The following is a 44,028-nucleotide window of genomic DNA, read 5'->3' on the forward strand; positions in this document are numbered from 1 at the left end:
CGTGGGGGGGTTGGCCCCGGGGGCGGGGGGGGGGGGTCGGGGTGGGGGTTTCCCCAACCCATTTTTCTATCTTTTTTTGTTGCCCTGTGGGGCTCCCCCAACACGCCAACCGGGGGCCAGCCACCGACCAGGGCCGAAGCATGTCCCGAAAGCCACATTCGCAACGTCTGATGTCCCGAAAGTGGCTTTCGCGACATGAGCGCCAGCCCTAACCGATCCCGAAAACCTCGACCGGATGCGGAATCCGCACCCGCCCCGCGGAGACCGTGCCCAGCCCGGCGACCGCGTCGAGCAGCTCCGCCCGCCCGGTCCCGCCGCGCCAAGGCTGATGCCGCGCGAAGGTCAAGAACTCCAGAAGTCGGTGCGCCGGCTCGGAAACCGGCACTGTGATCTCCGCGTCCACCGTGACGGACCGGAACTCGACGCCGAACCGCGTCAGCTCCTCCGCCAGCGTCCGCGCGAACAACGGGCGCACGACGCCTTGGCGGGCGAGGGATTCCGCGAAGGGACCGTTCAGCCGGTTCAGCGGGGGCACCGCGACGATCAGCCGCCGGTGCCGGTTGCGCGCCTCCTTCAGCACCGTCATCCCCTCGTCCGCGCCGAGGTAGCACAACGATTGGACGAACAGGCCGTACTCGGTCGGCGTGATCCGGCGGTCGGCGACGTCGGCCATGCTCGCGGTGAAGACACGATGGCCGCGGACCTTCGGCAGCCCGGCCAGCTTCGCGCGCAGCCGTTCGACCGCTTCGCCGTTGGTGTCGACGCCCTGGAACCACACCGTTCTCCGCGGCACCCGCGCGATGAGCTCCAGTTCGAACATGCCGAACCCGCAGCCGTACGACGTCAGTTCGAGATCGGCGTCCGCCCCGATCAGCCTCGACGTCTCCTCGACCATCAGCCGTTGCTGATCGGTCAGGCTGCGGAAGGTGGCGTTGCAGGTGTTGTAGTCCAGCTCGTCCATCGGCGCTCCCCGGGTCGGGCCCTGAGTGTCTGTAGGTGAACCCGCGATCGACGTCGGCAGAGCGGGTTCACTCCCCATCAGCTCCGCCAACAGGCTCTGGAACACCGAAGCCGTGGCGCGCGCACGCGTCACGGCTCCGGTGCTCGAACGGCTATTGCTCAGATCCGCTTCTTCAGGGCACGGACCGAAAGCGCCCCGAACACGATCGCGATCACGGCCGCCCAGACCAGGGACCAGATCACCGCCGAGGTGACGTTGTCGCCGCCGTTCATCAGTCCGCGGCACGCCTCGAGCAGGATCGCCACCGGGCTGACTTCCGCGAACGCCTGCAGCCAGGACGGCATCGTCTCGACCGGCGCGAACACCCCGCTGACGAAGTTCAGCGGCAGGATCACCGCGAACGCGAACACCTGGACCTTCTCCGCCTGGTCGGCGGCGACGCCCACCAGCGTGGGCACCCAGGAGAACGCGATCGCGAACACCAGCAGCAGCAACCCGGCCGCGAGCACGCCGAGGAAGCCCTTCTCCGGCCGGAAGCCGAGCAGCAGCCCGACGCCGACCACCAGCAGCACGGACCAGACCTGCTTGAACTGGTCGCCGATGATCCGGCCTGCCAGCGGTGCCCAGCGCGCGATCGGCAACGAGCGGAACCGGTCGAACACGCCCTGGGACAGGTCGGTGTTGAGGCCGATGCCGACGTTGATGGTCGCGAACAGCATGCTCATCACCAGCATGCCCGGGATCATGAACTGCAGGTACGCGCTCCGGTCGCCGGAGATCGCGCCACCGAACACGAACGTGAACAGCAGCGTGAAGATGATCGGCTGGAAACTGATGTCGGCCAGCTGTTTCGGCTCGTGCTTGACCGAAACGGTGCTGCGCCAGGCCAGCGTGAACATCTGCGAGATGCCCTGGAAGAACCCGACCCGGGCCGACAACCGCCGCGGCGGCAGCGTCGTGGTCGCGGCGGTCATCGGATCTCCTCCTCGGTCTCGTCGGCGGTCTCCTCGGCCGGACGCCCGGTCAGGCTGAGGAACACCTCGTCCAGGCTGGAGCTGCGCAGGGACAGCTCGCCGATGACGATGCCCGCCTCCTCCAGCCGCCGGACCGCGGCGGGCAACGCCGCCGGGTCGGTGACCGGGACGCTGACGACCTGGCCCGAGACGTCCGGCGTCGCGCCGGCGATCTCGCCGACCAGCCGCACGACCTTCTCGAGGTCGGTCGCCTGTGCGCCGCGCACCGTCAGGCGCTGGGCGCCGGTGCTGGCCTTGAGCTCGTCCGGGGTGCCCTTGGCGATCACCTTGCCGTGGTCGACGACCACGATCTCGTCGGCGAGCGCGTCGGCCTCCTCCAGGTACTGCGTGGTCAGCAGCACCGTGACGCCGTCCGCGACCAAACCGCGTACGACGTCCCAGAGTTCGAGCCTGCTGCGTGGATCGAGACCGGTGGTGGGCTCGTCCAGGAACAGCAGTCGCGCGTCCCCGACCAGGCTGGCGGCCAGGTCGAGCCGACGGCGCATACCGCCCGAGTAGCCCTTCGCCGCCCGGCCGCCCGCCTCGGTGAGGGAGAACCGCTCCAGGAGCTCGTGCGCGCGGGCCTTGGCCGCCCGCCGCGAGAGGCCGAGCAGCCGCCCGATCAGCAGCAGGTTCTCGACACCGGTCAGGCTTTCGTCGACCGACGCGTACTGACCGGTCAAGCCGATCAGCTGCCGCACCTGGTGGGCGTCCTTCACGATGTCGTATCCGGCGACGGTGGCGTGGCCCTCGTCGGGCGTCACCAGGGTGGACAGGACCCGGACCGTGGTGGTCTTCCCGGCGCCGTTCGGGCCGAGTACCCCGAGCACGGTGCCCGAGCGGACGGTCAAGTCGACCCCGTCGAGCGCGGTCGTCTCGCCGAACCGTTTCACCAGCCCCTCGGCGTGGATCGCGAATTCGGTCTCGGTCCCCCGCGGCCCCGGGCCGGCCCTCGACGCGGTCGCGGGTTCGACGTTCTGCAACATGACGCACTACCTTCCTGTTCCTCACAACGGAGACACTCTCGTGCGGTTACATCATGCGAGGAAGTGCGGCGTGGGAGCAGTGAATGGTTAACCTTCCGGGTATGAATTCTTCATTTTTGGGATGATTGTCCCAGCCTGAAAAACCGCACCTTCGCCGAGAATACAGACGGAGCGCTTCGCCGTCCTTCTCCATAAATGCGGTAAATAATCGTGGCCCGTTCTCGAATCCCGCTGCTAACCTGCGAATGTCCGCCGCTTGGCGAAATTCCGCTGATCAGCACGGAAAGGACCGGCACGTCTCATGGTCGCCGTCATCACCGCAGCCCCGCGGACCGGCACGGTCTTCGCGGGATTCGCCGCGTACGGCGCATTGTGGGGGCCGTACCTTTCGATGTTGCCGGACGTCCGCCACGCCACCGGCGCCGGCGAGGCACAATTGGGTGCCGCGTTGCTGATCGGCGCGCTCGCGGCGATGCCCGCGATGTTCGCGATCGGCCGGTTGCTCGACCGCTTCGGCCGCCCGGTGGCGATCTCGACCTTCGCCGGATTCGCGCTCATCGCGCCGACGCCCGCCTTGGCCGGATCCGTTCCGGCCTTGTTCCTCACGCTGGGATTGTTCGGATTCGGTTCCGGCGCCTGCAATGTCGTCGTGGTCGCGCTGGCGGCGTCCGCCGAAGCGGGCGACGGGCCACGCGTGATGAACCGCGCGCACGCGTTGTTCAGCATCGGCCTGTTGACATGCAGTCTCGGCACCGGGGCGGCCCGCACCGCGGGAGTACCGGCCGAAGTGATCGCGCTGACCCTTTCGGCGGCGGTGGTGCTCGGCGCGATCGCGGCGAGGAATTCCGTGCCGGGACGGCTGGTGCGGCAGGGCCGCGAACCGGGGCGCCGTTCGCGGCTCGGCCCGGCGGTCCTGCTGCTGTGCCTGCTGGCGGCGCTGGCGATGGTCGTGGAAAGCGGCGTCCAACAGTGGAGCGCGGTGTTCCTGGCCGACGTCACCCGGGCGCCGGTCGGGATCTCGGCCGCCGCGCCCGGCATCTTCGCCGCCGGCATGGCGCTGGGCAGGTTCGGCGGGCACTGGCTGTCCGGCCGCGCGTCGGATCGCCTGGTGCTGCTCACCTCCGGCGCGCTTTCCGGGGTGGGCGTGCTGATGCTTTCCATGGCCGACGCGCCGGTGCACGGCCTGCTCGGCACCGCCGTGGTGGGCGGCGCGATCTCGGTGTCGACGCCCACCGTCTACGGGCTGATCGGGCGCGGCGCCACGGCGGAGGACCGCGGCGCGGTGATCGGCTCGGCGGCGTCATTGGCCAGTGTCGGCCTCTTGCTCGGCCCGGCCGTGGTCGGCCAGATCGCCGGGCATACCGACCTGCGGCTCGCCATCGCGGCGCTGTCCGTGGCCTCGGTCGCGGTCTGCCTGCTCGCGCTGCGCGTGCCCGCACGGAATCGATGATCGGAGGATGGACCCGATGGGCGACGTAACAGGAGGTCGTGGAGGCTCGGACTTCGCCGAAGGGCGGCAACGGCGGCAGCTCGTCGGGGACGACATCCCCGACGGCTGCCCGTTCGGTTCACGCCGGCGCGACGGGCGCCGCGAATGGCTGGTGAGCAGCTATGCCGAAACGCGTGATTTCCTGCGTGACAAGCGGTTCAGCCGGGCCGTGCTGGCCGAGACGACCCATCCGCGCGGACCGGCCACCCGGATGTCGGTGACCGATCTGGACCCGCCGAGGCACACCAGGATCCGGAAGCTGATCGGCGGCGCGTTCTCCGCCCGCCGCGCGGAACAGTTGCGCGAGTATGTCGAAACCACCGCCGTCGGCCTGCTCGACAGGCTGATCGACACGGGCCCCACCGCGGACCTGATCGCCGATTTCTGTGCCCCGCTGACCTTCACCGCCCAGGCCGAACTGCTGGGTGTGCCGCCGTCGCGGCGCGAGGCCGTCCGCAAACGCGCGAACGCGCGGCTCGGCAAGCCGGGCTCCCCGCGATCCGCCGTCTACCAAGGCGAACTGCTGTTGCACGACGAGGTCGCGATGATGCTCGCCGACACCGAAGACCCGCCGTCCGGGCTGATGGCCGAACTCATCGAGGCACATCGCTCGGGCGCGCTCGACGAAACGGAACTGACCGGGCTGGCGGCGTCGCTGTTCTTCGACGGGCACGCCCTGGCTGCCTCGCAGATCGCCAACGCGGTGTTCTGCCTGATCTCGCGGCCGGGCCTGCTGGCCTCGCTGGACGCGGACCCGGCGCTGCTGGACGCGGCCGTCGAGGAAACGCTCCGGTACAGCCCCGCGGTGAACTTCAGCATGACGCGGGTCGCGACGGAGGAAGTCACCATCGCGGGCACGCGCATCGAGCCGGGCGACCTGGTGACCGCGCTGCTGCCGGTGGTCAACCGCGACGAGGACGTCTTCGCCGATCCGGACCGGTTCTCGATGGACAGGAACGGCAGGCATCTGTCGTTCGGGCACGGGACGCACCATTGCATCGGCGCCCACCTCGCCCGGGTCGAGATCCGGTCGGCGCTGCGCGCGCTTTCCCGTCGTGCGCCGGAACTCTCCCTCGCCGTCCCCGAGGACACCCTGGACTGGACGGTCTCTCCGACGATGCGCGCATTGTCCGCGCTGCCGGTCCGCTGGACTTCTTCCGGTGTGCTCGATCCCTTGGAGCGTCGCGCGCGGCGGTGGGAAGATCGGCCCGCGGCCTGACCACGGGCCACCGGACAACGAAGGAGTTCGTCATGCGCGAAATCGCCGCTGGATTGTTCATGTCCCTGGACGGGGTGGCCGAACGGCCGGACCGCTGGATGGGCCAATACTGGTCCGACGAGATGAGCGAAGGAATCGCGGAGAGCCTCGCCGCTTCGGACGCCATTCTGATGGGCAAGGACACGTATCTCGCCTTCGAACAGATGTGGAAGCCGCAGGGTGACAGCAACCCGATGGCCGCGTTCCTCAACGGCACGCACAAATACGTCGTTTCTTCGACACTGGACGAAGCCTCGCTGACCTGGCCGGACACGAGCCTGATCACCGGTGACATCGCGGGCGAGATCACCCGGCTGAAGGAAGGGCCCGGCAAGACGATCCGCGTCCCGGGAAGCCCGAAGCTCGTCCAATGGCTGCTCGCCGAAGGGCTATTGGACGAGCTCGCGCTCAACATCATGCCGCTGGTGGCGGGCGAGGGAGCGAAATTGTTCGACGGCACGGCCAAGGAGATCCCGCTGAAGCTGACCCGCGCGAACGCGCTGAAAACCGGTGTCATCGGCGCCGTCTACACGCGCTCCTGAATTCACCGGGACCATGAAAATTTCACGATTGTTTCGTGACGAGAACATGGCCCGATCACACACGAATCGACTACCGGTCATTCGGCGGCGCTGCGATACTGGCGAGCAGGCGCGATCATGCACGCGCACCGGCGAGGAAAGGAACTTCTGTGACTGCCGCAGCCCGCAAGACCAAACAACCGGCGGGTGATGGAATCCGCGTCACCGGCGCTCACGAGAACAACCTGAAGGACGTCTCGCTCGAGCTCCCGAAGAACCAGATCACGGTTTTCGTCGGGGTTTCGGGTTCCGGTAAGTCCTCCGTCGTGTTCGACACGATCGCCGTCGAGGCGCAGCGTCAGCTGAACGCCACCTTCCCCTGGTTCATCCGCAACCAGCTGCCCAAACACGAACGTCCGCACGTGGACGCCATCGAGAACCTGACCACCCCGGTCGTCGTCGACCAGCGCCCGCTCGGCGGGAACGCGCGCTCGACGGTCGGCACGGTCGCCGACATCCATCCGCTGCTGCGGGTGTTGTTCTCGCGACAGGGAAAGCCCAGCGCGGGCAATCCCTCGCTGTACTCGTTCAACGACCCCAACGGGATGTGCCCCGACTGCGAGGGCATCGGCCGCGCGCTGCGCCCGGATCCCGAGCTGATGCTCGACATGACGAAATCGCTCGACGAGGGCGCGATCCTGGTGCCGGGTTACCCGGTCGGCAGCCCCGGCTGGCAGTTCTACGCCAACCACGAGGCCATCAACCCGGCCAAGAAGCTCAACAAGTACACCGCGAAGGAGATGGACACCCTTCTGCACGGCAAGGAGGGCAAGGTCCAGCTCACCTTCAAGAACGGCAAGACGCAGACGCTGACGTTCGAGGGCCTGGTCGCGAACTTCACCCGCCGCCACCTGAAACGCGACACCGGGTCGATGAGCGAGAAGACCCGCGCCCAGGCGGAGAAGTTCATCACCGAGGGGCCTTGCCCGGCCTGCCGCGGCGGTCGGCTGAGCGAGGCGGCGCTCGCGACCAAGCTGGCGGGCAAGAACATCGCGCAATGGTGCGAGCTGCAGATCACCGATCTGATCGAGCTGATCAAGTCCATCAAGGACAAGCAGACCGCCGCGATGGCGCAGGGCGTGCTGGCCGCGCTCGAACGTATCGAGGCGATCGGCCTCGGTTACCTTTCGCTGGACCGGGCGACGACTTCGCTGTCCGGCGGTGAGGGGCAGCGGCTCAAGCTGGTCAAGCATCTGGGCAGCGACCTGACCGGGCTGACCTACATCTTCGACGAGCCCAGTGTCGGCCTGCATCCCCGCGACGTCGGGCGGCTCAACGATCTGCTGCGGGCGTTGCGGGACAAGGGGAACACGATCCTCGTGGTCGAACACGACCCGGACGTCATCGAGATCGCCGACCATATCGTCGAGATCGGGCCGCGGGCGGGGGTGCACGGCGGCGAGGTCGTCTTCCAGGGGACGTACCGGCAGCTGCGTGCCGGCAAGACGTTGACCGGGGCCGGGCTGGCCCGTTCGGGTGTCGTCAAGGAGGATCCGCGGCGCGCCAAGGGGAAGCTGTCGATCAAACGGGCTTCACTGCACAACCTGAAGAACGTGTCGGTCGACATCCCGACCGGTGTGCTCACCGCCGTCACCGGTGTCGCGGGCTCGGGCAAGAGCTCGCTGATCTCCGGTGTCTTCCGCGAGGCGCATCCGGACGCGATCTTCGTGGACCAGACGCCGATCGCGGCCTCGTCCCGCTCGACACCGGCGACGTACCTCGGCCTGATGGACCCGGTGCGCAAGCTCTTCGCGAAGGCGAGCGGCGCGAACGCGGCGTTGTTCAGCTTCAACTCCCAGGGCGCTTGCGAGGAATGCCAGGGCCGCGGCGTGCTGATCACCGAAGTGTCCTATATGGACCCGATCACCACGCACTGCGAAAGCTGCGACGGGCGCCGGTTCAAGGACGAGGTGCTCGCGCACAAGCTGCGGGGCAAGTCGATCGCCGATGTGCTGGAACTGTCCGCGGAGCAGGCGGCCGAGTACTTCACCGAGGCCCCGGTGCTGGCGAAGGTGAACGCGCTGATCGAGACCGGGCTCGGCTATCTCGGGCTGGGCCAGGCGCTGAGCACGCTGTCCGGCGGTGAACGTCAGCGGATCAAGCTGGCGGACCGGCTTTCCGGCGGCGGGAACGTCTACATCCTCGACGAGCCGACCACCGGTCTGCACATGACCGACATCGACATGCTGCTGGGCCTGCTCAACGGCATGGTCGACGCGGGCAACACGGTGGTGGTGATCGAGCACAACCTGGCGGTGATCGAACAGGCGGACTGGATCATCGACCTCGGGCCCGGTGGCGGCAAGAACGGCGGCGAGATCGTCTTCACCGGCCCGCCCGAGAAACTCCTGACCGCGGAAAGCTCACTGACCGGCGAGTACCTCAAGCGCTACCAGCAGGCGGGCTGAGACCCGGCTCTTCGACGAAGGGGACGTCCCGCGTGGGACGTCCCCTTCGTCGCGTCCGGCGCAGGATACGAGACGCCCCATGCCATCGGTGGCGGCCATGCTGGAAGCCGGCGCGGCGAGGGAGGCTCGGATGGCGGTACGGCTGGTGCTGACCGGCGGGCTGGAATGGCTGGATTCGATTCCGGAAAGCGAACGCGCGACGGTTTTCACCGCGTTGTTCGCCGTCTGCGACGGATCCGCGTTCCTGACCTACGGTGTTTTCAAGGTCGGCGGCGGTCCCGGCCGGTTCCTGTTGACCGTGGCGCCCGCGCTGGCGATCCGGGTGCGGATCGATTGGGCGCGTTCGGAGTTCGAGTTGCTCGGGCTCAGCAGGGAACCCGTCGAGTGGCCGCGGGAGCTCGACGTTCTCTGACGCGCTTTCCCTTGCTACATACGGCCTATGCCGATCGCATGATCGGGAAAGCGTATTCTTCGATATCACCCCACAGGGTGAGAATCCCGTAGGATGACGACGGAGCCACTGAACTGGGGTGCGAGGTGCTTCGTGGTGATCAAAGTGCTGCTTGCCGAAGATATGCACATGGTTCGCGGGGCGCTCGTCGCCCTGCTGAACATGGAATCCGACATCGAAGTGGTCGCCCAAGTCGCCGCGGGTGACCAGATCCTTCCGACGGCGAAGGCCGTCCAGCCCGACGTCGCGGTCATCGACATAGACCTGCCGGGCAAGGACGGTTTGACCGCGGCCGTGGAGATCCACGAAAGCCTGCCCGGCTGCCACACGCTGATCCTCACCAGCCTCGGCCGTCCCGGCACGGTCCGGCGTGCGCTGGACGCGAAGGTCAACGGCTTCCTGCTCAAGGACGCGCCGTCGGACAAGCTGGCCAACGCGGTGCGGTCGGTCGCGATCGGCCGACGGGTGATCGACAGCGAACTGGCGCTCGCCGCCTGGGAAACCGACGACTGCCCGCTCACCACCCGCGAGATCGAGATCCTCCGGGTGACCGCGCGGGGGCGCACCGTCGCCGACATCGCGGCCGAACTGTTCCTGTCCCCCGGCACGGTCCGGAACTATCTGGCCGCCATCGTCACGAAGCTCAACGCCCGCAACCGGGTGCACGCGATCCGCATCGCCACCGACGCGGAATGGCTGTAGCACTCGGGCGATCACACGTGATCAGACACGGAACTCGCGTGATTGAAGGCGGAACTCGGTGTTCGGCGTCTGATCACGCGAGTTACGTCTTAGCGCCCAGTGGCCGCGCGGGATGTCACCGCGGGTGCGGGTGGGTTCAGGTCATCCGACCTCCCGAAATCGACACAGCCGGCGGGTCCCGAGGGAGCCTCAGCCCACCTGCCTGTTCGGTTAGACCTTCTCGCTCTTGACGCTCACCGCGCTTGCGCTATAGCTTCTAACTATCGCAACAAGCACTAACGAGCCAAGGAGAAGGACCATGTCCGGCATCTCACGCCACTGGATCGGCACCCGCGCGGCCATGCTCACCGTCCCGCTGGCCATCGCCGGCGTCCTCGGCGTCACGGCACCGGCCCAGGCCGCCCCCGCCCACCACACCAAACCGGCTTCCCTTACCTGCCAAGGAAAAGGCATCGACCGATCGGCCAAGGTGCATTACCGGACCGAGACCTTCGTCAAGGCGCCGCTGCGCACCATCTGGAACCTGCAGACCGACGTGGAGGCCTGGCCGACCTGGCAGAACCCCGTCATCCCGGTCACCATGAAACGCCTGGACGACGGCCCGCTGCGCAAGCATTCCCGCTTCCGGTGGACGATCCCCGTCCCGCCCGGAATGCCGTACCCGCCCGGCGACGTGACCATCGTTTCCACCGTCCGGCAGCTCCAGCCCGGCAAATGCATCCGCTGGACCGGCCCGCTCGACGGCCCCGGCGGGATGCATATCGACGGCGTCCACGTCTGGAGCTTCGTCAAGGTGCCCGGCGGCGTCATCGTCCGCACCGAAGAGAGCCACACCGGTCCTCAGGTCGACAAGGACGTGCCAGGCTCCACCGCGATGCTCGGGCAAGGCCTCGAAATCTGGCTGAGGGACCTCAAGAAGGCCGCCGAGCACCGGTAGAACCCCGGACCCGCCGCACGATGCCGAGCCGAGGGCGGGCACTCGGCTCCACCGTGAAACCCTCGCGCTCGAAGAAGGCCGCCGCGCGCTCGTCCGCCACGAGATGTTCGGCGTACACGCGCTCGACGCCCGCCGGTAACCGTCCGATGAGGACTTCGAGCAGCCGCGAGCCCAAACCGCGATACCGGGGAAGCGCGTACAGCTTGCGGATCACGTGCTCGCCGCCGTCGAGACCGCGTTGCCCGACACCGGCAAGGCGCCCGCCGTCCTCGGCGACCACGACCGCACCGCGGGCGACGGCCCCGGCGATGTTCGTCGTGTTCCACCACATCCGCACCTGCCGCGCGGCCTCTTCTTCGCCGAGCAACGGCGTGTAGCAGGCCAGGACGTGCTCTTCGCCGAAGCGGCAGATGGCCATGACGTCGTCGCGACCGGCGCTCCGCACGATCGGCCCGCTTTCCATCGCCTGCCCCGATCCTCCACCCCGGAGGCACTTTCGGGCAATCTCCGATCATCCGGCTTGTCCCGGTGCGCGTCCGGTGGTAACGATACGGTCGATCCACCTCGCGACCGATCGGTTCACTGCGGAATCGGGACGGTCTCGTCGACCTCTCGCATTCTCTCCGATCGTGCCCCATCCCAATCGAGCCAAGGCGACGCATGCAACCCAATTTCGACGCAGGTGAGGACTTCGCACTCCTTCTGGAGCGAGAGGCCAGGAAACTCGAGGAAAAAGCCCAAGCCCTGACCGCCGCGTTCACCGCCTCGGCGTCCACGGTGACCTCTCCCGACGGCTCGGTGACGGTGACGGTCGAGGCCAACGGCTCGCTGAGCGCCATCGAGTTCGGCAACCGGGCCACTTCGCTGGGGCCGGCCCGGCTCTCCTCGCTGGTCATGCAGACGGTGCGCGAAGCCCAGCGCAAGACCGTCGAGAAGGTCACCGAGTCCTACACCGAGATCAACGGCGAAGACGAGGCCGCCCAGCTGGTCCGCACCTTCCTGCCGAAGGTGGAGGACGAGGAAGGCGCACCGGACAACCCGGAACAGGACAAGTGGGCCCCCGAGGCGCACAACGAGCCGCCGCGTCCTCAGGCGGGATACCGGCCGCCACCACCGCAGGCGGGTCCCCCGATGCCGCCGCAGCCCGGCCGTCCCGTGCGGCCGCCGAACCCCCCGGCGCCGCGACCCCGGCGACCGGCCTCCCCCGACGACGACGAAATGAGCCCCTGGTGACCGGATTCGGTGTCAAGACGGAAGCCATGACCGAGTTCGCCGGTCACCTCGACAAACTCGAGGACGCGCTGCGGAAGAGCGCCGGCATGGTCGGCAGTTGCGTGGCGGACCCCGGCATCTTCGGCATCTTCGGCGGCCAGATCTACGGCGCCGGCGCGAGCATGCACTGCGGGAAGGCGCGGGACCAGCTGAACAAGTACTCGGAGAACGTGCAGGAGTTCTCGGACAGGGTGCGCGAGGCGGCGAAGCAGTACAACGCCAACGAGCAGGAGACCGAGAGGCTGATCACCGAAGCCGGCAAGGGGATCGACGAGGTGAAGGTCAAGTGAGCGACGAGTACCACCGGAACGATTTCGGGAACGGCAGCGGCACCAAGGCCGACGACTTCAAGGACGAGAACCGCAGTTTCCTCGCGGGCAGTGGCGACACCGCGGGCGCGGGGTTCTTCGATTCGGCGTTCTCGCTGAAGAAGGCCGTCGACGACGGGGACAGCCTCAGCATCGGGCTGGCCTCGGCGGGGATGGCGATCGAGATCCTCGGCATGGTCGTCGACCCGATCGGCTCGCTGCTGACCGCCGGGATCGGCTGGCTGATCGAGCACATCGTCATCTTCCGCTGGCCGCTGGACTTCCTGCTCGGTGACCCGAAGGGCATCGAGGCGGCCAAGACCGCGATCTACAAAGAGGGCGCGGAAGTCCGGGAGTGGGCGAAGGACCACGACGCCGCCACCAAGAAGTTCATGGAGAAGTGGGAAGGCGAGGCCGCCGACACCTTCCGCGCCGACATGGAGGGCGTCGCCGCGCAGATCGAGGCGCTCGCCGGGTACATCGAGTTCGCGGGCAAGCAGATGGGGATCGCCGGTGCCGTCATCGGCGCGGTCCGCGGCATCGTCCGCGACATCATCGCCATGACGCTCGCGGGCATCCTCAAGGCCGCCATCGTGGCGGTGGCGCTGGCGCCGGTCACCTTCGGCGGTTCGATCATCGCGGCGATCACCTCCATCATGACCACGGTCGGCGTGGCGATCGCCAAGATCGCCAAGCAGATCGCCGACACGGCCAAGAAGCTCGCCGAGATGATCAAGATCCTGGCGAAGACGCGCGGCGCGGCCGACGACGTCGTCAAGCTGACGCTCGGCGGCGGCAAGATCAAGCTGCCCAAGCCGAAGCCCGCCGGCGGCACCCCGATGCCGGGCGGCAAGAAGCCGATCGAGGGCCCGCCCCCGAAGCCGGGCGACACCACGCCGGAGGCCACGCCCAAGCCCCCTCGGGAAAAGCTCAGCGACATGCCCCTCCGGATCGTGCGCGAGAAGCTGGCGAAGGAACTGGAAGGGGTGGACGGGGCGGCCGACATCCTGAAGCGGTTCGACTACTGGAACAGCTTCCCGATCGGCGACCTCCACAAGAGGTTCCCGAAGGTGGCGGACGCGATCGAGAAGACCACCAAGATCCTCAGCGACCCGACCTACGGCGCGTCGGGTATGGCCGGGAAGACCATCGTCGAGCTGACGAAGGCCATCCCGCCCGCCGCGAACGAGAAGCCGCCGGAGGACAAGGAAGAGAAGTGACGACAGGCGGCCCCCGTACCGGTGTTCCGGCAGGGGGCCGCCTGTGCTTTCGTACGGATCATGACTGAACGGGTGAACATCTCCTCCGGCGGCGACTACGAGCCGGTGTTCGGCTACAGCCGGGCGGTACGCGTCGGCGAGCACATCCACGTTTCCGGGACGACGGCGCGTGAACCGGAACGCTCGGGTGACGCGTACGAGCAGGCCTCGGCCGTGCTGTCGCTCATCGAGACCGCGTTGCGGGAGGCCGGTTCGAGCCTGGCCGCGGTGGTCCGCACGGTCACCTACGTCACCGACATCAAGGACGCCGACCTGGTGGCGCGGGCGCACCGCGAAGCCTTCGCCGACGTGCTGCCCGCGGCCACCATGGTCGAGGTCTCGGCGCTGCTCGACCCGAAGATGAAGGTCGAGATCGAGGCCTACGCCATCGAGAAGTAGCTCAACCGCCGTGGTCGTGGCCCGGCATCGGAAGCAGCCGTGAAACGCGGTCTTCGGTGCCGGGGGCGACGATGACGAACTGACCCATCATCCCTTTGTCCTCGTGGCGGAGGATGTGGCAGTGGTACATGTAGGGCGCCGCCGGATCCGCGTGGCGGCCGAATTCGACGGCGAGTTTCACCGTGGCCTGTTTCGGCACGTAGACGGTGTCCTTGGCGCCGCTCAGGTAGGCGGGCGGCGGCGCGCCGTCGATCTCCAGTACCCGGAACGCGACCTCGTGGATGTGGAAGTTGTGCGTGTAGGTCGTGTTGTGGATCTCCCAGATCTCGCGCGCGCCCGCCGGGACGACCTCGTCGATCCGCGTCATGTCCATGTCCTTGCCGTTGATCTCCGATCCGGTCAGCGTCATGCGCCGGACGCGGGCTCCCGGCGGCGCCTCGGGCAAGGCGGCCGCGGAAAGCCGCTCGGGCAACGGTGACTCGTCGCGCCGCAGACCTGTCGCGACGATCTTGAGCAGGTCGAAATCGCCCTCCTCGATGTCCGTGGCCGCCTCGGTCCGCTCGCCGACGCTGCGGAGGACCACCTGCTCTCCAGGTGCGAAGGAGGCGACGAACTCCAGCCGTTCGCCGGGGCTGAGGGGCACCCGCCGGACGGCGACCGGTCCGGGCAGGAGCCCGCCGTCGCCGGCGATCACGTGGAACTCGCGGCCATCGGCGAATTCGAGGAAGTAGATCCGGGCGTTCGACGCGTTCAGCACCCGGAACCGGGTCCGGCCCGCGGGCACCTCGACGAACGGATCGAACGTGCCGTTGACCAGGATCGTGTCGCCGATCAACCCGAAGGTGCCGCCGAAGTCCTCCACGAGCCGCCCGTCGGAGTCGAGCCGCTTGTCCTGGAGGATCAGGGGGATGTCGTCCACCCCGTACTCCGACGGCAGCCCCGGCGCGGCCGCCTCGGGGTCCACGATCTGGATCATCCCCGCCAGGCCGCGGTAGACGTGCCGGGCGGTCTGTTCATGCGGATGCGGGTGGTACCAGCCGGTGGCGGCCTGCTGGTCGACCGTCCACTCCGGACTCCAGGTCCCGTCCGGCCGGATCGTCTGATGCGGACCGCCGTCCATCCGCGCCGGCAGGCGCATCCCGTGCCAGTGCAGCGTGGTCGGTTCGCCGATCCGGTTGGTGACGGCCATCGCCACCCGGTCGCCGCGGCGCATCCGCAGCGTCGGGCCGAGGTGGTCGCCGTTGATCCCCCACGTGTCCGCCCGTTTGCCCGGGATCAGTTCGGTGCTTCCCGGGCGGAGGGTGAGCTCGAACCGGCGGACACCGGAGGCGTCCAGGTCCGGCGACAGCAGCGGCGGCACCCACAGGCGGTTGGCGAACGCTCCCGGCCGATGGGCCGTTTCCGCCGAACAGCCCGCGACGACGGTACCGGCGGCCACGAGCGCGCCGAGTTTCAAGAAGGAACGTCGGTCCATGACGCGATGGTCGCGGCGCGAGGGTGCCCGGCACGTCGGCCCGGAACGGTAATCCGGGAAATCCGACCGGCGCGGTACGTCATCCCGCCGCGGTAGGCGGTTTCCCGTCAGAGGCGGACGCGCCGCGGGGGTGGGCTCGGCCAGAGTCGCCACCATGAGAAAACTCGTCACGACGGCGATCGCCGTCGCCGTCCTGCTGACCGGTTCGCCCGCGCTCGCCGAGCCGGGCGGACTCGACCTCACCGTGACCCCGTCGGGCTTCACCGCGCCGTCCACCGCCCGGGCGGGTGTCCTCACTCTGAAGGTGCGGTCGGAAGACCCGGCGGGCGCGTGGGTGGGCCTGGTGCGGCTGCGCCCGGGGGTCGCGCTCGAAACCTATACGCGGCACCTGAAACAGGCGATGTCCGACGACCCCGCGGACGCGATGGCGGGCGGCCGGGCCGTCACCGCCGACGCGGAGATGTTCGGCGGCGTCGCCGTGGCCGCCGTCCCGGCGTCGGCCGAGATCACCGTGTCCGCCGGCGACTACCACCTGGTGGATTTCCGCGACGTCGCCGAGCCGGACTTCCTCTCGCGGATCCGGCCGCTGCGGATCGGCGCGGGGAAGACATCCGAAGCGACCAAGGCGACGGCGGCGATCGTCGCGACCGACAGCGGATTCCTCGCGCCGCCTTCGCTCAGGTCCGGCGCGCCGGTGTTCGTGCTCAACGCTTCCGGCCAGTTCACCGAAGCCATGCTGTTGCCGGTGCGGCCGGGGACCGCGCTCACCGATCTCGACGCCTTCTTCGCCCGCACCGGGCCGAGCCCGTTCACCGGCCGCCCGACGGGGGTCGTTCCGCTGTCGCCGTGGCGTTCGGCGATACTCACCACGGCGCTCCCTCCCGGCGAGTACGCGCTGGTCACCTGGGTGCGCGACCTGCGCACCGGGGAACCGCTGGCGCTGCGCGGCGCGCGTGCCCTGGTGCGCATTGCCTGACATCACAGAGGTCCTGATGAGCGTGAGACGACCCACGACGGCCGAGACCGCGACCGGGATCGGCGTGGCGGCGCTCGTGGCCGTCTCGGCGGTGACGCGGATCGGGCCGAGCGGACCGGAAGGAACGCTCGGCCCGCTCGGTGCCGTCCTGCTCGTGCTGCTGGCCGCGCTGCTCACCGCGCGCCGGATGTTCCCGTTCGGGGTGCTCGTGGCCGTCAACGCGGTCGTCGCGGCGTGGTTCGTCCTCGACTTCCCCGGCAGGCTGATCACCGTGGCGGCGCTGATCGCCTGCTACACCGTCGCCGCCGAACGCGGCTGGCGGCTCGGCGCGGCGGCCTGGGCGGTCACCGCCGCGGTGTCCACCGTCGTGGTGCACGGAACCCTTGGCGTGGCGTGGTTCGACGACCGGGCGGTGAACGCGCTTTCGCTGGAACTGGCCGCGGTGGCCCTCGGTTCCGCCGTCCACTACCACCGCGCGTACGCCGCGGGCGCACGGGAACGGGCACTGCGAGACCGATTGCGGGAAACCGAACAGCGGCTGGAGATCGCCCGCGAACTGCACGACGTGGTCGGCCACACCATGGTGACGATCAGCGTGCAGGCGGGCGTCGCGACCCATGTGCTGGAACGGAATCCGGCACAGGGCGCGGCGGCGCTGCGCACCATCAAGACGATCAGCGACGAAGGGCTGGCCGAAGTCCAAGCGCTGCTCGGCATGCTTCGTGTCGACGGAACCGCGGCCGACCGCGGCGGCCTCTCGCGGCTGGAGACCCTGCTGGACGTGACGCGGGCGACCGGTGTCCCGGTGGAACTCGTGGTGACGGGTGAACGCCGTCCCTTGCCGCCGCGGGTGGACCTGGCCGCGTTCCGGACCGTCCAGGAAGCACTGACCAACGCGCGGCGGCACGCGCGGCCGACGTCGATCCGGGTCTGTCTGCTCTATGGTGACGACGTGCTGGAGATCGGGGTTCGCAACGACGGAGCGGGCGAGAGCGCCTCGTCTCCCACCGGGGGCAACGGGATCTCCGGGCTGCGCTCGCGGGCCACCGCCTTGGGCGGCACCCTGCGCGCGGCGCGGTCCGGTGAGACCTTCGAAGTCACCGCCACGCTGCCGGTGGACCGCTGATGCCGATCCGGGTGCTCATCGCCGACGACCAGTCCCTGGTCCGGGCGGGCTTCCGGGTGCTCGTGGAGTCCGAGGACGACATGGAAGTCGTCGGCGAGGCGGGCGACGGGGCCACCGCGGCCGCCCTCGCCGAGCGGCTCCGCCCCGACGTGGTCCTGATGGACGTGCAGATGCCCGGCACCGACGGGATCGAGGGCATCCGGCGGATCACCGCGAACCCGGAGCTTTCGGCGGTGCGCGTGCTCATCCTCACCACCTTCGACACCGAGGAGTACGCGGTCGCGGGTATCACCGCGGGCGCGAGCGGTTTCCTACTCAAGAACACCGCGCCCGCCCAGCTCCTGCACGGGATCCGGGTGGTGGCGGGCGGCGAGGAGCTGCTGGCCCCCGGGCTGACCCGGAGGCTGATCGCGCGGCTCGTCACCCCCGCGCCACCGACGGTGGACGACACGGTGTTCGCCGAACTCACCGTGCGGGAACGGGAAGTCGTCGCGCTCGTCGCCGAAGGACTGAGCAACGCGGAGATCACCGCCCGGTTGTTCATCAGCATGGCGACGACCAAGACCCACGTCAGCCGCGCGCTGAGCAAACTCGGCGCGCGGGACCGGGCTCAGCTGGTCGCCATGGCCTATCGACACGGCCTGGTCAGCCCACCCGAGCCCGGCCGGTGAACTAGCCGCGCCCCTCGACGCGGTAGGTCACATGCACCGCGTGCCTTCCGGCGGCCGCACTCACCTGAACGAGGGACGCGGGATCCGCGCCCTCGAACAAGCGGGTGCCGCCGCCGACCAGCTCCGGCACGATATGCAGCCGCAATTCGTCGACCTGGCCACCGGCGAGCGCCTGCTGGACGACCGAAGCCCCGCCCGCGATCACGACGTCACGCCCGGCCGCCGTCTCCTTCGCCCGCCGGAGCGCCTCCTCGACGCCGTCGACGAACGAGAACCGCGTCGGTCCCTTCACCAGATCGGGTCCGGGACGATGGGTGACGACGTACACCGGCATCCCCCAGGTCCCGTCCTCGCCCCACAGCCCGATCCCCACGTCGAACAGCGTCCGGCCGATGACGAACGCGCCGGTGTTCTCGAACATCACCCTGGCCGCCGCCTTGTCGGCGTCGTCCGGATCCTCCATGCTCCACGCGGTGAGCCGCTGTCCCGCGGTCCCGAACGGCGCGTCCACACCGACGCCTTCCCCCGCCACGTACCCGTCCAGCGACGGGCTGATGTCGACGATCGTCTTCCCCACCGGGGCCTCCCTTGTCCGTTTCCCCGATTGTGGGCACGGGGCCGGGCGGTCACATCCGTCCACAGTGGTACATCCGGCCGTACTCCGTGGGGATGACGGCTACCTCCCGAAAGCCCCGACGAGCGCTTCGGGAGCTTCGCGCGTCTCGTAAAGCTTCCAGAAGGCATCGGCGAAGACGTCCGGGTGGATCACCTCGGGCTCGAAGTCCATGGGGCTCGCGGTGAGTGCCCGATGGGGCACGCTGCCCTCGATCAGCGCGCCGACGTTGACGGCCCCGGCGTAGACCCCCTTCTCCGCGAGCACGGCGTTCAGGTTGTGGAAGTAGTTCCGCAGCGCGGCCTGCGCCATGCCGACGTTGCCGAGGAAGGGCGCCGGGTGCAGGCCGGATTGCCCGGCGGTGAACAGGATCGCGCCGTCGCCGCGCTCGGTCATGTCCGGCAGCACGGCGCGCACGAGTGCCACCGCGGACACCAGGAAACGGTCGAGGATGAGCCGCAGGTTTTCCGGATCCACGTCGAGCACGGGCACGATGCCCTCGCCCATGGTCCCGCCGCCGGGGTTGAACGCGACCGCGTCGATCCGGCCGATGGCGGCGACGGCGGCGTCGATCTGATCCGGTTCGTAGACATCGGCGGCGAACCCGCTCGCCTCGATGCCGTCGCGGGCGAGTTCGGCGACGAGCGCGTCGAGGTTCTCGGTGGTGCGCGCGACGAGGGCGATCCGGAAGCCCTCGCGGCCGAACCGGCGGGCGAGCGAAAGCCCCAGCACCGGTCCGGCGCCGAAGATCGCGAGTGTCTTGGTCATCTGTCCTCCAGATTAAGTTGAGGTCCTCCTCAACTTATACCGATAACTTGAGGGCACCTTCAACTTGACTACGATGCGGTCATGGCCAAACCCCTGCGGAAGGACGCCCGGCGCAACCGCGACCTGCTGATCGAGGCGGCCAGGGGCCTCTACGCGGCACGCGGCCTCGACGTCGCGCTGGAAGAGATCGCCAAGACCGCCGGCGTCAGCATCGGCACGCTGTACAACCACTTCCCGCAGCGCGCGGATCTGGTGAACGCCGTATTCGCCGACCGGACCGAAACCGTCGCGAAACTGGCCGAACACGCGCTCTCCCTCGACGACCCCTGGACCGGCTTGACCTCGTTCGTCGAACGGGTCTGCGAACTGCAGGCCGCCGATCGCGGCTACAACGAACTGGCCTCGACGCGCCCACCGCAGGCCGAAGACCTCGAACACGGTTACGAACTCATGACCCGGATCGTCGAACGCGCCAAGGAGAGCGGCGCCCTGCGCGACGACTTCACCCTCGAAGACATAGCCTTCGTGACCTGGGGGATCGCGCGCACCGTGGAAGCGACCGCGACCGTCCGGCCGGAGGTCTGGCGACGGCACCTCGCGCTGCTGTTCGACGGAATGCGGGCACCCGCCGCGAATCCGCTGCCGGAGCCCCCGCTTCAGCCGGCGGAACTGGCCCGGGTCATGGGCGGCTGCGGCTGAGGGCAACCCTCCGCCCCTCCGGCGCGTGTTCACCCCGGAGGGGATCCCATGAAGACGAAATTCTTGCTCATCGCCCTGACACTTTTCGTGACGACAGCCTGTTCCGGGGAACCGCCATCGGCCCCCGCGACGGTCACCGTCACCCCGTCGTCCTCGGTGCCGAAGCCACCCGCCGGGCCGGACGCCAAGACCGTCGCCTGGCTCGACGGAGTGTGCGGCGCGGTGTACGGCTACATGAAGGCTTCCAGCGATTACTCGGCCAAGCCACGGTCGGGAACCGAGGTGACCCGCGGCGCGCTGAAGGAGGAACTGGGGAACCGCGCGGGATTCGCGGGCAAGGCCGTCGACGATCTGACCGCACTGCCCCCGTCGCCGATTCCCGGCGGCGACACGGTGAAGAAGTCCCTTGTGGACCGGTTCGCCGCCGCGAGGGACGCGGCGACCGAGGGCAAGCAGCGGTTGGAGAAGTCGGGGAACGAAGCCGCCATGGACGCGGCCATCAAGGCGATGGACGCCACGCAGAAACCGGTCACGGAAACCCCCGATCTCCTGCCGGCGCTCAAAATCGAGACTCCGGAGCTGATGGCCGCCGCCGCTGAGGCCAAGAAATGCAAGCCCGCTTGAGGACTCTTGAGCGGTAAGGTTTCGCGCGCGGTGGACGGCCGGCTCGCGACCGTCCCCCACCGTGTCGCGAAAGCCACTTTCGGGACATCACACGTCGCGAAAGTGGCTTTCGCGACGCGTTGTGTCTCGTCGAAGCCAGGTCGGCGATGCCGTGAGGGCCTCCTTCCCTACTTTGAGGGTAGGGAAGGAGGCCCTCACGGACTTTCACCCAGGGAGAGCCCCGAGTGGTAGCAAAGGTCCCTTGCTCTCTTCCCGCAGGTCAGGGGGGCGATCGGACGTCCCGAAGGCCCTTCGCAGCGCTCGACGCCAAGGCCCGGCAAGAGTCGTATGACTGCCGGCCGCGTCGCCGCTTGCGATTCGGGCCGAGCATGACCGGCCCTCCGGTGACGCGGTGTCCCCAATGTCGCACCTGTGACGCTCACCGTCACGGATGCGACATTGGGGACACCACAATCAGCGTCACACGCCACCCACCCGACCGACCTTCACCACCGCCCGGACCGGCCACTCTCGGTCCCGCCTCCCCGGACGTTGCCCCACCCCGCAACAGAACCCCTCAGCCCGGAGGCGTGAAGCCGGGCGGCATGACCATCGGCCGCCCGGTGTTCAACCCACCGTCGACGAGCACGGAAGTCCCGGTCAGGTAACCGAAATCCGGTGACGCCAGAGCGAGGACGGCGGAAGCGATGTCCGCCGTCTCGCCCATCCTGGGCAGGCCGTGGACGTTCAGCGTTCCCCAGGCCTCCTTGAACCGCGCCCACTGGTCGTCCGGAATCCCCGGCGGGCGCACCAGCTGGGTGTCGACCGTTCCCGGATCTATCGACAGCACCCGGATCCCCTTCGCCCCGTAGTCCAGCGCGGCCGCGCGCACGAGACCCTGCACGGCGCGTTTGCTCGAGGTGTAGGCGGCGTGCCCCGGCCTGGTCTGGTCGGCCTGCGCGGACGCGGTGCAGACGATCACCCCGCCACCCGCGTTCAGCAGATGCGGCACCTCGTACTTGATCGAGAGGAACACGCCGCGCGCGTTGGTGCGCTGCACGTTCTCCCATTCGTCGACGGAGATCTCGTGCAGCGGCTTGCCGAGATGGATCCCGGCGTTGTTGAACGCGATGTCGAGCCTGCCGTACCGGCGGGCGACGCCGTCCACGAAGGCCTGCACCTGTTCCGGGACCCGGACATCCGCCCGGAAATAGGTCGCCTCCCCGCCGGCGCGGCGGATCTCCCGCTCGACCCCGCGGCCGAGTTCTTCCCGCCTGCCGCAGAAACCGACCTTCGCCCCGGCCGCGGCGAAGGCGATGGCCGTCGCGCGGCCGATCCCCGACGTCGCCCCGGTGACGATCACGACCTTGCCCGCGAACCGCCGCCGGTCTTCTCCCGCCGCGGCCGTGTTCGCGGCCAGCATCGCGACACCGGCCGCCGCCGCGCCCCCGAGCACCGCGCGCCTGCCCACTGCTTCGCCCACAGTTCCCTCCAGATGGATAGTTCCACTTCCCAAAGCAGAAAGTAGAACTATCCATCTGAGAGGACTCTCAAGAATCGATCTCCGGCGTGATCCCGCCCGCCGCGGCGAGCGCGCGATGCAGCGCGAGCTCCGCCGTCGGTCCTTCGGCGAGGACGATCCCGGTGCACGACCGCTGATCCGCGAGATGCCGGATCTCGTCCCCGGGGCTCGCCGTCGGGTACCACTCCGGCGCGCCTGGCAGCCCTGGCAATCCGTCGAGCCCCGACCAGCCCTTCAGCACGCCTTCCGCGGCCGGATACGCCAGAACGAACCCGATCCCCGGCCCTCCCCCGACCTTTTGGGTGAGCAAGGCGGGCTCCTCGCCCAGCGCCATGGCGATCATCGCGGAATAGACGTTGGTGCCCAACGAGCGGCACAACGCCTCGCCGAGCATCGCCCCGCCGATCCGGATGTTGATCTCGACGACCTCCGGACCTTCCGCGGTGAGCACGAATTCCGTATGCGAGAAGCCCTGTTCGTGTCCGGCGGCCTTGAGCACGCGGCCGATCCAGTCGGCGAGCCCGGCGTACTCGGCCTCGGGGAAGGCCACCGGGAACGCGGCGGCCTCCTCACGCCGCACGGGTTCGGGCGACAGCTGGCGGGAGAGGATTCCGAGCAGCCGGGTCCTTCCCTGCCAGGTGACCGTTTCCGCACTGTAGAGCGGGCCGGCGAAATACGGCTCGGCGATCAGATGCCCTTTGAGCGGCGTGTCCTTCGCCTCCAGCCTCGCCCTGTCGAGTTCGGCCTGATCGCGGGCGAGCCACACCCCACGCGACGACGTTCCCGAAGAGTCCTTGACCACCAAGGGAAATCCGAGCTCTTCGGCGACCATGACGGGGACCGGCCTGCCGCGGGTGAGCCCGTGTTCGTACAGCAGATCGCGCACCGCGCCCTTGTCCCGCAGCACCCGGACGGCGGCCGCGTCCGGACCGGGCAGGCCGAGCCGGGCGGTGAGTTCCGCGCCCGGCAGTGCCCAGGTGTCCGTCGAATTGATGATCCCGGCGAGATCCGGGATGGCGCGCAGCGCGGTTTCGCAGGCCTCGATGTCGGTGGTGTCGATGTCGACGATCTCGACCCTGTCCGGCCCCAGCACGCCGAGCTCGTAGCGGTAGATGTCGCGGTTTCCGGTGAACAGCACCAGTTTCCGCCCGGCCTCCGCCGCCGCGTCCGCCAGCCTGCCCAGGCCGAAGGTGAGCGCTTCCAACAGGACGACGGTCACGACGCCCGCTCCTTCCGGTACAACCGCGGCGAGGGTTTCCCGAACCGGCGGCGCCGCCAGTCCATGGCGGCCCACGGCAGGGCGAGCTCGTCCAGTGATGCGATCTCGCGCGGCGCGAGTCCCGCCGGGTCGGCGGCCTCCCGATGCCGGGAGAAAACCCTTGCCGTGTAGCGATGTCCGGTGTCGGCGCCGATCACCACATGCGTCCGATCCGGATTCCGCGCCGCCTCCCAGCCCGCGACGAGGTACGCGGCGCCGGTGGACAGCCCGGCGAACACGGCGTGCTCGCGCATCAGGCCGACGGTCGCGGCCATGGCGTGCGCGAAGTCCAGCCAGTGGATCCGGTCGTACAGCTCGTGGTCGACGTTGTCGAACGGGATGGCGGAGCCGATGCCCGCGATGATCGCGTCCGGGTCGGTGAAGCGTTCGCTGCCGAAGGTGACACTGCCGAAGGGCTGGACCCCGGTCAGCCGGACATCGGGATCGCGTTCGCGCAGCGAGCGCGCGATCCCGCCGGTCGACGCGCCGGTGCCCACGCTGCCGACGACGGTCAGCGGCCCGGACGGCAGGGCACGGGCGACGAGTTCGGCGACCTCGGCGTATCCAAGGTAGTGCACGGGATCGTGGTACTGGCGCATCCAGTGCATGTCCGGATACCGGTCCAGGAGTTCGCGCACGCGGGCGACCCGGCGCCGCTGGTCGAGACGGAGATCGTCCGACGGCGGCATCTGATCCACCGTCGCGCCCAGGATCTCCAGCTGCGAACGCATCGTGAGGTCGACGGTGGTGGACGCCACGATATGGCAGCGCAGGCCGTAGCGGTGACAGGCCATCGCCAGCGCGAGCGCGTAGATCCCGCTGGAGCTGTCGATCAGCGTCTGTCCTTTTCGGACTGTTCCGTCGGCGAGCAAGGACCGGACCGCGCCGAGCGCGGCGTAGACCTTCAGTGTTTCGAAGCGGATCAGCACGACGTTCGGTTCGAGCCGGATCAGCGACGGCGTCTTGATCGCGTCGGTGACGTGTTCGTGGACCAGCGCGGACATCGCGGTCACCGGCCTATCGAGCGCAGGTACGCGGCCAGCGACTCGGCGCCCGCCGCGTTACGCGGGCCGCTCACGAGATCGCCGTAGGAGATGACGTGGAACCGGTTGTCGCGCACGGCGGGCGTGTTCTTCAGCTGTGGCGAGGATTTCACGAACGCGATCTTGTCCTGCGCGGGCCGGTCGGCGTAATCCACGACGACGATCACCTCGGGTTCGGCCTTCACCACCGCTTCCCAGCCGACACTGCCCCAGCCGTCCTGCAGCTCACGGAAGACGTTCGTCCCGCCCGCGGCCTCGATGATGTCGTTGGGAGCGGCGTGTTTCCCGGCGGTGAAGGGCTGATCGGTGCCGGAATCGTAGACGAACACCTTGGCGGGCGGCGATTTCGGCGCTCCGGCGCGGACCTTGTCGAAGCGCCCCTTGAGTTCCGCGACCAGTTCGTCGGCACGCTGACGGACGCCGAAGATGTCGCCGAGGTTGCGCAGGTCGGTGTAGAGCGCTTCGAGCGGTGTCACGTCCGATTTCGCGGTGGGATACTCCCAGCAGGTCTCGGTGTGCAGGTAGCTGCGGATGCCGACCTGCTCCAGCAGTTTCGGCGTGATCCCGCGTTCCTCGCTGAACCCGGAGTTCCAGCCCGCGATCACCCAATCCGCCTTGGCGTTCACCAGGATCTCGCGGGTGACCCGCGAAGTGCCGAGCCGTTCGACCTTGGCGTAGTCGTCCTTCCACGGTGAGCCGGCGATCGACGGATCACCGAGCGAGTTCATCACGTAGCCGCGCATCCGGCCGGCGAGCCCGAGCGCGAACAGCTTCTCGGCACCGGAAACGTCGTACGCCACCGGACGCTGCGGCGCCGGGAACGTCACCTGCGCGCCGCAGTTCGTCACCGTGGCCTGTGCCGGCGCGGTCGGCCCTGCTTCGACCTGGGCACCGCAGGCGCTCAGGAGCAGTGCCGCGGCGAAGAGCGCGGTCACCCTGGACGGCTTCATCGTGAGATCCCCTCGGTTTCGTCGGCGGGAAGGTCGTACAGCAGTTGGAGCGCACCGGTCACGGGATGGGTCACCGGGGTGACCTCGACACCGAACACGGCGTGGACGGTTTCCGGCGTGAGGACCTCGGCCGGGGTGCCGCAGGCGGCGAGCGATCCGGCGCGCAGCAACGCGATCCGGTGACAGACAGCGGCGGCGAGGTTGAGATCGTGCAGCGCGACGAGCACGGTGAGCCCGCAGTCGCGCAAGAACTTCAGCAGTTCCACCTGGTGGCGGACGTCGAGATGGTTGGTCGGCTCGTCGAGGACCAGCAGCTCCGGTTCCTGCACGAGCGCCCTCGCCACCAGGACGCGCTGCCGTTCGCCGCCCGAAAGCGTCAGCACACTCCGCTGCGCGAGATGGGTGATGTCCATCCGCCGCAACGCTTCCCGGCACAGCGCGCGTTCACGGGCCGAAAGCCGGAGGTTGCCGCGCTGATGCGGCGACCGGCCGAGCGCGACGACCTCCTCGACGGTGAAGTCGAGATCCGCCCGGCTGTCCTGGGTGAGCGCGGCGATCCGGCGGGCGGTGTCGCGCAGGCCCTGCTCCGCGATGTCGGTCCCGTCGAGCAGGACCGCGCCGCCGGACGGGGCCAGCGCGCGGTAGACACAGCGCAACGCGGTCGACTTGCCGCTGCCGTTGGGGCCGAGGAGGCCGACGACCTCGCCCGCGCCGACGTCCAACCGCAGCTCACGGAGCAACGTCGTCCCGGCCACCTCGACGGAAAGTTCGCGCAACGACAGCATCAGCGACCTCCGAACGCGTAGCCGCGCCGCCGCATCACGACGAGGAACACCGGGACGCCGATCAGCGCGGTGATCACGCCGAGCGGCAGTTCCTCCGGGGCGACGAGCGTGCGGGCCAGCAGATCGACCCACACCAGGAAGACCGCGCCCACCAGCGGCGCGAGCGCCAGCACCCGGCGATGCCCCGAACCGGCGATCATCCGCACCACATGCGGCAGGACCAGCCCGACGAACCCGATCGAACCGCTGACCGCCACGAGCAACCCGGTGACGACCGCCGTGAGCAGGAACAGCCAGCGGCGCAAGGCGGCCGCGTCGGTGCCGAGGCTCATCGCGGTCTCGTCGCCCATGGACAGGACGTCGAGCGCGGTGCCGTAGCGCAGCAACACGACGACCGCGACGGCCACCCCGAGCGCGGCCAGCGGCAGTGACGCCCACGTCGCCGAGCCGAGGCTGCCGAGCAGCCAGAACAGCACGGTCTGCGCGGCCTGGCCGTTCGGCGAGAGGTAGACGAGCACGCTCATCACGGCCTGGAACGCGTACGTGAGCGCGACCCCGGTGAGCACGAGACGCAACGGCGTCAGCCCGAATCTGCTGCGGGCGGCCAGATACACGAGCGCCGTCGCGCCGAGCGCGCCGAGGAAGGCGGCCGTCGACAGCGCCAGCACACCCAGCCCGGCGAACAGGCCGAACACCACGACGGCCGCGGCGCCGACCGAGGCGCCCGAGGAGATCCCCAGCACGAACGGATCGGCGAGGGCGTTGCGGACCAGCGCCTGCACGGCCACCCCGACCACCGCGAGCCCGGCGCCGACCACGGCCGCCAGCAGCACCCGCGGCGCACGGACCTGCCAGACGATCGAGTACCCGGTGACCTCGTCGCCGGTGATGGTGCCGCCGGTGATCGCCTTTCCCAGGTAGCGCAGGACATCCGCGAGAGCGACGTTGGACGGGCCGAGCGCGATGCCCGCGATCAGCGAGAGCACGAGCGCCGCCGAAAGCAGGAGCACCGGACCGGTGAGCCGGAGCGGGCGCGCGGTGTCTTCCTCCGGTTCCGCGAAGAGGCGGAGCGGTTCAGGCACGTTCACCACACACGATCAGGCGGCGCGCGTGGTTGTCGTACGGCGAGCCGTCGAAGTCGCCGAAGCATTCGACGCCGATGAAGCCCGCCGTCTCGAACAGCGCCTTCAGTTCCGCGGCGCTGTACAAGAAGGAGAGGATCGACGCGTGCTTCGCCTCGCCGCCGCGAACCAGGGTCCACTCGGTTTCGAGGCGGGTCCAGTCGTCGAGAATGGTGTCGCGCATGAACACCGTCCCGCCTTCGACGTCGACCGCCTTCGGCCGCCCGACCCAGCCGGCCAGCACTTCCTTGCCCAGCACGTCGATCAGCAGCCTGCCGCCGGGCGCGAGGCTGGCGTGGGCGTTTCGCAGCACCGTGAGGTTGTCGCCGGGGTCGGTGAAGTAGCCGAACGACGTGTACATGTTGATGATCAGGTCGTACGCGCCGGGCTCGGTGTATTCGAGCATGTCGGCCTGGATCAGCTTCGCGGCGACTCCCGCGCTTTCGCAGGCTTCGCGGGCGCGTTCGAGCATCGCCGGGCTGAGGTCGACGCCGGTCACGTCGGCGCCCCGCCTGGCCAGCGGCACGACGTGGATCGCCGGGCCGCAGGCCAGATCGAGCACCTTCGCGCCGTCCGCGACTTCGAGCAGCGGTGACGTGGCCGTCAGACGTTCGGCCTCTTCGGCCCGGCTGGGCGGGAACATCACGTCCGCGAAGCCGACCCACAGGTCGTCGTCCTGGTACCAGTGCATCTCTCTCCGCTCGCCGGGCCGCATGATTCAGCCCCACAAGTCGTCGAAAGGCCGTCTTCGGTTCCCGGCGCCGCCAAATCCTCGTGAGTGAGAAGGACGGTTAGAACCGTCCTAACCACTCACGAGACAGCACCAGATGATCACGGAGGCGGGATCAAATCGATGAGAAAGGTCTGGTCCGGCGCCCCCGAACAGCGTTCCCGCACGACCTCGGTACCCGCCACGGTGTCCAGGTCACGCAGGCCGAGGCACTGGCTGGTGCCGACGGGCCGGATGACGAACCGCCCCGGTTCCGCCGGACCGGCCTCGCCGACGGTGAACAACTGGTCCGTACCATCGTCGTCGCAGTCGTCGCGGGGTTCGAGCAGGTCGTGCCCCAGTCCTTCGTTCACGACCGTGAGGCAGCCGACCCCGGTCTCCGGATGGTGCCATTGGATCTGCACGGCGTTCTCTTCCCCGACCGGGTCGAGGAACAGGTGCGGCGACGCGTCACCGCCACAGGTCTGCTGGGCGACGATGGTGCCGGAGTAGAGCCGGGTCCGGTCCGTCCCTTCGGCCAGGCAGAACTCGGGTGAGCGCGCGGGCCGGATCCGCACCCAGCTGCCCACCTCCCGCACGTCCAGCCCGGGTACGACGACCGCGGTGTCCTTGGCCTTGGAGGACGCCCCGAAGGAGCGCGTCAGATAGCCGATCGTCCCGACGAGCACGACACTCATGATCGCGGCCACGATCATCGGCACCCGCCACCGCCGTCGGCGTCGAGGTTCGGGTTCCGGCGGCGCGACTGCTTCCACTTTCGTCTCTTCGGCGGGCCGCGGCGGGGTCCCCATCGCGATCCGCGTCCGGGAATCGAGCCACCGTCGCACCTCGTCGTCGGTCAACCCGCACGCGCGCGTGAACGTCTCGACGAACGATTCGCGGGGCAATGTGGTGCGGCCGAGAGTGGTCGCGACCGTACTCGCCGGAAGTGTTCCCCCGAGCTCTTTAGCCCTTCCGGCCAGCTGCCGATAAGTCAATCCGGACCACGTTCTCAATACACGCAGTGCCGCCGTGAACTCAGCCGGTGAAGCCGTGGAGTCCGGTGGGTGAACCGTCGTCGGCGACTCCCCGTCGCCGTCCCCCTCTTCAACGATCATCGCTCTAGATTGACTGAGGCGATCTGAACCGCGATACCGCCATTCAGCGGCGCCGGAATCTGCTGTTCGGGCCACTCGAACGATTTCGAACAAGGCCGAACTACCCGAAGGTTGCCCCTGTGCTGGTCAGGAAGTCAGGCTGGCCCCAGTCGGCCCCCACGCCGACCACACCTGGGGAGGCCCGGGAATCCCGGGCCGAAGAAAATGAGCAAACCAGAGGAATCCGCACGATCATCGTCAAGGGCGACGGTGAACCCGGCGGAAACGTCTGGTTCATCTTGGAAGGCGTCCACTGAAATCTCTCTTCTGAAGACCGGATGACGTCTGCCGTCGCCCGAACCGGCGTCGGCCACTGATTCCGAAGGATCATCCTCGTGCGCCGCCCTTCTGAGCACACGCGAGGAAAGAAGGCTGCGAATCCAGCAGCGGACCAGCTGTTCACAGGATCGACCTGTATTCGCCCGGTGACCGTGCGTCGACATAAGCATTCGCTCTGTCCTCCGGCGGTATGGCTCGTCTTGTTCGAACTCGGTCGTCCCTCAATGGCGAACACACCGATTGTGGAGCGTTGTCGATGCATAACGGGCGAAATGATGCGGCCGAATGGCAGATAGCCGTCGTCGGCGGGGGTAATGCGGGGCTCTGCGCGGGGATAGCCGCTTTGCAGGCCGGCGCGACCTCCGTCGGCGTCTTCGAAGCCGCGCCGAAAGAACTGCGTGGCGGGAACAGTTCCCTGACCAGGACCATGCGTTTCTCCTGGCACGGAAGCCCCTTCATCGCCTCCCTGTTGCGGCAGGCGGACAAGGACCGGGTCGAAGAGATATTGGACGGCCGCCCCGGCTATACCGACGAGCAGTACCTCGACGACTGGTTGCGGGCGTCCGGCGATCAGGTCGACGTCGCTCTCATCGAGTCGATCATCCGCCGTTCGACGGACACGATCGCCTGGATGCGCGACTTCGGTCAGCGCTGGGCCCCGAGACCGACCCCGCTGCCCGGTGACGTGCCGATCGTCCTCGACGGCGGCGGCCAGAGCCTGCAGGACCGGAACTTCGACCGGTTCGAACGGCTCGGCGGAACGGTCTTCTACGACAGCGCGGTCACCGGCTTCGAGAAGACCGCCGACGGCCGGTACCTGCTCCACGGTTCCGGGCCCGCGTTCCCGGCGATCGCCGACGCGCTGGTGCTGGCGTCGGCGGGCTTCGAGGCGAACGACCGGCTGCGTGAACGTCACCTCGGCGAGGAGTGGCGGGACGTGAAGCTGCGCGGTGTCCCGTTCAACGAAGGCGCTCCCCTGACGGCGGCCGTCGGGCTCGGCGCGGACACGGCCGGCAACTGGGCGAAGTGCCACACCACGCCGCAGGGCATCGAGCTGCCCGATCACATGCTGCCGGGGCAGATGCACAAATCCCACGGTCTCGCCCGGTACGCCTTTCCGCTGGGCGTCGTGGTCAACCGGGAGGGACGCCGGTTCTTCGACGAATCCGGCGGCTACAGCAACCTCACCTACGTCACGCTGGGCCAGAAGATCCAGGAACAGCCGGGGAGGACGGCCTTCCAGATCTTCGACGACAAGGTCGTCTCGGCAGGCGCGCTCCCCAAGGGCTATGTCGGCGACCCCGCGTCGGTGACCGTCTCCTCGATCGAGGAAGGCGCCCGGCGGCTCGGGATCGACGCCGCGAAGCTGACCGCCGAAATCGAGCGGCTGCACGCGGGCCAGGACGAAAAGCGACTCGACACCCCGCCGTACCTGTTCGTCCCGGTGGTCTGCGGGTTGACCTTCACCTACGGCGGGCTGTCCGTCACCCCGGACGCCCAAGTGCGCGGCGGCGGCGAGCCGATCAGCGGCCTCTACGCGGCCGGCGTGATCGTCGGCGGTCTTTACGACCAGGGCTATCCGGGCGGCACCGGGTTGATGGCGGGTGCCGTGCTCGGCCGGGCGGCGGGCACGTCCGCCGCCCGGCACGCCATCCGGTCACGGGGAGGGGAAGCCCGTGTCGGCACCGTCGCTGGCTGAACAGACGATCGTCATCGTCGGGCTCGGCAAGATCGGGTCGCTGTACGCCGCTTGCTACGGCCAGGCGGGGCACCGGATCCGCACGGTGGACATCGGCGAGGGCGCCGACTGGGAGCGGGTCGCCCAGGTACCCGATCCGGCGTCGGTCGACACCTGGGTGGTCGCCACCCCGACGGCGACCCATCTCGCGGTCGTCGACGAGATCCTGCGGCGGCGACCCGATGCCAGTGTCCTGCTGGAGAAACCGGCTTGCTACCCGGAGGACATCGCCGGTCTCAGCCGCACGGTCCGGCGTCATCCCCGGGCCCGGATCATCGTCAACGACGTGTATTGGCACAGCGAAGCCGTGCAACGGTTCGCGGCCTCCGTACGGGAGCTCGGCGAGTCCGATCCGATCGAGAAGATCACCATCGAATTCACCAAGAACCGGGAACTCGACGTCGCGAACGGCAGGTTCGTCGACACCCAGTACGGAGAAGCAGGCTACGAGGGCTTCCACATGTTGAGCATCCTGCGCTCGATCCTGCCCGCCGAGCAGTACCGGACCTACCTGGGCGCGGTGCCCACTTCCGTGACGGCGGAAATGCGAGTGCGGACCACGGTTCCCGGCCTGCCCGACATCGAGCTCTACACGTCGTCGACCGGCGCCATCGCCTTCCCCGAACTGGCCGGATTCGCCTTCCCCGAGAGCGTTTCGCGGGACTTCATCGCCCCTTCGGTCATCCCGTACGGGTCGGAGTTCCGGTACCGCTTCGCGGACGTGGAACTCCGGTCCGGGAACCACGTCACCTTGGTCTTCGAGCCGTTTTTCGGGGTGGACCCCGATCACAAGAACATCCACGCGGTCCACGTCCGGCACCCGGCCCGCCATTTCCGCATCGCCGTCAATCATTTCAAGGAGGCACTTCTGACGCAGCTTGATCTTTTGCGGCACCTCGACGAGGGCACCACGCTGGTCCGCCCCGCGGAGCACCGGTTCCTCGCCGCGCTGGGTTCGGCGATGTTCACCGGCACCTTCCCGCAGACAACGGAAAACGAGAAGTACGCACGAATTGGGAGCGAAGCATGACGCGAAGCATCGAGGATCTTTCGACACTGTTGCGGCCGGCCAAGGACATGCTGCCCGAGGTCTCGGACCGCGACGTGGCGCTGGCCGAGGTCACCGGCCAGGTCAAGAACGACGACGCCGCCCGCGCGTTGTTCGCGAAGGCGTGCCGGTTCGAGGCGCCCTACACGGCGAGCTGGATCCACGGGCCTGGTGACGAATCCCCTTACCTGTCCTTGGAACTGGCCGCGTCCTCGTTGGACGACGACCGCTATCGCGCCCTGCTCGCCGACGTCGTGCTGTCGACGTCGACCTCGATCCCCTTCGATTACCGCGCGCTGGCCGCGGAGAGGCTCGTCCAGGTCGGGGCGGGCGAGTACACCGGTGCCCTCCAGGAGGTCGTCGACGCCTACGAGCCGCTGCCCAAACGCGGCCTGCAGGCGAAGATCGCCGTCCCCACCGACGGTATCGACCATCTCTTCGACATCCCGGAAACGGTGACCGGCAGGCTCAACCTGCTGATCGCGGCCAGCAGGGCGAAGACGCTGGAGAGCAGGCACATGCTCGCCGTGCGCGTCCTCGCGGGCGGCGTCGTGCCGTCGGAGGAGGTCGGCGACGCGGAACGGCTGATCCTCGACGACGTCGGGACCACGATGGTGGCGCCGTCGGACTACCTGGTGCCGTGGGACCAGGAATTCCCCGGCGAGCACGGCTCCGGCCTCACGCTCGCTGAGCTGGTGCGCATCACCCTGATGTGCGGGGAATTCTCGCTTCCGGACACGACCGTCCGGCCGATCCTGGTCGACTTCTACCGCTCGGTGCTGCGCACCTGCGGCCGGTCGATCATCGGGCTCTCGGCCGGTGTGTTCCATGTGGAGCACGGCACGCTCGCCACGCCTTCGTACTACTACCAAGGCCGCGACGCGATCCTCGGCAAGGGCTGCGTGATCGACTGCGTCGGCGGGGCGGTGCTGCAGTCGGGGTCGTTCCTCGGCGGCGGGTACATGCCGATCCTCATCCACACCCACAAGCACATCCGCAAGGGCGGCCAGGCCGCCGCCTCCGAGCGGAAGCAGATCCTTCCCTGTGTCTTCGCGGCGGAAGCGGGCGCCCGGTACCCGATGCACGCGATCGGTCTGTTCGAAACGGTGGACTACCTCGGCAAGGAGACCCCGTACGAGGGGATCCGCGCCATCCCGCACGCCAAGTGACGCACGGCTGAACACGAAATCCGTATCTCGCGATGCCGCCGGGCGGGGCGACTCCGCGCCGCCCGGCGGCATCGAAACTGGAGGGTAAGAGAATGGGTGCAACCATGGGGGCCGAAGTCGCCGTCATCGGCGCGGGCTACGTCGGATTGACGACGGCCGCGTGCCTTTCGTCCTTGGGACACCGCGTCGTCTGCGCGGACGTCGATCAGGAGAAGGTCGACGCGTTGCGGCGCGGTGAGGCGACCATCAGGGAACCGGGGATCTGCGAACTCGTGGTGGACGGGCTGGCTTCCGGGCGGCTGGACTTCGTGCTCGGCGCGAGCGCGGCGGCGGCGAGCGCGGATATCGTGATCCTCTGCGTGCCGACGCCGATGGGCGCGACCGGCGCGGCGGATCTGACCGTGCTGGAATCCGTCGTGACCGAGGTGCGGGATCTGCTGCCGCACGGCTGTGTCGTGGTGAACAAGTCGACGGTTCCCGTCGGCACGGCGGCCCGCGTCGCGGAGCTGATCGACCGGGCCGACGTCGCGGTCGTGTCCAATCCCGAATTCCTGCGCGAGGGATTCGCCGTCCACGACTTCCTGAATCCCGACCGGATCGTGGTGGGCTCGGCCGATCGCGACCCGGTCCCCGCCAGGCGGGTCGCGGCGCTGTACGAGAAGCTCGACACCGCCGTCCTGGTGACCGATTCCGCGAGCGCGGAGTTGATCAAGTACGCGTCCAACTGCTATCTCGCCACCCGTCTGTCCTTTGTGAACACGGTCGCCGAGCTGTGCGAGTACCTCGACGCGAGTATCGACGACGTGACGGCCGGTATGGGATACGACGACCGGATCGGCAAGGCGTTCCTGCGGCCGGGGCCGGGCTGGGGCGGCTCCTGCCTGCCGAAGGACACTTTCGCGTTGCTGCGCACCGCGGAATCGGCAGGCAGCGATTTCGCCCTGCTGCGCGCGGCGATCGACACCAACGTCAAACAGCAGGAACTGGTGGTCGGCAAGGTGCGCAAGGCCGTCGGCGGCGACCTCGCCGGGGTCCGGATCGGCCTGCTCGGCCTGACGTTCAAGGCCGGGACGGACGATCTGCGGGATTCCCCCTCGCTGGCGATCGCGGCCCGGCTGGCCGCCGAAGGCGCGGAACTGTCCGGCTACGACCCCAGCGTCCACGCGCCGGTGCCGGGCGTGACCGACGACGTGCGGATCGCCGGGACCGCCTATCACGCGGCGAAGGGTGCGGCGGCGATCGTGCTGCTGACCGAATGGCCGGAGTTCCGCGCCCTCGACTGGGGGCGGATCGCCGACCGGCTCCACGGCCGGACCGTCATCGACACCCGGAACCTGCTCGACCCGCACACCGTGGCCCGGACGGGACTGGCCTATCAGGGCATCGGTCGTCCGGGCGGTACCGGCGCGCCCGCCGTCGCCATGGTCGCGCACGCGGGGTGACCACCGGGGTGGACGGCGGGTGGTCCCGCTCGTCGTCCCACCCGTCCGGCGTCGGGAACAGGAGGACGGATGCCGAAGCGAACCCGGCCCTGGCCCGCGCTTTTCGCGCTGTGCCTGGGTTTCTTCATGGTCATGCTGGATATCAGCATCGTGAACATCGCGGTGCCGTCGATGGTGCGCGACCTCGGCACCGAGCTGACCGCGGTGATCTGGGTGACCAGCGTGTACCTGCTCGCCTACGCCGTACCGATCCTGCCCGCCAGCAGGCTCGGCGACCGGCTCGGGCCGAAGCGCGTCTTCGTCGCCGGGCTGCTCGTGTTCACCGCGGCGTCGCTGTGGTGCGGGCTTTCCGGCAACGTGGAGACACTGATCGCCGCCCGTGCGGTGCAGGGTCTCGGCGCCGCGTTGATGACCCCGCAGACCACGGCCTTCATCACGCATCTGTTCCCGCCGGACGAACGAGGCCCGGCGATGGGTGCCTGGGGCAGTGTCGCGGGCCTCGCCATGATCGCCGGTCCGGTGCTGGGCGGGCTGCTCGTGGATCAGCTCGGCTGGGAGTGGATCTTCTTCGCGAACGTCCCGGTCGGGCTGATCGCGCTGGTGCTCACCGTCGTGCTCGTCCCCGACTGGCGGCCGGGGAATTCGCATCGCTTCGACGTTCCCGGGATCCTGCTCTTCGGCGCCGGCCTCGTCTGCGTCGTCTTCGGTATCCAAAATGGACAGACGTACGGCTGGGGAACGGCTTTCGACATCATCGGGGCGGGCGTGGTGCTGCTGGGCGGTTTCGTCCTGTGGCAGCGGGTCAACCGCCGCGAACCGCTGCTGCCGTTGCGGATCTTCCGCCATCGCGACTTCTCCCTCGGCGCCGCGTCGGCGGTGACGGTCGGCTTCACGATGACCGGCATGCTCCTGGTGTTCGTCGTCTACATACAGTCGGTACTCGGCCTGTCCCCCACCGACGCCGGTCTGCTCATCGCGCCGCTCGCCGTGGTGTCCGGCGGCGTCGCGCCGTTCGCGGGCAGGCTGTCGGACCGGGTGAACCCCAAGTACCTGCTGATGTCCGGGATGCTCGCCCTGTGCGGCGGGCTCTGCGTCGTCTCGCTGGTGCTCATCCCGGCGAGCTCGCCGCTGGCCCTGCTTCCCGGGCTGCTGCTCTGCGGTCTCGGTGTCGGGTTCACCTTCTCCCCGATGAACAACGTGACCATCAACTCCGTCGAGCGATCGCTGGTCGGCAGCGCGTCGGGCATCTTCAACACCGCGCGCCAGGTCGGCGGCGTGCTCGGCAGCGCGGCCGTCGGAGTCCTGCTGGGGGCGCGGACCAGTGCCTCGATGGCGGACCGGGCGAACGAAGCCGCGGCCGGGCTGCCCGCCGAGCTGCGGCAGCGTTTCCTCGACCAGTTCACGGAAGAGGTCGCGGCAGGCGAGTTCGGGGGCGTCCCCGAGGTCGCCGCGGATCTGCCTGCCCAGGCACGGGAGCTGGTCTCCCAGGTCACCGGTGCCGCGCTCACGGACGCCGTCAAGGCCGCTTTCCTGCTTCCGGCCGGCGCGCTGCTCCTCGGTGTGGTGTGCGCGGTGAGCCTGCGCGGGCCGATCGGGCAGGACAGATCGCCCGATCGGATGACCGCGACCCGGTGATCATCGGCCTCACCCTGGCTACCGTCACGTCATGACACTCGTTCCGACGGTCGATCTGAGCATCTGGGACGGCGGCGACCGCACACGGCTCGCGCGCGCCGTCGACGAGGCGTTGACGCGCGTGGGGTTCCTGCAGATCGTCGGGCACGGCATCCCGCGGGCGACGATCGACGCCATGTGCGAAGCGACCGCGGCCTTCTTCGCGCTCCCTGTCGAGGAGAAGCTCCGTTCCGCGCCCGCCGACCGCGCCTCGGATCGCGGATACGCCGCCGAAGGCACCGAAGGGCTGGCGTACAGCCTCGGGGAGACGACGCCGCCCGACCTGTCGGAATCGTTCGTCATCGGCGCGGAGCACATCGACGGCGAAGACCCGTACGGCTTCTTCGTGCCGAACATCTGGCCCGAGCTGCCGGAGAACCTGCGGCCCGCGCTCACGGCGTACGCCGACGAAGCGCACCGCGTCGCACGAGTGCTGCTGGAGATCTTCGAGAAGGCACTCGGGCTCCCCGACGGCTACCTCGGCGCGTACACCCGGCACCCGACACGCACCTTGCGGGTGAATCACTTCGAACGGCGGGCCGGAGCCCCCGAACCCCTGCCCGGCCAGATGCGGCTCGGCGCGCACACCGACTACGGCATCGTCACCGTGCTCTACGCCGACCCCGTCCCCGGCCTGCAGATCCACGGCCCCGACGGCGGCTGGCACGACGTGATACCCGCCGAAGACGCGCTGGTCGTGAACCTCGGCGACCTCACCGCGCAGTGGACCAACGACCGCTGGCGCTCCACCCTGCACCGGGTCGTGCCGCCGTCCGGGCCGGGGCCGTCACGACGGCGAAGCGTGGCGTTCTTCTTCGACGGCGACCACGACGCGCGGTTCGAATGCCTCCCGACCTGCCGGTCCGCCGAGAACCCGCCGAAATATCCGCCGGTCCTCGGTGGCGCGCACCTGTACGCCAAGATCACCGGCGGGCGGACCCTGGAACCGGCCGACGCGATGAACACCGCGACCGGCCGCGGCTGAGGGAGACTATCCCTGCCGCCGAGGCCGAAGGCTCCTTTCGTCGCATCAGACGCGGCGAAGGGAGCCTTCAGCCCACTACCGGCAGCCGAAACCGGCGCTGAGGGAAAATTCGCGGAGAACGATGTCCGGTCCGGCCCGGCGGCTCCGACGTCCCCGGCAGAAGGCACCGGAGAGGTGCCGGCCGAGAGGAGAAAACCGTGAAGTACATGATCATGATGTTCGGGTCGCAGAAGGACCTCGCCGACATCGGCGGCTCCTGGAGCGCCGACGAGGTCAAGGCCCTGCACGAGTTCATGGCCAAGTGGAACAACGACCTGGTCGAGTCCGGCGAGTTCGTCGACGCGCAGGGTCTCTCCCAGCCGGCGCACGCGCGCCGCGTCTCCCTGCGGGACGGCGCGCCCGTGGTGACGGACGGACCGTACGCCGAGACGCAGGAGGTCCTGGTCGGGTACACGACCGTCGACTGCGCGAGCTACGACCGCGCGACCGAGATCGCCGCCCAGCTGGCGAACACCCCGCATCCGGAAGGCAGCGACCTCGGCCGCGACTGGTACGTCGACATCCGGCCGTGCGCCGACAGCTTCGAAGAACTGGAGCTCTAAGTGCCGGACATCGGCGTCGAGGATCTGCTGCGTGAGCTTTCGCCGCAGGTCCTCGGCGCCGTCGTCCGCCGCTACGGTCATTTCGACCTGGCGGAGGACGCGACGCAGGAGGCACTTCTCGCGGCCGCGACGCAATGGCCGGCCGAAGGGCGGCCCGAGAATCCGCGCGCGTGGCTCATCACCGTCGCTTCACGGCGGCTGACCGATCTGCTCCGCGCCGAGCAGGCACGGCGACGTCGCGAGGACACCGTCGTCCAGTGGAAGCTGCCGGAGGAGCATCTCGCACCCGCGGCGGACCGGACGGCGGCCGACACGGACGACACGCTCATCCTGCTCTTCCTGTGCTGCCACCCGTCTCTCTCGCCCGCGTCGCAGATCGCGCTGACCCTGCGGGCGGTCGGCGGCCTCACCACGGCGGAGATCGCCCGCGCGTTCCTGGTCCCCGAGGCGACGATGACCCGGCGGATCACCCGCGCGAAGGCGGGTGTCAAGGCCAGCGGCGTCCCGTTCGGCCTGCCGCCGGAACCGGGGCGGCTCGACGCGGTGCTCCACGTGCTGTACCTGATCTTCAACGAGGGTTACGCCAGCACGTCCGGGCCCGATCTGGTGCGGAGCGATCTTTCCGCCGAAGCCATCCGGCTGGCCAGGATCGTCCACCGGCTGGCCCCGGACGACGGCGAGGCCACCGGCCTGCTCGCGCTGATGCTGCTCACCGACGCGCGCCGCCCGGCGAGGACGGGGCCGGACGGCGCGCCGATCCCGATGTCCGAACAGGACCGGGGCCGGTGGAACGCCGGATACGTCGCCGAGGGCATCGCGCTGCTGTCCGAAGCGCTGCCGAACGGGCCGACCGGGCCGTTCCAGATCCAGGCGGCGATCGCCGCGCTGCACGACGAGGCGCCGAGCGCCGAGGAGACCGACTGGCCGCAGATCGTGGCACTGTACGAGGTTCTGCTGCGGCTCTCCGACAATCCCGTGGTGGCGCTGAACCACGCGGTCGCCGTCGGAATGGCCCGCGGGCCACGGGAAGGGCTGGCGGCGCTGGACGAACTCGGCGACCGGATCTCCGGCGACCACCGGTTCCACGCCGCTCGCGCCCATCTGCTCGAAATGGCCGGGGACACCGCCGAAGCCGTCGAGTCCTATGTGGACGCCGCACGGCGGGCGCCCGGCCTGCCGCACCAGCGCTACCTCCACGCCCGCGCCGAGCGCCTCCGCTGATCACGCGAGTCCCGTCTCCAATCACGCATGATCGCTCTCCAATCACGCGTGATCGCTCCCCAATCACGCGTGATCGCCGTTCGAGCACGTCGAGCCGGTCCGTGAAGGCCTCCTTGAGAGACCCAGAGTCCCTCAAGGAGGCCTTCACGGACTTGGCCGAGGGGTCAGCAGGTGAGCAGCAGACCGGTGATCGCCGTGCAGGTCGACGACGCGGTGTCGTTGGCCGCGTTCGGGTCGGCCACGGAGCTCTGCGTGATCTTCGCGGTCGTCTTGACCGGCCCGACGCTCAGCAGTCCCGCGGCCACCGTGAACTTCGCCGTCGCACTGGCTCCGGACGCGAGCGACGAGAAGTCGCAATTGACGACCTTCGTGCCGCTCGGGTTCGAGCAGACGGACGAGCCGGTGAAGCGCAGCCCGTTGCCGAGGGTCGACGCCACCCGGATCCCGGACGCCGCGGCCGGGCCCGCGTTCGTGACCTTGACCGTGTAGTCGATCGACGACGTCAGGATCCCGCGCGGGGACGCGGTCAGCGTGACCCCGAGATCCGCCGCGCTCGGCGTGCTGGAGATGGTCAGCACGGGGCCGTCGAGGATCTCGAAACTGTAGTTGTCGCCGACGAACTGGTGCTGCAGCGTGACATCGCCCAGCGGAGCGTCGTCCTTGACCCGCAAGGTGAACACCACGGTCTTGCTCTGCCCGGGGGTCACGGTGCCGACGCCGCCGCGGATGCTGCCGCCGAGCACGTCGCAGGCGAACGCGCCGGGACAGGACACCAGGTCGACGATCCCCGGCAGCGAGGACTCCTTGCCGTAGAGCGTCGCCTTGCCGCCCTCGATCGTCGACGTCGCGTCGGCGTTGTAGACGGTCTGCGTCACGGTGAACGTCTGTCCACGTTGGACGGTTGTCGGCGAGACCTCCACCGCGCTGGTCGGCGGGGCGGCGAGAGCGGAGGTGGGCGCCACGAGCATGATCGTGGCCACCGCGGCCACCAGAGAGAGAAGTGAGGCTCTTCGAAGCTTCATTCGGTTCTCACTATTCCGGTCGGGGGCGTCGCGCCGATCGGTGCAGACAACGATCAGTCGCCAAGGAACGGACATTCGTTACCACCGTGTCCCGCCAAGTGGCCCGTCGGCCTCACCCGCTCGGAGTAACCGGGGCGCGTGTCACCAGGTCGGCTCACCGCGAAGCGCCGGAAGCAGATTCGCCTCCTCGTAGGCGAAATGTTCCTCGAGCCCGGCGGCGACCCGTTCGAATTTCTCGCGCACGGCACCGCGGTCTCCCTCGCTCTGCAGCAAGGTGTCGAGATCGAGCAGCGCGCGGGACACGGTTTCGTGCTCCCGGCGCAGCCGTTCCAACGCCGGCGCGAGCCCGGGATGGGCCTTCTCGATCGCGGTGAACGCGCCGTCCTCGCGGAGATGGTGCATACGCAGGTCGTTGCAGAAGGTCACGCAATGGCCGAGCAGTTCGCGCCGCAGACCCGACCGGTCAGCGACCGGGCCGCCGTCGAGTTCGGCCCGTGCCGCCGCCAGGGTCTTCCTGAGCTCGCCATGGTGGACGAGCAGCTGATCGGCGATCGCGCGGCCACGGGCGGCATCGACTTCCAGCAGGTGCAACGCGAACCCGCGTTCCTCGCCTTCGAGCGGCACGGCACGCGCGGCGTGCGGCACCCCGTCGATCTCGAGTGTCACTTGTGGACTGGCGAGAAGGTCGCGATACCAAGGCGAATCGTCGCCGGGCGCGGACACCAGGTACCGGCTCCCGGAAGGGCGGCACGCGACGCGAGTGGTGCGGGGACGCCCCGTTTCGGCGTCCGCGGTGGTCATCAGCAACGGAACTCCCCAGGTAGCATCAGCGTGAGAGCTATTTGCTTTGCAAACAAAGCCTCTTTGCTTGCAAAGGTATCCAGGAGGGTGGCCGGTGTCAACCGAGGACATGGAAGTCGACGACGCCGTGCGGGCCTTGCTGCTGCTCATGCCGCGGATGGTCGGACGGGCGAAGCGGATCAAGATCCCCGAAGAACTCCAGTCGCTGTCGCTGGCTCCGCGGCACCTGTCGCTGCTGTCGTACCTGCTCTTCGACGGGCCGATGACGGTGAACGAGCTGGCCGAACGGCTCGAGGTCGCCCCGACCACGGTGAGCCTGATGGTCGGCGAACTGAGCAAGAAGGACGTGCTCGACCGGCGCGAGGACGAGACGGACCGCCGCCGGCGGATCGTCGCCATCACCGACCGGATGCGGCCCGCGATCGACGGCTGGCTCGCGCAGGGTGCCCGCGCCTGGCAGAAGGCGCTCGCGCCGCTGAGCCCGGCCGAGCGGCGGACGTTCGTCGACACCCTGCGCGCGTACGAAGACGGACTGACGGACTAGGAGGACCAGTGCGCTACCTGCTCATGCTCGGCGGAACCGTCGGCGACGAAGGGCTCGACACGGACATCACCGAACCCTGCCGCGCCTGGGCCGGGGAGCTGACGCGGCGCGGCCTGCGCGTCGAGGGGATGGGCCTGCACCCGCCCGAGACGGCGACGACCGTCCGTGTCCGGGGTGGCGAGGCGCTGCTCACCGACGGCCCGTTCGCCGAGACGAAGGAACAGATCGGCGGCATCACCATCCTCGAATGCGAGAGCCGCGAGCAAGCCGTCGAGGCGGCGAAGACCCATCCGTGGGCCGCGATCGGCACTATCGAAGTCCGCGAGATGCTTTAGGCGATCCGCACGGTGACCTGGTTGTCGGCATAGGTGTAGGCCACGTATTCGAATTCGACACCGGTGCGTTCGACGTATTCCAGCCACGCCTTGTGCTCGTGCCGCTGCCAGCCGGGGTAATTGAAGAACTCGTCGAAGTGCACGATGCTGCCGGACCGCAGCCGCGGTCCCACCAGGTCGAGCACGGTTTTCGCCGAGCTGTACAGATCACCGTCCACGTGCAGGAAATCGACGACGCCTTCGTGCCGCTCGAGAAAGCCGGGAAGCGTGTCGGCGAAAAGCCCGACGACGAGCTCGGCACCGGGGACGTCCGGCAGGTCGTCGCGCGCGAAGGAACCGGCGGGCATCCCGTTGAGCCAGTTCTCCGGCAGCCCCTGGAACCAGTCGAACCCGTAGGTCTCGACGCCGCCACGGGCCCGGGCGATCACGCGCAGCGTGTTCCCGCTCGCGACGCCGAATTCGAGGGCCATTCCTCCTGACGGGGCAAGGGAAAGCGCGTACGCGAGAGTCTCTTGTGGACGTGCGAAGTGTTTTGTCCCGGTGAGGTGCTCACGGGCGAACCGGTTGCTGTCGCGGGCCGCGTCCTGATCGCCCGCGTAGATGATGTCGCGACGGCTCCGGATTTCGAACTCGACGATCCGATCGAAACAGCGGTCCCCCTGGCGGACGATCTCCGCCCGCAATTCCGCGGCGACCCGTTCCAGTTCCGCCGTATAGGGATCATGGAATCGCCGGGCGAGCCGGTGCAGGCCCCGGCCGAACGTTCCGCGGGCCGAACGGCCCAAGGTCTTCAGGGCTGAATGGGGTACCAGGTGACGCATTCCGGGACGATACACCAGAACCGTTCGGGTGAACGGGACCAGAACATCCCCGGGGCCGGTTTCGTTGCGGTAACCGAGGGGTCCGCTCCTAGCATCGCGTTCGCCGCCGGTACCCGGGTACCGGCACGGAGAAAAGGAGCACGATGAGCAGCATCGTCATCTTCGGGGCGGGCGGACGCGCGGGGCGGCGCGCCGTCGCCGAAGCCGTGAGCCGCGGGCATCTGGTCACCGCCGCCGTCCGGGATCCCAGCCGCCACGCGGATCTCGCCGGGGACAACGTCACCTTGACCGCCGCCGACGTCACCGTCGCGGAAGACGTCGCGAAGGCCGCCGCCGGGCACGACGCCGCGATCAGTTCCATCTACCGCGCGGATCTCCCGTCACGCGAGTACTACCCAGCCGCCGCGCACGCGCTGATCGACGGACTCGGCCGGGCCGGTGTCGCGAGGCTGGTCGTCGTCGGTATCGGGTCGGCGCTGGAGGTCGAGCCGGGCGTCGCCTTGCACGACCGGCCGGGCGTGCCGCCGGAGCACCGCGAGTTCTCGCTCGGGCACACGGCGGAGCTGGAGGTCTTCCGTGCGTCCGGCGACGGGCTCGACTGGGTGGTCGTCGCGCCGCCACCGGTATTCCTCGACGAACACGCCGAGCGCACGGGCGTGTACCGCAGCGGGGACCACCGGGTGCTGCCGCGCGCCGAGGACGCGAAGCCGTTCTCCTACGCGGATCTCGCGGTCGCGCTGGTCGACGAGATCGAGCGGCCGGAGCATTCGAGGGCGATGGTCGCCGTCGACTACTGACCCCCAGCTCAAGCCTCGTGAGTGGCGAGGACGGTTAGAACCGTCCTCGCC

At 69.0% G+C, this 44,028-nt stretch carries 45 protein-coding genes; 27 read left to right on the top strand and 18 right to left on the bottom strand.

All coding sequences use genetic code 11. From position 1 onward, the window contains the following. Positions 1–208: 208 nt before the first annotated feature. The 3 genes from ACFWIW_RS18310 to ACFWIW_RS18320 form a co-directional block, all read right to left on the bottom strand. Complete coding sequence (locus ACFWIW_RS18310; RefSeq protein WP_378369501.1) at positions 209–961, bottom strand: hypothetical protein; 753 nt, start codon at positions 959–961, stop codon at positions 209–211. A gap of 158 nt (positions 962–1,119) precedes the next feature. Further along, positions 1,120–1,935, bottom strand: coding sequence for an ABC transporter permease (locus tag ACFWIW_RS18315; protein WP_378369502.1), 816 nt, complete (start codon positions 1,933–1,935; stop codon positions 1,120–1,122). Continuing rightward, positions 1,932–2,960, bottom strand: coding sequence for an ATP-binding cassette domain-containing protein (locus ACFWIW_RS18320; protein WP_378369503.1), 1,029 nt, complete (start codon positions 2,958–2,960; stop codon positions 1,932–1,934). Before ACFWIW_RS18320 ends, ACFWIW_RS18315 begins: the two co-directional genes overlap by 4 nt. 301 nt (positions 2,961–3,261) lie before the next feature. On the opposite strand from ACFWIW_RS18320, the gene ACFWIW_RS18325 reads away from it, so the two are divergent. From ACFWIW_RS18325 to ACFWIW_RS18355, 7 genes are all read left to right on the top strand, one after another. Then, a complete protein-coding gene (locus tag ACFWIW_RS18325) occupies positions 3,262–4,410 on the top strand; it encodes an MFS transporter (RefSeq protein ID WP_378369504.1) in 1,149 nt (382 codons plus the stop codon). A 16-nt stretch (positions 4,411–4,426) separates the two neighbouring features. Then, entirely contained in the window at positions 4,427–5,668 is a 1,242-nt protein-coding gene (locus ACFWIW_RS18330) for a cytochrome P450 (RefSeq protein WP_378369505.1), read from the top strand. 32 nt (positions 5,669–5,700) lie between these two features. Then, positions 5,701–6,249 carry a dihydrofolate reductase family protein gene (locus tag ACFWIW_RS18335; protein ID WP_378369506.1) on the top strand — a complete coding sequence of 183 codons (549 nt, stop codon included), beginning with the start codon at positions 5,701–5,703 and terminating at the stop codon, positions 6,247–6,249. Positions 6,250–6,398: 149 nt separating this feature from the next. Further along, complete coding sequence (locus ACFWIW_RS18340; protein ID WP_378369507.1) at positions 6,399–8,696, top strand: ATP-binding cassette domain-containing protein; 2,298 nt, start codon at positions 6,399–6,401, stop codon at positions 8,694–8,696. Positions 8,697–8,826: 130 nt separating this feature from the next. Next, positions 8,827–9,108 carry a DUF6235 family protein gene (locus ACFWIW_RS18345; protein WP_037341299.1) on the top strand — a complete coding sequence of 94 codons (282 nt, stop codon included), beginning with the start codon at positions 8,827–8,829 and terminating at the stop codon, positions 9,106–9,108. A 93-nt stretch (positions 9,109–9,201) separates the two neighbouring features. After that, on the top strand, positions 9,202–9,849 hold the full coding sequence (locus ACFWIW_RS18350; protein ID WP_378369508.1) for a DNA-binding response regulator: 648 nt from the start codon (positions 9,202–9,204) through the stop codon (positions 9,847–9,849). Positions 9,850–10,147: 298 nt separating this feature from the next. Continuing rightward, on the top strand, positions 10,148–10,786 hold the full coding sequence (locus tag ACFWIW_RS18355) for an SRPBCC family protein (protein ID WP_378369509.1): 639 nt from the start codon (positions 10,148–10,150) through the stop codon (positions 10,784–10,786). Here the strand turns inward: ACFWIW_RS18355 and ACFWIW_RS18360 are convergent. After that, positions 10,761–11,249, bottom strand: coding sequence for a GNAT family N-acetyltransferase (locus tag ACFWIW_RS18360; RefSeq protein WP_378369510.1), 489 nt, complete (start codon positions 11,247–11,249; stop codon positions 10,761–10,763). The two genes, ACFWIW_RS18355 and ACFWIW_RS18360, sit on opposite strands and share 26 nt — an antisense overlap. A 197-nt stretch (positions 11,250–11,446) precedes the next feature. On the opposite strand from ACFWIW_RS18360, the gene ACFWIW_RS18365 reads away from it, so the two are divergent. From ACFWIW_RS18365 to ACFWIW_RS18380, 4 genes are read left to right on the top strand one after another with little or no spacing between them, the layout of a single operon-like run. Then, complete coding sequence (locus ACFWIW_RS18365) at positions 11,447–12,019, top strand: YbaB/EbfC family nucleoid-associated protein (RefSeq protein WP_378369511.1); 573 nt, start codon at positions 11,447–11,449, stop codon at positions 12,017–12,019. Then, the gene (locus tag ACFWIW_RS18370) at positions 12,013–12,348 is read left to right on the top strand and encodes a hypothetical protein (RefSeq protein WP_378369627.1); all 336 of its coding nucleotides are present in this window, start codon (positions 12,013–12,015) and stop codon (positions 12,346–12,348) included. Before ACFWIW_RS18365 ends, ACFWIW_RS18370 begins: the two co-directional genes overlap by 7 nt. Continuing rightward, positions 12,345–13,586 (top strand): hypothetical protein, encoded by a 1,242-nt coding sequence (locus ACFWIW_RS18375; RefSeq protein ID WP_378369512.1) that lies wholly within the window; start codon positions 12,345–12,347, stop codon positions 13,584–13,586. The genes ACFWIW_RS18370 and ACFWIW_RS18375 overlap by 4 nt, the downstream gene beginning before the upstream one ends. Positions 13,587–13,646: 60 nt before the next feature. Beyond that, on the top strand, positions 13,647–14,024 hold the full coding sequence (locus ACFWIW_RS18380) for a RidA family protein (protein WP_378369513.1): 378 nt from the start codon (positions 13,647–13,649) through the stop codon (positions 14,022–14,024). A gap of 1 nt (position 14,025) precedes the next feature. On the opposite strand, the gene ACFWIW_RS18385 is transcribed toward ACFWIW_RS18380, so the two are convergent. Continuing rightward, positions 14,026–15,498 carry a multicopper oxidase domain-containing protein gene (locus ACFWIW_RS18385; protein ID WP_378369514.1) on the bottom strand — a complete coding sequence of 491 codons (1,473 nt, stop codon included), beginning with the start codon at positions 15,496–15,498 and terminating at the stop codon, positions 14,026–14,028. 154 nt (positions 15,499–15,652) lie between these two features. Between ACFWIW_RS18385 and ACFWIW_RS18390 the strand changes: the two genes are divergently transcribed. From ACFWIW_RS18390 to ACFWIW_RS18400, 3 genes are read left to right on the top strand one after another with little or no spacing between them, the layout of a single operon-like run. Beyond that, complete coding sequence (locus tag ACFWIW_RS18390) at positions 15,653–16,474, top strand: hypothetical protein (protein WP_378369515.1); 822 nt, start codon at positions 15,653–15,655, stop codon at positions 16,472–16,474. A gap of 16 nt (positions 16,475–16,490) precedes the next feature. After that, positions 16,491–17,600: a sensor histidine kinase gene (locus tag ACFWIW_RS18395; protein ID WP_378369516.1), complete on the top strand. Its 1,110-nt coding sequence runs from the start codon at positions 16,491–16,493 to the stop codon at positions 17,598–17,600. Continuing rightward, positions 17,600–18,271, top strand: a complete 672-nt coding sequence (locus tag ACFWIW_RS18400; protein ID WP_378369517.1) for a response regulator — start codon at positions 17,600–17,602, stop codon at positions 18,269–18,271. Before ACFWIW_RS18395 ends, ACFWIW_RS18400 begins: the two co-directional genes overlap by 1 nt. Before the next feature lies 1 nt (position 18,272). On the opposite strand, the gene ACFWIW_RS18405 is transcribed toward ACFWIW_RS18400, so the two are convergent. Continuing rightward, positions 18,273–18,848: a dihydrofolate reductase family protein gene (locus tag ACFWIW_RS18405; protein WP_378369518.1), complete on the bottom strand. Its 576-nt coding sequence runs from the start codon at positions 18,846–18,848 to the stop codon at positions 18,273–18,275. A gap of 99 nt (positions 18,849–18,947) precedes the next feature. Continuing rightward, the gene (locus ACFWIW_RS18410) at positions 18,948–19,652 is read right to left on the bottom strand and encodes an SDR family NAD(P)-dependent oxidoreductase (RefSeq protein ID WP_378369519.1); all 705 of its coding nucleotides are present in this window, start codon (positions 19,650–19,652) and stop codon (positions 18,948–18,950) included. Positions 19,653–19,733: 81 nt separating this feature from the next. On the opposite strand from ACFWIW_RS18410, the gene ACFWIW_RS18415 reads away from it, so the two are divergent. After that, a complete protein-coding gene (locus tag ACFWIW_RS18415; RefSeq protein WP_378369520.1) occupies positions 19,734–20,351 on the top strand; it encodes a TetR/AcrR family transcriptional regulator in 618 nt (205 codons plus the stop codon). 48 nt (positions 20,352–20,399) lie between these two features. Next, complete coding sequence (locus ACFWIW_RS18420; RefSeq protein ID WP_378369521.1) at positions 20,400–20,975, top strand: hypothetical protein; 576 nt, start codon at positions 20,400–20,402, stop codon at positions 20,973–20,975. 556 nt (positions 20,976–21,531) lie between these two features. Here the strand turns inward: ACFWIW_RS18420 and ACFWIW_RS18425 are convergent. The 8 genes from ACFWIW_RS18425 to ACFWIW_RS18460 form a co-directional block, all read right to left on the bottom strand. Further along, positions 21,532–22,437 (bottom strand): SDR family NAD(P)-dependent oxidoreductase, encoded by a 906-nt coding sequence (locus tag ACFWIW_RS18425; RefSeq protein ID WP_378369522.1) that lies wholly within the window; start codon positions 22,435–22,437, stop codon positions 21,532–21,534. Positions 22,438–22,504: 67 nt separating this feature from the next. After that, entirely contained in the window at positions 22,505–23,695 is a 1,191-nt protein-coding gene (locus ACFWIW_RS18430) for an ATP-grasp domain-containing protein (RefSeq protein WP_378369523.1), read from the bottom strand. Then, a complete protein-coding gene (locus ACFWIW_RS18435) occupies positions 23,692–24,747 on the bottom strand; it encodes a cysteine synthase family protein (RefSeq protein WP_378369524.1) in 1,056 nt (351 codons plus the stop codon). Before ACFWIW_RS18435 ends, ACFWIW_RS18430 begins: the two co-directional genes overlap by 4 nt. Continuing rightward, positions 24,744–25,727: an ABC transporter substrate-binding protein gene (locus ACFWIW_RS18440; protein ID WP_378369525.1), complete on the bottom strand. Its 984-nt coding sequence runs from the start codon at positions 25,725–25,727 to the stop codon at positions 24,744–24,746. The genes ACFWIW_RS18435 and ACFWIW_RS18440 overlap by 4 nt, the downstream gene beginning before the upstream one ends. Then, the gene (locus tag ACFWIW_RS18445) at positions 25,724–26,512 is read right to left on the bottom strand and encodes an ABC transporter ATP-binding protein (protein ID WP_378369526.1); all 789 of its coding nucleotides are present in this window, start codon (positions 26,510–26,512) and stop codon (positions 25,724–25,726) included. Before ACFWIW_RS18445 ends, ACFWIW_RS18440 begins: the two co-directional genes overlap by 4 nt. Beyond that, complete coding sequence (locus ACFWIW_RS18450; RefSeq protein ID WP_378369527.1) at positions 26,512–27,603, bottom strand: FecCD family ABC transporter permease; 1,092 nt, start codon at positions 27,601–27,603, stop codon at positions 26,512–26,514. Before ACFWIW_RS18450 ends, ACFWIW_RS18445 begins: the two co-directional genes overlap by 1 nt. Further along, a complete protein-coding gene (locus ACFWIW_RS18455) occupies positions 27,587–28,324 on the bottom strand; it encodes a class I SAM-dependent methyltransferase (protein WP_378369528.1) in 738 nt (245 codons plus the stop codon). Before ACFWIW_RS18455 ends, ACFWIW_RS18450 begins: the two co-directional genes overlap by 17 nt. A gap of 140 nt (positions 28,325–28,464) precedes the next feature. Further along, positions 28,465–29,460, bottom strand: coding sequence for a helix-turn-helix domain-containing protein (locus tag ACFWIW_RS18460; protein WP_378369529.1), 996 nt, complete (start codon positions 29,458–29,460; stop codon positions 28,465–28,467). 574 nt (positions 29,461–30,034) lie between these two features. On the opposite strand from ACFWIW_RS18460, the gene ACFWIW_RS18465 reads away from it, so the two are divergent. From ACFWIW_RS18465 to ACFWIW_RS18500, 8 genes are all read left to right on the top strand, one after another. Beyond that, the gene (locus ACFWIW_RS18465; protein WP_378369530.1) at positions 30,035–31,477 is read left to right on the top strand and encodes an FAD-binding protein; all 1,443 of its coding nucleotides are present in this window, start codon (positions 30,035–30,037) and stop codon (positions 31,475–31,477) included. After that, positions 31,455–32,546: a hypothetical protein gene (locus tag ACFWIW_RS18470; protein WP_378369531.1), complete on the top strand. Its 1,092-nt coding sequence runs from the start codon at positions 31,455–31,457 to the stop codon at positions 32,544–32,546. The genes ACFWIW_RS18465 and ACFWIW_RS18470 overlap by 23 nt, the downstream gene beginning before the upstream one ends. Further along, positions 32,543–33,733 carry a hypothetical protein gene (locus ACFWIW_RS18475; RefSeq protein WP_378369532.1) on the top strand — a complete coding sequence of 397 codons (1,191 nt, stop codon included), beginning with the start codon at positions 32,543–32,545 and terminating at the stop codon, positions 33,731–33,733. Before ACFWIW_RS18470 ends, ACFWIW_RS18475 begins: the two co-directional genes overlap by 4 nt. A gap of 92 nt (positions 33,734–33,825) precedes the next feature. Continuing rightward, positions 33,826–35,175, top strand: coding sequence for a UDP-glucose dehydrogenase family protein (locus ACFWIW_RS18480; protein ID WP_378369533.1), 1,350 nt, complete (start codon positions 33,826–33,828; stop codon positions 35,173–35,175). Positions 35,176–35,244: 69 nt separating this feature from the next. Beyond that, positions 35,245–36,810, top strand: coding sequence for an MFS transporter (locus tag ACFWIW_RS18485; RefSeq protein WP_378369534.1), 1,566 nt, complete (start codon positions 35,245–35,247; stop codon positions 36,808–36,810). 31 nt (positions 36,811–36,841) lie between these two features. Then, the gene (locus ACFWIW_RS18490) at positions 36,842–37,834 is read left to right on the top strand and encodes an isopenicillin N synthase family oxygenase (protein ID WP_240599956.1); all 993 of its coding nucleotides are present in this window, start codon (positions 36,842–36,844) and stop codon (positions 37,832–37,834) included. Positions 37,835–38,040: 206 nt separating this feature from the next. Further along, positions 38,041–38,436, top strand: a complete 396-nt coding sequence (locus ACFWIW_RS18495; RefSeq protein WP_240601343.1) for a YciI family protein — start codon at positions 38,041–38,043, stop codon at positions 38,434–38,436. Beyond that, positions 38,437–39,657: an RNA polymerase sigma factor gene (locus ACFWIW_RS18500; protein ID WP_240599955.1), complete on the top strand. Its 1,221-nt coding sequence runs from the start codon at positions 38,437–38,439 to the stop codon at positions 39,655–39,657. It begins immediately after the preceding gene. Between the two features lie 164 nt (positions 39,658–39,821). Here ACFWIW_RS18500 and ACFWIW_RS18505 read toward each other — a convergent pair whose 3' ends face one another. Further along, positions 39,822–40,679: a DUF11 domain-containing protein gene (locus tag ACFWIW_RS18505; RefSeq protein ID WP_378369535.1), complete on the bottom strand. Its 858-nt coding sequence runs from the start codon at positions 40,677–40,679 to the stop codon at positions 39,822–39,824. 141 nt (positions 40,680–40,820) lie between these two features. Then, the gene (locus ACFWIW_RS18510; RefSeq protein WP_378369536.1) at positions 40,821–41,480 is read right to left on the bottom strand and encodes a nitroreductase/quinone reductase family protein; all 660 of its coding nucleotides are present in this window, start codon (positions 41,478–41,480) and stop codon (positions 40,821–40,823) included. Positions 41,481–41,589: 109 nt separating this feature from the next. Between ACFWIW_RS18510 and ACFWIW_RS18515 the strand changes: the two genes are divergently transcribed. Together ACFWIW_RS18515 and ACFWIW_RS18520 are read left to right on the top strand one after the other, a co-directional pair. After that, a complete protein-coding gene (locus ACFWIW_RS18515; RefSeq protein WP_240601342.1) occupies positions 41,590–42,024 on the top strand; it encodes a MarR family winged helix-turn-helix transcriptional regulator in 435 nt (144 codons plus the stop codon). A gap of 8 nt (positions 42,025–42,032) precedes the next feature. After that, positions 42,033–42,359: a YciI family protein gene (locus ACFWIW_RS18520; protein WP_240599952.1), complete on the top strand. Its 327-nt coding sequence runs from the start codon at positions 42,033–42,035 to the stop codon at positions 42,357–42,359. Here the strand turns inward: ACFWIW_RS18520 and ACFWIW_RS18525 are convergent. Then, complete coding sequence (locus ACFWIW_RS18525; protein ID WP_378369537.1) at positions 42,356–43,180, bottom strand: class I SAM-dependent methyltransferase; 825 nt, start codon at positions 43,178–43,180, stop codon at positions 42,356–42,358. The two genes, ACFWIW_RS18520 and ACFWIW_RS18525, sit on opposite strands and share 4 nt — an antisense overlap. 143 nt (positions 43,181–43,323) lie before the next feature. Between ACFWIW_RS18525 and ACFWIW_RS18530 the strand changes: the two genes are divergently transcribed. Further along, entirely contained in the window at positions 43,324–43,977 is a 654-nt protein-coding gene (locus ACFWIW_RS18530; protein WP_240599950.1) for an NAD(P)-dependent oxidoreductase, read from the top strand. Positions 43,978–44,028: the final 51 nt, after the last annotated feature.

This window comes from Amycolatopsis sp. NPDC058340, from assembly GCF_042723975.1.
Lineage (GTDB): Bacteria > Actinomycetota > Actinomycetes > Mycobacteriales > Pseudonocardiaceae > Amycolatopsis.

Coding starts and splice junctions, on each gene's coding strand:
- ACFWIW_RS18310 (WP_378369501.1), bottom strand. CDS start 961: ATGGACGAGCTGGACTACAACACCTGCAACGCCACCTTCCGCAGCCTG.
- ACFWIW_RS18315 (WP_378369502.1), bottom strand. CDS start 1,935: ATGACCGCCGCGACCACGACGCTGCCGCCGCGGCGGTTGTCGGCCCGG.
- ACFWIW_RS18320 (WP_378369503.1), bottom strand. CDS start 2,960: ATGTTGCAGAACGTCGAACCCGCGACCGCGTCGAGGGCCGGCCCGGGG.
- ACFWIW_RS18325 (WP_378369504.1), top strand. CDS start 3,262: ATGGTCGCCGTCATCACCGCAGCCCCGCGGACCGGCACGGTCTTCGCG.
- ACFWIW_RS18330 (WP_378369505.1), top strand. CDS start 4,427: ATGGGCGACGTAACAGGAGGTCGTGGAGGCTCGGACTTCGCCGAAGGG.
- ACFWIW_RS18335 (WP_378369506.1), top strand. CDS start 5,701: ATGCGCGAAATCGCCGCTGGATTGTTCATGTCCCTGGACGGGGTGGCC.
- ACFWIW_RS18345 (WP_037341299.1), top strand. CDS start 8,827: ATGGCGGTACGGCTGGTGCTGACCGGCGGGCTGGAATGGCTGGATTCG.
- ACFWIW_RS18350 (WP_378369508.1), top strand. CDS start 9,202: ATGACGACGGAGCCACTGAACTGGGGTGCGAGGTGCTTCGTGGTGATC.
- ACFWIW_RS18355 (WP_378369509.1), top strand. CDS start 10,148: ATGTCCGGCATCTCACGCCACTGGATCGGCACCCGCGCGGCCATGCTC.
- ACFWIW_RS18360 (WP_378369510.1), bottom strand. CDS start 11,249: ATGGAAAGCGGGCCGATCGTGCGGAGCGCCGGTCGCGACGACGTCATG.
- ACFWIW_RS18365 (WP_378369511.1), top strand. CDS start 11,447: ATGCAACCCAATTTCGACGCAGGTGAGGACTTCGCACTCCTTCTGGAG.
- ACFWIW_RS18380 (WP_378369513.1), top strand. CDS start 13,647: ATGACTGAACGGGTGAACATCTCCTCCGGCGGCGACTACGAGCCGGTG.
- ACFWIW_RS18385 (WP_378369514.1), bottom strand. CDS start 15,498: ATGGACCGACGTTCCTTCTTGAAACTCGGCGCGCTCGTGGCCGCCGGT.
- ACFWIW_RS18390 (WP_378369515.1), top strand. CDS start 15,653: ATGAGAAAACTCGTCACGACGGCGATCGCCGTCGCCGTCCTGCTGACC.
- ACFWIW_RS18395 (WP_378369516.1), top strand. CDS start 16,491: ATGAGCGTGAGACGACCCACGACGGCCGAGACCGCGACCGGGATCGGC.
- ACFWIW_RS18400 (WP_378369517.1), top strand. CDS start 17,600: ATGCCGATCCGGGTGCTCATCGCCGACGACCAGTCCCTGGTCCGGGCG.
- ACFWIW_RS18410 (WP_378369519.1), bottom strand. CDS start 19,652: ATGACCAAGACACTCGCGATCTTCGGCGCCGGACCGGTGCTGGGGCTT.
- ACFWIW_RS18415 (WP_378369520.1), top strand. CDS start 19,734: ATGGCCAAACCCCTGCGGAAGGACGCCCGGCGCAACCGCGACCTGCTG.
- ACFWIW_RS18420 (WP_378369521.1), top strand. CDS start 20,400: ATGAAGACGAAATTCTTGCTCATCGCCCTGACACTTTTCGTGACGACA.
- ACFWIW_RS18440 (WP_378369525.1), bottom strand. CDS start 25,727: ATGAAGCCGTCCAGGGTGACCGCGCTCTTCGCCGCGGCACTGCTCCTG.
- ACFWIW_RS18445 (WP_378369526.1), bottom strand. CDS start 26,512: ATGCTGTCGTTGCGCGAACTTTCCGTCGAGGTGGCCGGGACGACGTTG.
- ACFWIW_RS18455 (WP_378369528.1), bottom strand. CDS start 28,324: ATGCACTGGTACCAGGACGACGACCTGTGGGTCGGCTTCGCGGACGTG.
- ACFWIW_RS18460 (WP_378369529.1), bottom strand. CDS start 29,460: ATGATCGTTGAAGAGGGGGACGGCGACGGGGAGTCGCCGACGACGGTT.
- ACFWIW_RS18465 (WP_378369530.1), top strand. CDS start 30,035: ATGCATAACGGGCGAAATGATGCGGCCGAATGGCAGATAGCCGTCGTC.
- ACFWIW_RS18475 (WP_378369532.1), top strand. CDS start 32,543: ATGACGCGAAGCATCGAGGATCTTTCGACACTGTTGCGGCCGGCCAAG.
- ACFWIW_RS18480 (WP_378369533.1), top strand. CDS start 33,826: ATGGGTGCAACCATGGGGGCCGAAGTCGCCGTCATCGGCGCGGGCTAC.
- ACFWIW_RS18485 (WP_378369534.1), top strand. CDS start 35,245: ATGCCGAAGCGAACCCGGCCCTGGCCCGCGCTTTTCGCGCTGTGCCTG.
- ACFWIW_RS18490 (WP_240599956.1), top strand. CDS start 36,842: ATGACACTCGTTCCGACGGTCGATCTGAGCATCTGGGACGGCGGCGAC.
- ACFWIW_RS18495 (WP_240601343.1), top strand. CDS start 38,041: ATGATCATGATGTTCGGGTCGCAGAAGGACCTCGCCGACATCGGCGGC.
- ACFWIW_RS18505 (WP_378369535.1), bottom strand. CDS start 40,679: ATGAAGCTTCGAAGAGCCTCACTTCTCTCTCTGGTGGCCGCGGTGGCC.
- ACFWIW_RS18510 (WP_378369536.1), bottom strand. CDS start 41,480: ATGACCACCGCGGACGCCGAAACGGGGCGTCCCCGCACCACTCGCGTC.
- ACFWIW_RS18515 (WP_240601342.1), top strand. CDS start 41,590: ATGGAAGTCGACGACGCCGTGCGGGCCTTGCTGCTGCTCATGCCGCGG.
- ACFWIW_RS18525 (WP_378369537.1), bottom strand. CDS start 43,180: ATGCGTCACCTGGTACCCCATTCAGCCCTGAAGACCTTGGGCCGTTCG.
- ACFWIW_RS18530 (WP_240599950.1), top strand. CDS start 43,324: ATGAGCAGCATCGTCATCTTCGGGGCGGGCGGACGCGCGGGGCGGCGC.